This window comes from Planctopirus sp. SH287 (assembly GCF_056500625.1).
The window spans coordinates 2,807,844-2,865,514 of the sequence record NZ_CM151403.1 but is presented as its reverse complement, the minus strand read 5'-3'; the positions used below and the strand labels follow the sequence as shown (position 1 = coordinate 2,865,514).

The 57,671-nt window shown below is 52.3% G+C and carries 34 protein-coding genes (1 of these 34 only partly in view); 19 read left to right on the top strand and 15 right to left on the bottom strand.

The features are described from left to right. The 5 genes from flhA to SH287x_RS10515 all read left to right on the top strand — a co-directional run. Positions 1 to 1,637, top strand: partial view of a flagellar biosynthesis protein FlhA gene (gene flhA / locus SH287x_RS10535; protein ID WP_479514269.1) — the 3' portion only. The gene continues 514 nt to the left of window position 1, outside the view; the window shows 1,637 of its 2,151 coding nt (coding positions 515–2,151); its start codon lies beyond the left edge, outside the window; the stop codon is at positions 1,635 to 1,637. 97 nt (positions 1,638 to 1,734) lie between these two features. Then, on the top strand, positions 1,735 to 3,609 hold the full coding sequence (locus SH287x_RS10530; RefSeq protein WP_479514268.1) for a flagellar biosynthesis protein FlhF: 1,875 nt from the start codon (positions 1,735 to 1,737) through the stop codon (positions 3,607 to 3,609). Positions 3,610 to 3,697: 88 nt separating this feature from the next. Next, positions 3,698 to 4,633, top strand: a complete 936-nt coding sequence (locus SH287x_RS10525; protein ID WP_479514267.1) for a P-loop NTPase — start codon at positions 3,698 to 3,700, stop codon at positions 4,631 to 4,633. Positions 4,634 to 5,093: 460 nt separating this feature from the next. Continuing rightward, positions 5,094 to 5,336: a hypothetical protein gene (locus SH287x_RS10520; RefSeq protein ID WP_479514266.1), complete on the top strand. Its 243-nt coding sequence runs from the start codon at positions 5,094 to 5,096 to the stop codon at positions 5,334 to 5,336. A 112-nt stretch (positions 5,337 to 5,448) separates the two neighbouring features. Next, entirely contained in the window at positions 5,449 to 6,228 is a 780-nt protein-coding gene (locus SH287x_RS10515; protein ID WP_479514265.1) for a FliA/WhiG family RNA polymerase sigma factor, read from the top strand. Positions 6,229 to 6,401: 173 nt separating this feature from the next. Here the strand turns inward: SH287x_RS10515 and SH287x_RS10510 are convergent, their stop codons facing one another. The 6 genes from SH287x_RS10510 to SH287x_RS10485 all read right to left on the bottom strand — a co-directional run bounded on the left by SH287x_RS10510 (position 6,402) and on the right by SH287x_RS10485 (position 13,022). Beyond that, a complete protein-coding gene (locus tag SH287x_RS10510; protein WP_479514264.1) occupies positions 6,402 to 6,761 on the bottom strand; it encodes an Hpt domain-containing protein in 360 nt (119 codons plus the stop codon). Between the two features lie 126 nt (positions 6,762 to 6,887). Continuing rightward, on the bottom strand, positions 6,888 to 8,570 hold the full coding sequence (locus tag SH287x_RS10505) for a sigma 54-interacting transcriptional regulator (protein WP_479514263.1): 1,683 nt from the start codon (positions 8,568 to 8,570) through the stop codon (positions 6,888 to 6,890). Positions 8,571 to 8,777: 207 nt separating this feature from the next. After that, on the bottom strand, positions 8,778 to 9,737 hold the full coding sequence (locus SH287x_RS10500; protein WP_479514262.1) for a diacylglycerol/lipid kinase family protein: 960 nt from the start codon (positions 9,735 to 9,737) through the stop codon (positions 8,778 to 8,780). Between the two features lie 270 nt (positions 9,738 to 10,007). Next, positions 10,008 to 10,493 carry a PA2169 family four-helix-bundle protein gene (locus SH287x_RS10495; RefSeq protein ID WP_479514261.1) on the bottom strand — a complete coding sequence of 162 codons (486 nt, stop codon included), beginning with the start codon at positions 10,491 to 10,493 and terminating at the stop codon, positions 10,008 to 10,010. Between the two features lie 373 nt (positions 10,494 to 10,866). Then, on the bottom strand, positions 10,867 to 11,856 hold the full coding sequence (locus SH287x_RS10490) for a bifunctional riboflavin kinase/FAD synthetase (protein WP_479514260.1): 990 nt from the start codon (positions 11,854 to 11,856) through the stop codon (positions 10,867 to 10,869). A gap of 341 nt (positions 11,857 to 12,197) precedes the next feature. Then, complete coding sequence (locus tag SH287x_RS10485; RefSeq protein ID WP_479514259.1) at positions 12,198 to 13,022, bottom strand: hypothetical protein; 825 nt, start codon at positions 13,020 to 13,022, stop codon at positions 12,198 to 12,200. A 238-nt stretch (positions 13,023 to 13,260) separates the two neighbouring features. On the opposite strand from SH287x_RS10485, the gene SH287x_RS10480 reads away from it, so the two are divergent. The 13 genes from SH287x_RS10480 (at position 13,261) to SH287x_RS10420 (ending at position 36,385) form a co-directional block, all read left to right on the top strand. Further along, positions 13,261 to 14,139 carry a radical SAM protein gene (locus SH287x_RS10480; RefSeq protein ID WP_479514258.1) on the top strand — a complete coding sequence of 293 codons (879 nt, stop codon included), beginning with the start codon at positions 13,261 to 13,263 and terminating at the stop codon, positions 14,137 to 14,139. Between the two features lie 461 nt (positions 14,140 to 14,600). Continuing rightward, positions 14,601 to 16,298: a GspE/PulE family protein gene (locus tag SH287x_RS10475; RefSeq protein ID WP_479514257.1), complete on the top strand. Its 1,698-nt coding sequence runs from the start codon at positions 14,601 to 14,603 to the stop codon at positions 16,296 to 16,298. A gap of 839 nt (positions 16,299 to 17,137) precedes the next feature. Next, positions 17,138 to 18,250 carry a type IV pilus twitching motility protein PilT gene (locus tag SH287x_RS10470; RefSeq protein ID WP_479514256.1) on the top strand — a complete coding sequence of 371 codons (1,113 nt, stop codon included), beginning with the start codon at positions 17,138 to 17,140 and terminating at the stop codon, positions 18,248 to 18,250. A gap of 280 nt (positions 18,251 to 18,530) precedes the next feature. Beyond that, complete coding sequence (locus SH287x_RS10465; protein WP_479514255.1) at positions 18,531 to 20,240, top strand: GspE/PulE family protein; 1,710 nt, start codon at positions 18,531 to 18,533, stop codon at positions 20,238 to 20,240. Between the two features lie 171 nt (positions 20,241 to 20,411). Then, positions 20,412 to 21,671, top strand: coding sequence for a type II secretion system F family protein (locus SH287x_RS10460; RefSeq protein WP_479514254.1), 1,260 nt, complete (start codon positions 20,412 to 20,414; stop codon positions 21,669 to 21,671). A gap of 179 nt (positions 21,672 to 21,850) precedes the next feature. Then, a complete protein-coding gene (locus SH287x_RS10455; protein WP_479514253.1) occupies positions 21,851 to 22,894 on the top strand; it encodes a type II secretion system protein in 1,044 nt (347 codons plus the stop codon). Between the two features lie 128 nt (positions 22,895 to 23,022). Then, entirely contained in the window at positions 23,023 to 24,072 is a 1,050-nt protein-coding gene (locus tag SH287x_RS10450; protein WP_479514252.1) for a type II secretion system protein, read from the top strand. A gap of 24 nt (positions 24,073 to 24,096) precedes the next feature. Next, positions 24,097 to 25,227, top strand: coding sequence for a pilus assembly FimT family protein (locus SH287x_RS10445; RefSeq protein WP_479514251.1), 1,131 nt, complete (start codon positions 24,097 to 24,099; stop codon positions 25,225 to 25,227). Next, positions 25,224 to 26,657, top strand: coding sequence for a type IV pilus modification PilV family protein (locus SH287x_RS10440; protein WP_479514250.1), 1,434 nt, complete (start codon positions 25,224 to 25,226; stop codon positions 26,655 to 26,657). Before SH287x_RS10445 ends, SH287x_RS10440 begins: the two co-directional genes overlap by 4 nt. Continuing rightward, positions 26,657 to 28,423 carry a prepilin-type N-terminal cleavage/methylation domain-containing protein gene (locus tag SH287x_RS10435; RefSeq protein ID WP_479514249.1) on the top strand — a complete coding sequence of 589 codons (1,767 nt, stop codon included), beginning with the start codon at positions 26,657 to 26,659 and terminating at the stop codon, positions 28,421 to 28,423. The genes SH287x_RS10440 and SH287x_RS10435 overlap by 1 nt, the downstream gene beginning before the upstream one ends. Before the next feature lie 232 nt (positions 28,424 to 28,655). Continuing rightward, entirely contained in the window at positions 28,656 to 33,518 is a 4,863-nt protein-coding gene (locus SH287x_RS10430; protein ID WP_479514248.1) for a hypothetical protein, read from the top strand. A gap of 761 nt (positions 33,519 to 34,279) precedes the next feature. After that, positions 34,280 to 35,398: a DUF1559 family PulG-like putative transporter gene (locus tag SH287x_RS10425; protein ID WP_479514247.1), complete on the top strand. Its 1,119-nt coding sequence runs from the start codon at positions 34,280 to 34,282 to the stop codon at positions 35,396 to 35,398. A 225-nt stretch (positions 35,399 to 35,623) separates the two neighbouring features. Beyond that, positions 35,624 to 36,385, top strand: a complete 762-nt coding sequence (locus SH287x_RS10420) for a hypothetical protein (RefSeq protein ID WP_479514246.1) — start codon at positions 35,624 to 35,626, stop codon at positions 36,383 to 36,385. A 276-nt stretch (positions 36,386 to 36,661) separates the two neighbouring features. Here the strand turns inward: SH287x_RS10420 and SH287x_RS10415 are convergent, their stop codons facing one another. From SH287x_RS10415 to SH287x_RS10385, 7 genes are all read right to left on the bottom strand, one after another. Beyond that, a complete protein-coding gene (locus tag SH287x_RS10415; RefSeq protein ID WP_479514245.1) occupies positions 36,662 to 37,945 on the bottom strand; it encodes a hypothetical protein in 1,284 nt (427 codons plus the stop codon). Continuing rightward, positions 37,942 to 39,300, bottom strand: coding sequence for a DUF1552 domain-containing protein (locus tag SH287x_RS10410; RefSeq protein ID WP_479514244.1), 1,359 nt, complete (start codon positions 39,298 to 39,300; stop codon positions 37,942 to 37,944). The genes SH287x_RS10415 and SH287x_RS10410 overlap by 4 nt, the downstream gene beginning before the upstream one ends. A gap of 24 nt (positions 39,301 to 39,324) precedes the next feature. Beyond that, complete coding sequence (locus SH287x_RS10405; RefSeq protein WP_479514243.1) at positions 39,325 to 41,781, bottom strand: DUF1592 domain-containing protein; 2,457 nt, start codon at positions 41,779 to 41,781, stop codon at positions 39,325 to 39,327. Positions 41,782 to 42,028: 247 nt separating this feature from the next. Beyond that, on the bottom strand, positions 42,029 to 44,587 hold the full coding sequence (locus SH287x_RS10400; protein ID WP_479514242.1) for a DUF1553 domain-containing protein: 2,559 nt from the start codon (positions 44,585 to 44,587) through the stop codon (positions 42,029 to 42,031). Then, positions 44,584 to 45,177 carry a sigma-70 family RNA polymerase sigma factor gene (locus SH287x_RS10395; protein WP_479514241.1) on the bottom strand — a complete coding sequence of 198 codons (594 nt, stop codon included), beginning with the start codon at positions 45,175 to 45,177 and terminating at the stop codon, positions 44,584 to 44,586. The genes SH287x_RS10400 and SH287x_RS10395 overlap by 4 nt, the downstream gene beginning before the upstream one ends. A 275-nt stretch (positions 45,178 to 45,452) precedes the next feature. Further along, positions 45,453 to 46,766: a DUF1501 domain-containing protein gene (locus tag SH287x_RS10390; protein WP_479514240.1), complete on the bottom strand. Its 1,314-nt coding sequence runs from the start codon at positions 46,764 to 46,766 to the stop codon at positions 45,453 to 45,455. A gap of 130 nt (positions 46,767 to 46,896) precedes the next feature. Next, positions 46,897 to 48,837: a DUF1549 and DUF1553 domain-containing protein gene (locus SH287x_RS10385; RefSeq protein ID WP_479514239.1), complete on the bottom strand. Its 1,941-nt coding sequence runs from the start codon at positions 48,835 to 48,837 to the stop codon at positions 46,897 to 46,899. 593 nt (positions 48,838 to 49,430) lie between these two features. Between SH287x_RS10385 and SH287x_RS10380 the strand changes: the two genes are divergently transcribed. After that, on the top strand, positions 49,431 to 50,579 hold the full coding sequence (locus tag SH287x_RS10380; protein WP_479514238.1) for a VWA domain-containing protein: 1,149 nt from the start codon (positions 49,431 to 49,433) through the stop codon (positions 50,577 to 50,579). Positions 50,580 to 50,686: 107 nt separating this feature from the next. On the opposite strand, the gene SH287x_RS10375 is transcribed toward SH287x_RS10380, so the two are convergent. Both SH287x_RS10375 and SH287x_RS10370 read right to left on the bottom strand, forming a co-directional pair. Next, positions 50,687 to 52,162 carry a DUF1501 domain-containing protein gene (locus SH287x_RS10375; protein WP_479514237.1) on the bottom strand — a complete coding sequence of 492 codons (1,476 nt, stop codon included), beginning with the start codon at positions 52,160 to 52,162 and terminating at the stop codon, positions 50,687 to 50,689. A 96-nt stretch (positions 52,163 to 52,258) separates the two neighbouring features. Continuing rightward, the gene (locus tag SH287x_RS10370) at positions 52,259 to 57,436 is read right to left on the bottom strand and encodes a DUF1549 domain-containing protein (protein ID WP_479514236.1); all 5,178 of its coding nucleotides are present in this window, start codon (positions 57,434 to 57,436) and stop codon (positions 52,259 to 52,261) included. Between the last annotated feature and the right edge of the window lie 235 nt (positions 57,437 to 57,671).

Below are 57,671 nucleotides of genomic sequence, written 5' to 3'. Positions count from 1 at the left end.
GCGTCATCACACAAGAAGTGGCCAAAGCCCGCCGGATGGAAATCACGCAACAGGCCGATTTCTATGGAGCGATGGATGGTGCTGGCAAGTTTGTCCGTGGTGATGCCATTGCCGGGATCATTATCACGCTCATCAATGTTCTGGGCGGAATTGTCATCGGCATGTTGATGCACGGCATGCCTTTTCAAAGAGCGATTGAGGTCTATACCACTCTGTCCATTGGCGACGGGTTGGTTTCTCAAGTCCCTGCCTTTCTGATTTCACTGGCGTCGGGTTTGCTGGTGACGCGATCCAGTAATGAGTCTAACCTCTCGAAAGATGTGGTTGGGCAATTATTCCGACATAGCGAAACGTTGTTCGTCTCCAGCGCGTTTGTGGGAGCCATGGCCTTCACAGGGCTTCCCGCAGTCCCTCTGATGGCATTGAGTGCTGCGCTGGCGATCTCTGGCTACGTCCTGAGAAACACACAAAATAAAGCCAAAGTGACCAAAGAACAGACGGAAACACGAGAAGCCGCCGCTGCAAAACCACAGCCCAAACCCGAAGATCATCTGGGAGTCGAGCCGCTGGAAGTGGAGTTGGGTTTTGGTCTGATTCGTCTGGCCGACCCGGCTTCTCATGGTGACTTGCTGGATCGTGTAACACGTGTTCGCAATAAGATTGCCCAGGAGTTGGGGCTGATTCTCCCGAAGATCCGTATTCGCGATAATGTGCGTCTTGGCCAGAATGAGTATCAGATCAAGCTGAAAGACACGCCCATTGCCTGGGGAGAGGTCTATCCCAGCGGCCTCATGGCGATTGATACGGGCGTCACCACGGGCCGTATTCCCGGCATGGATGCACGTGATCCCGCGTTTGATCGTCCCGCTGTCTGGATCGAGCCTTCTCAAGGAGAGCGGGCTCAATTGCTGGGCTATAGCGTCGTCGAGCCTTCTGCTGTGGTGGTGACTCATCTCACAGAGGTCGTTCGCTCTCATGCCGACGAGCTTCTTTCCCGCCAGCAGGTTCATCAACTGATTGATACCTTGAAAGAGCGAGCTCCCAAGCTTCTGGAAGACCTAGTTCCTGATGTTCTCAAGGTTGGTGTCATTCATCAGGTGCTGGCAAATCTGTTACGGGAACGCATCCCCATTCGTGATCTTGAAACGATTCTGGAAACACTGGGCGACTACATTGACCGTACGAAGGATGTCGGCATCCTTTCGGAATATGTGCGCCATTCGCTCAGCCGGACAATATGCCAGCAATACCGTGACACTGAACGAACATTGCATGTTGTCACACTTGAGCAGGCTGTGGAAGAAACCCTTTCTTCAGGCATTGAATACAGTGAACGTGGCCTGATGGTGAAGCTTTCCCCTCAGATGGTGGAGACGTTTACTCAGGAACTCAGTAAACAACTGGAGCGGCTTGTTCAGTTTGGTCGGCCGCCTGTCGTACTCTGTGGCCCCCAGTTACGGGCAGGGATTCGTCAGATGACAGCCAGTTCATTACCTCGTTTGGCTGTGATCAGTTTGAATGAAGTGACTCGTGACACGGCGGTGGAACCTCATGGCGTCGTGTCGCTGAGTGCCATTCGTTCGTCTCGTCCCTCTGGTATTCCCGGTACACCGAATCAATTTGCGGGGGCACGTTGATCATGACCTCGCACATTCAATTATTTCTGTCACACCTTCTTGGTGAACCGCAGTGTCTTACAGGCAAGCTGTGTCTTACTGGCAATAGGGGCTGTCCATGAACAAGGACATTCGCGTCTATCGCGCGGCGACACTCGACGAGGCGCTGGATCAGGCTTATCAGGATCTTGGCCCGACGGCGACCGTTTTGCACACGCGTCAGATTGAACGCCGGTCATGGTTGCCCTTTTCACGAGGGACAACCGATGTCGAAATTACGGCTTCTCGCGGGACTGCTCCTGCTACTAAAGCCACGGGACAACCGCGCGCGGCGGTTCATGCAGAAGCATCTCGGGCCACCCACGCTCGGAAGAGCGAATTTGCGCCGGTGAAGTCATCGAAAGTAAAAGATCCACTAATAATCGATGAGTTGGCACCGGCACCCCCGTTATTAGGAACAGGGCCTTCCGCTGCCGAGCGTCTTCAAGCGGCCTTGAAGGAACGAGCACAGACAAAAATCTCAGCCGCTATTGGCAATCGCCCGCATCCCGTTGAAGCAGCACCGATTCGTGTCACGACAACGGCTCCAGACACTCCGCAAAAATCACCTCAAAAACCACTTGCTTTGGAGCTTCAAAGAAGACCGTCGGCACAAACGCCACACAAGCCTCCATTGGCTCCTGTGTTTCAACCGTCGCCATCAGTTGCGTATACCCCCACACCTTCTGGATTAGGACGATGGCAACCCAAGAGCGGGGCCAATCCGATTCCCATGAAGCCACCCTCTGCATCAGTTGCGGAAACGATGAGTAAAGGTGACCACCAGGTCAGACTTCAAAAAAATCAGCCAGCAGCAGTAGCAGAGCGCGCCACAAAAAAAGAATCATTGGTTCAGCGACCAGTGCCTGAATGCTCTTTGCCAGATATCTCTGCCGTGAGTACTCCCGTGTCTTTCGTTGACAACGGGTTGGCTGAAGCTGGTAGGCACCGATCATTCACCGAACATGACCTGAGAGCTGATGAGACCGTTGCGACTTCACGAGGCAAATGGCCCGAACTGGATCGCCAGTTTCATTCGGTGCAAGAAGTGATTGAAAGCTTGCAAAAAGATTTCCCCCCCGTCAGCCCTCAGCCAAATGGCACATCGAGCCTGACAACCTGGAACCATTTTTCAGAAGAAACAGGCTTGCCCGAAGCGACAGCACGGCGACTGCTGGCGAAACTGGCTTGCACAGCCACACCACGCGAACTTGCGGATCAGAAAGCGTCTCGGACTCTTCTCGCCCGGTTAATCGAGCAGGAATTTCACGTGATGCCTCCCCTGCCGGCTATTCCTGGCCAGCAGCAAATCATGGCGGTCGTGGGGCCAACCGGCGTCGGAAAAACCACCACTCTCGCGAAGCTCGCGGCTCATACAAGGCTGCGTGAACATCGCAAAGTGGGGCTGATTACTGTTGATACTTTCCGCATAGCGGCTGTCGAACAGCTTCGCACCTATGCAGAAATCATGGATCTGCCGATGCGTGTGGTTTCATCACCTGCCGAGATGCGCCGTGCTGTGGATGAATATGCCACAATGGATCTGATTCTCATTGATACCTCAGGACGTAGCCCTTATGACGAGATTAAGAATCAGGAATTGAAGGCCATTTTAGCCGAAGCCAATGCCAGTCAGATTCATCTCTGTTTAAGTTTGGCAAGCGATCCACAGGCTATGCGGCCAATCGCTGAAAAGTTTATCGGCATCGGGGCGACTCATCTGATTCTCACGAAGCTGGATGAAGTGCTCCGCTATGGTCTTTTGCTGACCAGCCAACTGGACACCGGATTGCCACTCACTTATCTCACGACAGGCCAGGAGGTTCCCGACCACCTGGAACCAGCCCACAGGACACGTCTGGCACGGCTTGTTCTTGGTGATGAGCCTTTGCGTCACACGGGAATGTTCACACAACCAGCCAAGCCGAGTCCCTATCTGACAGGTCGCACATAATTTTTGCCTCTCGAATCGTCCATCCTTTTCGTCTCCTTCTCTCCCTGCATACCGAATCCAATCTCCTTTCCGCTTCTGGCGATTCCCTATGACATCGCTTATCGCGACTTCACATGTCCTCCCTGTGGCTCAATACCGTGATCAGGCGACGGGTTTGCGCGATCTTAAGGCAAGAACATCTGTTCCGGGAATCAAAGAGATCAATCACCAAGGGGCGGCCCCATCGCACTGCCGCGTGCTTGTGGTCAGTTCTGGCAAAGGAGGGGTCGGCAAGTCTCATTATGCCCTGAACATGGCCATTGCGATGGCCGAGATGGGGAGTCGCGTGCTTCTGCTGGATGCGGCGGAAGGGTTATCGCACCTTGATCTGTTATGTGGGTTGCATAGTTATTGGAACCTGGAACATGCCGCCAACGCCTCTCGAACCCTCGACGAAGTGCTATTGGACGGCCCATCAAAAATCCGCTTACTGACCGGAGGACGCATCCTGCTGCATCCAAACGAGATTCCCTCGCCTCTGCGAATGGTTCTCCGTGAGCAGATGGTGGCTTTGGAGAGTCATTATGACGCGTTGGTGATTGATGCGGGGACTGCAACTTTTCCGGAAGTGGCCCCATTCTTCGCTGCAGCAGACCGGATCGATCTCCTGACGACTCCTGAATCGACCTCAATCGCTAACACCTACGCCACGATCAAACATCTGGCAGGCATGCGTCAAACGTCAACAGGCATTGTGGTCAATCAATGTGATGATGAAAACCTTGCTGATGCGATTCATGACCGCCTGGTTCGCATGTCTCGCACATTTCTTCATTGCGGAATTGAAAAGCTGGGTCACCTCGCCAATGACCCTCTAGTTGCACAAGCCGTTAGCAGTAAATCCCCTTTTGTTCTGACCCCACAATCACAGGCGGGTGCACAAATTCGCCGATTCGCACGAGCCTGGGGGCAGAGAAGTTTCAGCAGCCGAAAATCTTTCTTCAGGTTGCTCTTGTCGGAAAACGCAGAAATCGCGATCAAATAGCCTCACGCGACGGACAACTGTCAGTTTGCGAAACACACTCCACTTGTTCACGTCTTTTTTCCCGCCTCTCTGCCTTTCTCTTCTGATTTCCCGCTTCACATCTCGCCTTGTTTCTGCCTGACTCCAGGAAGCACTTCAATTTTCCGTTGAAGCACTTCTTCCCGTCAAATTTCGATTCACGTCACCTATTAAGCCTCACTCGTTTTCTGCCTCTTGTTATCCCGCTTTTAATCGACTCTTGCTTCTTCCTACCTGTCTCTTAATTCACTTCAAACTTTAGTCATTTCAATGAATGAGATTCGGATTCCGAATTTTCAGTCAAAGAAATTCCGTCTGCGTTATCTGCGTTGATTTCTCCAGATTCAATGAATTTGCGTCCTATCATCGGCCGATATGTATTTAGGAAGCACGATTGCTTCATGAATCAGTTAGCCGCCCTGAGATCTGTCCAGGGGCCACGATGGCATGGCAGTACGCAGCATTCCTGAGTCAGCTTTCATTTCTGGCAACCACGCTGGTGGGGGTCAGTCATGGGAGTGGTTTTATCAACACAATGTTGAATGCCTTATTAGCGACTGTGTTCTCGTTTCCTATTGGTTGGTGGATTGGTGAGCTTGGACGCCAAACGGCAGAAGATCTCGCGACGACTGACTACAGGAACTTGAACAACATGCCAGCTCAGTCTGAGTCTAACTCAAATTGAGTGGCCTGATTTATTCCCGGGATGATTTGTTTTCGTCATTCCCGGCCCCGACACGATGCAAGTTCGATACCTACTTATTAAGTAGCTATCACGGATGTTCACGGAGGGTTGGATGGTGACCAGGGTTATTGAAGACATTCAAGCCGTCTGGAATGCTTACAAGCAGGATCAGTCGAGCAAAGCGCTACGTAATCGTCTCATGGAAAATTACCTTCCATTAGTCCGATACAATGCTGATCGTGTCTGGTCGAAGCTTCCTGACGGGGTCGATATCAATGATTTGATCTCGGCCGGTGTCTTCGGGCTGATGGACGCGATTGAAGCTTTTGATATGGAACGCGGCGTCAAGTTTGAAACTTACTGCGTTCCCCGTATTCGTGGTGCGATGCTCGATGAGCTACGCACGATGGACTGGGTGCCGCGTCTGGTTCGCAGTAAAGCCAGCAAGCTGGAGTCTGCTCGCAAGCAGGCTGAAGCAGAGTTTGGCCGTCCTCCTGCCGATGTTGAAGTCGCCGCGAAGATGGGCGTTCCGCTGGAAGAGTACGAGAAGCTCAAAAGCGAAGCCAGTGCTGTGAATCTCGTCAGCCTGAATAAAAAGTGGTACGAGACCGACAGTTATAAAGATGTGCGTGAGATCGATATTATTGAGGACACCAAGGGCGAAGATCCGACCCTGGGGATTCAAAAACGCGATCTGATGAAGCTCGTCACTAAAGGGCTTAATCGTAATGAACGACTCATTATCATTCTTTATTACTATGAAGAACTGACGATGAAGGAAATTGGCAGCACGCTGGGACTTTCAGAATCCCGCGTCAGTCAGATGCACTCAAGTATCGTGAATCGACTGAAAGAGCAACTGGGACGTCGTCGTCCAGAATTCGCTCAATAAAGATCATTGAAATATCGCATCAAGAGATGCGAAGCATGGTGCGAATGGCTTGCTGGTGAGAATGACTCACGGCAAGGAATCCGCACCATGCTTTTTTTTATTGGTCATAAGAGATGACTTGAAGTCGATCAATGACGGCTGAATACGTAGCAACCGCTCTGGCGTAGGGAAACTCATTGACCACGATCAATAAAGTGATGGCGAATTGCGACAATCGCCCGGTCAACCTGTGTCTTGAGCACGGGCATTAAGTCGTGCGCTTTGTCGTAATGACGTTCTTTGATAAAGGCTTCAATTTGCCCTGCTGTTTCTGCACAGGGATTACATCCCATGGAAACGACAAGACCTTTGAGGCTATGGGACTTTAGGAACGCTGAGTCCCAATCTTCGGACGCCATGGCTTGCTCCAGAGAAGCAAGGCAAAGGGGGACGTCAGCGATAGCGATCTCGGCTAACTCACCCGCAAGATCCCACATCCCGTCGAGGCGATCCATCACACCGGCAACATCGACGTCCAAGGGGTTACCTGTCATTGTCAACCTGCTTTACATTGCGCCTGGTCAGGCCAAGTCGAGATGAAATGATGCCCACACGCGACCAATCAGAGTACTCATGGCTGATCTCTCATTGGCCGAATGTGACCTGTCAGAAATAAATATCTACCGCGTCGAATTGATTGAAACATTTTTGTCGAGGTTGATTCCAAATGCGGCGATACGATCACGCACTTTGCCGCGGGTGATTCCCAGAATCTCTGCCGCTTTTGATTGATTGGCCCCGCAGGCTTGCAGAACCCGCGTCAGCAAATATTTTTCCATCAGTTCCAATGTTTCTGCATAGAGGTTTGTTGAACCTGCTTGCAGCCTCTCATCAATGAGCCGACTGATATCTCCCGATGCCAGATCGTTATGAGAGTTTAATACGCCAGCTGCAGGATGATTGCTGGCACTATTTTCAGTGCCCGCTAAATGTTCACTGGGCGTAAAACCAACACGTTCAGCGACTCCTGCCTGAACCTCTGTATGACCTCTGACAGAAGGCTCGCTGCCAGAAAGTGCAGAGTCTTGTGGAGCCGTCATGACCGCTGAGGGAACGGTAAAATGCCTGACAGTTCCTGCTCCGGTTAATGCATCAGTCATTCCGCGATGCTGGTGCTGGCTGTATTCGGTGATCGTTGAGGGAAGAAAATCAGGGACGATCACCGGCCCGGAACTCTTCAGCAGGCATTGGCGGACAACACTCTGGAGTTCGCGAATGTTCCCCGGCCAGGGATAAGCTGTCAGAAGTCCCAATGCGTCCGGGGAGATCCCTTCGACATCAGTTTTATCGAGTTCTTTTCGTGCTCTGGAAAGGAAGTATTGCAGCAGTAATGGCACGTCTTCCGTCCGCTCTCGCAGGGGAGGCAAGGAAATCGTGACGACATTGAGTCGATAGAAGAGGTCAGCGCGGAAGCGACCATCCGGCACCATCGCTTCCAGAGGACGGTTGGTGGCTGCAACCAGGCGAACATTCGTTTCAATGGTCTCGTTGCTGCCGATGCGTTCAAAACGCTGTTCCTGTAAAAGGCGGAGCACCTTGCCCTGAGTCAAAGGTGACATATCACCGACTTCGTCAAGAAACAGTGTACCGCCATTACATTGTTCAAACTTTCCGATGCGTCGTCGGTCAGCGCTGGTGAAGGCGCCCTTCTCATGGCCAAAAAGCTCTGACTCCAGGAGCGTGTCGGGAAGCGCAGCGCAATTCACCGCCATGAATGGACGTGTCGAACGGCTACCAAACTGATAGATCGCCCGCGCCACCAGTTCTTTTCCCGTCCCACTTTCGCCGCGAATGAGCACCGTGACGTTCTGCTGAGCGACACGGCCAATTTCTTTGAACACTTCCAGCATGGCTTGGCTACGGCCAACAAATAGATCACCGGCGTCCGACGCTTTTTCTTCTTCCAGAACAGAGACCGCGACCGGCACACTCATGAGCCGGCGAGTTTCCATCGCCTTCATCACCAGTTGTGTCAATTGCGGGAGATGCAGGGGCTTGGCCACATAATCGTAAGCGCCCAGACGCATCGCTTCGATCGCCGATTCACTAGCTGCATCAGCCGTAATAAAAATCACCGGCAAGCGACGATCAAGGTCTTTGATCCTTTGAAATAGCTCTAGTCCCGAGATGTGCGGCAACACCAGGTCAAGCAGGACAACTGCTGGCTGAAATGTCCGTATCGCCTCCAGCCCCGCCTGAGCAGTGGTGGCCGACTGCACATTCACACCCAGCGGAGTCAGCGTCCGCGAGATTTGATGCAGAATGGAGCGATCATCGTCAATCACAAGGACTGTAGCTGTCACGTTCGGTTGGCCCCTGAACGATTTGAGTTGAACGGGATTGGCCAGACTGAGCAAATCCTCGTTGTGAATTCATCATAGTCGGGTGGGAGTGATCAGGACATTCTCACCGTCTTTGAATCAGGGTTCCTTGATCAGATCCCATTGAATCAGATCCCGCAGAATCAATACCTGTGCTTTCTTTCTGGCTTCATTATCGGGGTTTCAGAATCAGGCGTTTTCATTCGGTCGATCTGTTTCTGAGGAACGAATCACGGTGATTGCATGAGGTTCCACAGAAACCGAGAGTTGCCGAGCGGTGAATGACTCTCCGTCGGCAGTGCAAGGCCAGAGCGTGTCGGCTTCGATTTGAACAGTGCTTCCTGATGATGTGAAAACCAGCGGATGATCAATAATGTCTCCAAGCAGATAAGTGCCAGGAAGGGACACCAGTGATGTCGGTGGGCCATCAGCAACCAGCAGCAGATTCAGTTTCTCATCAAAGGGAGTGGCCGTCGCCACGACCTGATTGCCACCACCCGAAAATTTCCCGTTAGCAACAAACAGGTTCAGCCACTCTCGCCCCTCATAAATCTGATTGTCGAGAGAAATTCTGGCCGTGAACGCAGTCAGGTTCGCCACCACATCAACCATACCTCGAACATAACAGAACGGCCCCCAACGGCTTTTCATCTCGTCACTCAGGTTTTCAAGATACCGACCAGTATTGCCGGCCGTCAGCATGTTGATTGCGATTCGCTCTTCGCCATCAGCTACGATTTTTAAGAGATCGCAGGGAATAGGCTCTCCCTGAAGGATGTCACCCCATGCGATGAAGGGGTCGAGCGGCATTCCCAGCGAGCGAGAAAAATCATTGCCGCTTCCCAGGGGAAGAACTCCCATGTGAAGTGGTTGAGTGTGACGACCGTTGTTTCGGCTCTGATGGGATCGGCGAAAAATCGCACTAGCGACTGCCCCGACGGTTCCATCCCCCCCCGCGGCAACAATGGTCTTGAAGCCAGATTCCGCAGACTGCTCCACCAAGGTGTCAATCGAGACATCATTGTCGAGAGGAAATAGTTGGACTCCCGGCGTTTCACTCAACTGGGTAAAAAGCCCCTCTGCTTTTTTCGCTGTTCCTCCTTTGGGATTCCAGATCACAGCAATGTCAGACTTCCCGTCGCTGGACATTGATTTTCCTACTTCAATGGTGAGGGTGAGAGTGAGGAGTTATTAAATCCTCCGCGCTTCTGGCAGCAATGATAACTCCTCAAAGCGAGCCATGCGCCCCTCATCCGGCCTGCGGCCACCTTCTCCCTCAAGGGAGAAGGATTTAAGCGAATCAGGAATGACCGAAAAATTGTTACAAGCCGCCACTTGACTTCGAGTTTTGATATTACCATGAAAGGTTGCTATCAAATCTCTCCATCATTTATTTAGTGACGGCTTGAACAAGATGGATTATCGGGGATGCTTACGCGAAAGTGAGCGCTCATCCCGCAAGTCACGAATGAAATCGTGATTGAGTTTCACTTCGGCTAATTGTCGAAGCAGAACGTCGTTCATCGCGCTTCCCGCAGTTCTCAACAGGGCTGATTCATAGGCGGCCTTGATGTGGTCTTCGCCGCGTTCGGCTTCTTCAAGAAATGCAAATGAATTGTCGGATGAGAGAGTATCACGGATCCCCATCCACACTCGGTGAACCATGGCGGCATAAGATCCTTCCACCATTGTTTCCTGTCCATTCCATAAGACGAACTCAGAAAGCTTCTGGGCCTGCATTTCGCGTTGAACAGCGAGTTGGAGAAAAATCGGCTCCAGGTTGACGTCGTTCACATGTTTAGCGACATAACGATAGCCATCTGCACTATCAACATTGACGCGAATCAGATCTTTAACCTCATTGATGGTTTCTTCATTGAGATGCAGTTTCGTTTCGACAGTCATGACCGTGACTCCTGTAAATGAGTAATCACCGGCACCCCCCTGAAAACCCAGGGATCAACGTCGGCGTCAGTTGGTCGCTCCAGCCCACTGGTCAGAAATCATTTGCTTGCCTGACGAATCAGTGTTGTGTGACCCGCGGTGTCAGAGCGACATGGCAGACAATACAACGCAAGGGCTGTGCCGCATCGGGAATCACCAACAGTCAATAGGTCGTAAGTCATTTGAAGGAAATTGCTTATGAAATATCCACCGATTCGGTAACAGGGCCTGTGGTCGAAAGGCGATCATTCCTCGCGGGCTTTTCCGGCGCAAACTGCGGGTTTGCCAGCCAGAATTTCGGAGCACAGGGCTGCCGCTTCAAGGCTGATAACAATCAGCCTTCATGCTGGCCTGCGCGAAGGGCATGTGACCTGGCTTGTTCACAATCCAGACGCAGTTGATTTAAAAGCTCGTCCTTAGAAGCGAACTTAACAACGCTTCGGATCTTTGCCAGTAAATCGATAGAGAGCTCGTGACCATATAGGTCGCCCGTAAAGTCCAGCAGATGGGCTTCCACTTTCATCACCCCTTCACCAAATGTCGGGTTGGGGCCAATGTGTATGGCAGCCGGGTAGTGACGATCCAGTTTGACCCGGCCTGAATACACACCGGGCATCGGGATCAGTGTCCGGCAATGATGCAGATTCGCAGTAGGAAAACCCAGCGTTCGCCCCCGTTGCATGCCAGTTTCAACCACTCCTGTGATGCGATAGGGGTGCCCCAGAAGATTGACGGCTTCGCTCATCTGACCTGCCATCAGCAGGGAACGGATCACGCTGGAACTGACCAGTTGGTCATCTACGGTGATGGGCGGAATGACATCCAGCGACATTCCTGTTCCCTCGCAAAGGTGCTTGAGGAGCGTAATATTCCCTTCGCGATGATGGCCAAAGAAGAAATTGGGGCCTTCGACTAACCCATGGGCATTGAGTTGCTCCCGGATGATCTTCTGGAAGAAGTCGTTAGCGGATAATTGAAGGAGTCGATGAGATGTCGGGCAGATTAAGACATCATCTGCCCCATAGCGTTTCAACAACTCGATGCGGTGTTCGAGAGTCATCAGGTTGGGGGGCGCGCCGGCAGGCCGCAATAACTCCCAGGGATGAGGGTCGAATGTCATCGCCAGAGCTGGCCCACCCAGTTCTCTCGCTCGTTGGGCCAGCAAAGCCATCATGGCCTGATGCCCCCGATGGACACCATCGAAATTGCCAATCGCAACAAACCCTCGTTGCAATTCCGCACGAACGGGCATCATCAGGAATGGTGGCTCTGACGCATTACCAGCAGTAAGTGGCGTTTCTGAGGGCAGTGAGTTGTCTGGCATTGGGGAAGCTGTGCAAAGGGCTTGTGGCTGACCAAGAGCAACAAAGCACACTGGCTGTTCGCATGTGTTTGTTCCTGTGAAGCTCTCTTCATCAGTGTAGATCAGAGAGCGGGCAGAGGACAGTCTGGCACTCGTCAATTGACTGCCGGGAAACACAGCAACCCCAACGGCCACTGAAAATTGACAGTGCCGGTGGGGTTGAGATGGCGTAAAAGCACTGGTGCAAGAGCTACCAGCCATGAGAACGACGCTGGTTGATTGATCGGGACGGGGGCTGCAAGAACCTTTTCTTTTGCGGGCAGGTGACGCTGATACTCCGCCACCCAGATCCGCAACCAGATCTAAGCAGCGGCAGCGGCATGCTCCGCGAACAGCCGATCATCCTCGATAATCTCGGTGTTGCCTAACTCGGGATTTTCGTACCAAATGTTGAGGAGCGAATTGCGAGTTCCTTGCGTAGAATCCAGAACAGATCGCCCATGCCAACTTTTCAGGCTCATCAGGTTCAACACTGAAAAAGCATAGGTTGTATTGGGGGTGAAAGGCATTGTTTTTACAATGTCAAAACCCATGGGTGCTCGGAACCAGGCGCGCGGGTCAAGCGAGCGGCGGTAGAATTCCGTTCCCAGATCAATCTGGCTCATATCGCTGGCAAAGGAGAGCTGCATCGTCACGACTTTCTTGCGAGTATCGGGATGCGGCTTAATTGTATAGCCTTCTTTCTCACGAAAGAGTTCGGGGGCTGCATAGCCGGGGAGCTTGCGTGTCTTGGTTTTATCGATTCCATATCGCAGAGCCAGCCCTGGAGACAGTTTTTCGTAGACAGTCTCTTTCAAAAGCTGACTTCCCAGAACACTGCTGAGCGTGGTCCAAAGACGGCGATCCGCTTCACTCAGCGTTTCCAGTTGGTTGTTTAACAACTGAAAACGAAGACGATTGCTCTGGCCATCGGTGTCGTGGTTCTTTTCATAGGCAAATGGTTCATAAGTTGAATCTGCTGGCAAGGAGCTGAGCAACCGGGAATAAACATCGGCGGGCAAAAAGCCCTGAATGACAAAATGAGGAAAAGGAGCTGTCAAGACTTCGGTGTTCTTTACAGCTGAAATACAATGCTCCAGAACCTGCTGTCGAAGGGCAGTGTCTACAAAGTTGCGACGGCTGGGCATGGTTTCTCCGGATCCCCCTGTGGGGGCTGGCATTAGGGGCTGATGGTCATTGTCACTTTGCCGGTTTGGCTCAGGGCAGAGTTGAAATCATTCCTAAAAATCTGTCAACGTGAGTTGAGATGCCAATCGACGTTAATGGGGCTGCTCACCCCGGAATGTGGTCAGTTGTCACGAGGATCAGCAGTCGGTCAGTCACGAGTTACTCAGATCAGTCAAGTTCGGACGGGAGAGAACGTTAATGGCGGCAATTATTCCTTTACATACGGATCACTCCCGCCATTTTCAGGAGAACAAGTACGTTTATCCCGTGGTGTCGCGACGAAGTGGAGGGGTCTCCATCGGTATCAATCTGAACCCGGATAAAATCTGCAATTTTGATTGCATCTACTGCCAGGTTGATCGTCGCAGCGAAGCAGAAACGACATTTGTGGGAACTGAGGTTTTATTGACGGAATTAGACCAGACGATTGATTTGGTGAATTCTGGCCGACTTTGGAACGACCCCAAATTTTCGGCAACCCCTGAACATTTGCGGCGATTGAACGATATTGCTTTTTCTGGCGATGGTGAACCCACGACATTTCGCAATTTTGACCTCATTGTGAACGAGGTGGCTCAGCGAAAAAAAATGGCCGGGCTTGATGAGGTCAAGCTGGTGTTGATCACCAATGCGACGATGTTTCATCGCCCGGCCTGCTTCCGTGGGCTAGCCGTTCTCATGGAGAATCAGGGAGAAATCTGGGCCAAGCTCGATGCCGGAACTGATGAGTATTACCAGTTGATCGAACGGACGAAGATTCCGTTCAATCGGATTCTGGACAATATCCTGGAGATTTCTTTACGGTGGCCAGTCGTCATTCAGGCATTGTTCATGAGAGTCAGTGGTGCAGGGCCAAGCCATGACGAAATCACGGCCTGGCTTCAGCGGTTAAAAGTGTTTCGCGATGCCGGAGGACAGATTTCTCTAGTGCATGTCTATACTGTGGCCCGTCCACCGGCGGAGGCAATCGTGACGCCTTTACCCGATGCCGAGGTCGATTCCATCGCTCAGCGGGTGCAAACAGAGATTTTGATCCCTGCTCAGGCCTATTATGGAGCAAGACTTGAGAAGTCATGACTAGCGAATAAGTGCCTCATTGCGGCATTGTCTGGGGGCTTCTCATTCGGTCACATTTTCTGTCGACAGCTTTTCCTTGTGATTCAACTCACATTCTTGGCTGTAGCAATTTGCCGTGACTTAATGAGGAAAACTGGGGCTAACTGGTGGTTGTTAAATCACTTGCGTCCTTGACATCCCCGCTGTCATGATCCCACAATCGGAGGGGGAAAGTGCGCGCTCCCATCTTTGCTGGCATTTTATTGCCCACGCGTCTTCGCACTCGCATTTTCTGTGTTTCTGGTAATCTGCCCCTTCATTTGGCTTAGCCCGCTTTCATCTCCAAAGTGGGTCGAGTCAGCAGACGTTCCCGAAGTTTTCTACGAAGTGACTCCTTACATACACCGGGTCTCCTCCTGGACGATGGTTGTTGGTCTCACCTCTGCCAATTGCTGCAACTTTAGCGAATTCAGGAATCACTGATGGCTGACGATTTTCTTCGCAAGCTGATTAAAGATGGCCTCATCAGCAAGGATCAACTCGGCGAAGCCGAAGATCTGGCGCGCAGTATGGGGATTTCCATCGGCGACGCTCTTGTCAAGCTGGGGTATGTCGGTGCCAGTGAAATCGGTCAGCGCCAGGCAGCGGCCTATGGCTATGCGTACATCAATCTGGACGGGATGGAAATTCCCAATGGCGTTGTCAGCCTGCTTCCGGAGTCGGTGGCCCGTGAAAACATCGTGATTCCGTTATCGATGGATGATGATCGACTGAAAATCGCGATCAGTGACCCCATGAACTACGAAGTGCTCGATAAGCTCCGCTTTCTGCTCAATCGAGACATTGATCTGGCCGTCTCATCCAAAGAATCGATCCAGAATGCGATCAACCGCCACTATGGACAAAGCGAAACCGAGTCCGTTGACTCCATGTTGCTGGAATTTACAGAAACCGCGATCGACTTCACTGCGACGGATATTCCCACATCGGCCACAACCAGTGCTGAAGAAAACGCACCGATTGTACGACTGGCCAATCTGATTATCACCGAAGCCGTGAACATGCGCGCCTCTGATATTCATGTTGAACCGTTTGAAGATAAGGTACGGGTTCGGTATCGAATCGATGGTGTGTTGGTCGAACGCGACAGCCCTCCCAAGCGGCTTCACTCCGCTTTGATCTCACGCTTCAAGATCATGGGAAGCATGGATATCTCCGAAAAACGACGTCCTCAGGACGGTCGAATCAAGGTTCGCATCAGTGGTCAGGACTATGACCTGCGAGTCAGTATTCTCCCAACCGGCTTTGGGCAGGCCATCGTGATGCGAATTCTTGATCGAAATAACATCAAGGTGGGGATTCGCACCTTGGGGTTATCCGACGACAACTACCGAAAGTTCAACAATGTGATTCGCCGTCCGAACGGAATCTTTCTGGTGACAGGCCCCACAGGCTCTGGGAAAACTACCACTTTGTACAGTGCTTTGGGCGAAATGAATCGCCCTGACAAGAAGATCATTACCGCAGAAGACCCGGTGGAGTATTACCTGCCTGGCATCAACCAGGTTCAGGTGAAGTCGGACATCGGGCTGAACTTTGCCCGGATTATTCGTGCCATGCTGCGACAGGCCCCCAATATCATTCTCGTAGGGGAAATTCGTGATGCAGAGACCGCGGAGATGGCGATTCAGGCTTCTCTGACAGGACACTTGGTTTTCAGTACTCTCCACACGAACGACGCGCCCAGTTCTATTACACGTTTGATCGACATGGGAGTTGAGCCATTCCTCGTTGCCTCCTCGATTGTGGCCATCATGGCCCAGCGCCTGGTGCGGACAATCTGCCCGAAATGCAAGGAGGCTCACAATCCTGACCCCAGCGAAATTCAACACTTTTCGCTGACACCTGAACAGATCGCTGAGGCAAATTTTGCCCGGGGCAAAGGGTGCAATCACTGCCAGCACACTGGCTACCGGGGGCGAGCCGCTGTATTCGAATTGATGATGATGAATTCAACATTACGTGAAATGACATTCAAAGGAGAGCCAGCTCAGGCGCTGAGGCGGCAAGCCCGCCTGTTTGGTATGAAGACGCTGGTCGAAGATGCCGTTGAACGAGCGCTGATTGGAAAATCGACGTTACTTGAAGCCTACAAACTAGATAAGGGTGCTGGTCACTAATCGATCTGTGGCTGTCTTGGCCAATCACCCATAAAAATAGAGACAAAGTTTCGCGGCCATCCTGCTCTCCAGTCAAACTGACTCTACACCTATTCTCGGGTGAGAATTGATGACAATTCGCGCAGCTGTAATTTCATAGGTAGCTGCAGGGTTGGCTTGAGTCAGGCAAAATTGATGTGCAGATCTTTGACGTCTCGGCAATTGACTGGAGCGTGTTTTATTGCAACGCCTGCTGATCAGACTGTCGTGTTTCGCTGCAGCGTATCCCGACGGACTTCTTGCCGTCTATTTCGGCGTCAATTAAAAACGGCTTTTGATCTCTGGCGCCAACCTGTTTGTCAGTGACGACTTATTTCAACGGATTAAGGCATGCTGACTTGAGTTCAAGAAAATCTTTTCCATAATGTAAGAGCACCCGAGAGCCTTTTATCGCTTTTTCATCCGATTTATTGCTGCCGCTCTCTGGTTGCCAAATCTTTACAGTTCTCCTTACGTCTTTATCTGTGTTCCCGTCTTTGTCTGTCTTTCGACAAGTCCGCTGGTCGTCTGAATCGAGCAGCATTTTGACTGAGTTGGCCCTGCGCGACGTCATTATGATTGCATAGGGCTTTGCCTTTCCTTGATGATTCAATGCTCTCGGCGGAAATCTCCTCATTCTCTTCATCAGAAAATGGCAATGATTTGCAAGATCTGCTGTTCGCTGTTCACCTCTCTGTTTTTTTGCTTGACGTTTCATGTCAGTATTGTGAACTCGCGTGCGGTATAGATTCATTGTCAACGCAGATGGTTTTGTATTCAGTAGCACTTCTCTGAATGGTGCCACGTAGAACTGGAGTGACATGGCAACTCTGCAGATCGATAAACTATTGGAGACAGTAGTTCGCGAGCGAGTGAGCGACTTGCACATTACAACCGGGCAACCGCCGGTGGTACGTGTGAGTGGTCATATGGTTCGATTGGATACCAAATCTCTCGAGCCAGAAGACACTGTCGCGCTGATGAAAAGCATCACGCCGGAGCGTAATCAGCAAGAGCTTCAGGAAATGGGTGGTACCGACTTCGGTTTCGCCTTTGGTGACAAGGCTCGATTTCGCGTGGCGGTCTTTAAGCAGCGCGGCCATATCGGCATGGTGTTGCGGCGAATTCCTAACGAATTTTTGTCTTTCGAGCAGTTAGGGCTGCCTCCGATTATCCGGGATCTTATTCGGCGTCCTCGTGGGCTGTTTCTGGTCACCGGGCCGACTGGCTCAGGGAAGACAACCTCACTCGCAAGTATGATTAACTACCTCAACGATAATGATGATGCCCATATCATTACGTTGGAAGATCCCATCGAGTACTACCACCAGCATAAGAAAGCCACGATTAACCAGCGCGAAGTCGGCGTTGATGTTCCCGACTTTCCTGAAGCACTGCGTCGTGCCTTGCGTATGGATCCCGATATTATTCTCGTGGGGGAAATGCGAGATCTGGCGACGATTTCTTCTGCGATCACCGCGGCTGAAACAGGCCACGTGGTCTTTGGAACACTGCATACAACAGGTGCCCAGGGAACGGTTGACCGTATCATCGACGTCTTCCCCACCAGTCAGCAGGAACAGATCCGAACACAGCTTTCCACATCGATCATTGGCATCCTTTCCCAGGCACTTCTTCCAAGAAAACCCAAGGGAGTGGTGGCGGCTTATGAACTTCTGGTCGTCACTCCGGCGATTGCCAACCTGATTCGAGAAGCGAAAACCTATCGTATTAACTCCGCGATTCAGACTGGCCGAAAATTCGGGATGCAGTTGCTAGACGACGCACTCTTTAACCTCTGGAAAAATCAAATCTGCGAAGAAGACGATGTTGTTGTTCGCTCAAATCAACCGGGTGAACTCAAGGCTCGTATCGCTCGTGCCAAGAAGGGACTCCTTGACGATGAACCAGAAGACGAGGATGACGACGAATAAGTAGCATCGGAATCTCTCGCTTACCACGTTCTAAGGTATATATTCGCTACCAGTTTATTGTTACCGCACGATCTCGTTAACAGTCATTGAAACGACTGCCCCGATACTTTTCGCGTGTTATCAATAGCAAAACCTAATACGGGTCACAGGATTTAGCCGCGCTTTGTGTGCCATGCTTGCGGCTTTGAGCAAGCAGGCCTTACGTATCTCTTGGCGCGTCGTTGATTTCTGGAAAGCGTATAAGTTGAATACAGTCGATTGACATCAAGAAGCAGAACTCATGGCTCAGCGGAAACTCGGACAAATTCTGGTCGACCTGGGATATATCTCGGAGGATCAACTCTGGGATATTCTTGAGGAACAGAAGCGCAGTCCCGGCGAAATTATTGGCCAGGTCGCCATCCGCATGGGTTTGGTGACGGATGGCCAGGTCACGGAAGCTCTCGCTGAGCAATGGGGGATGCCGGTTGTTAATCTGGCGGAAACCACCGTCCCGCCCCGAGCGATTGAACTGGTTCCTCAGACCATGGCAGAGCTTTACAAGATCATGCCGATCTCTTTGAAAGATGGCATTCTGACAGTCGCCATGGCTGACCCGCAAAACGTAGCAGCTCTGGATGACTTGCGAAATTTTCTGGGAACAGAGGTTCGCGGAGCCGTCTCTAATCTGAAAGATGTAGAAACAGCCGTCGCTCGCTACTACGCTGACAAGCAGGATAGTATCGAAGACCTTATTAGTTCAATGGAGGATAAATACGGCGGCGCTAACATGAACAGCCGCGAATATACCCTCGATGAAGCCGAATTAGCTGATGCAGCCCCGATCCGCAAGCTGTTGAATATGATTCTGCTGCTAGCGATTAAAGATCAGGCGAGTGATATTCATTTCGAGCCATTTGAAGATGAATTTAAAGTCCGTGTGAAAGCGGACGGAATGCTCTATGAAATGGTGCCACCGCCACGGCATCTGGCTAATGCGATTGTCAGCCGTATCAAGATTATGAGCGATCTGGATATTGCTGAGCGACGTTTGCCTCAGGACGGTCGTATTGAGCTGAATGTTGGAGGGAACAGTGTTGACTTGCGTGTCAGCATTCTCCCCACTCTTTTCGGCGAAGCGGTCGTGATGCGAGTGCTGGACCGGACAGTGGTGCAACTCGATCTGAATAAGATCGGGATGGATGCCAACACCCTGTCCCGATTCCGCAGCATGATCAAGCGGCCCAACGGCATCGTTCTGGTGACAGGGCCGACGGGTAGCGGAAAAACGACGACGCTTTATTCGGCGCTCAATGAACTCAATGATGTCGAAACAAAAATCATTACCACTGAAGACCCGATCGAATATGAAATCGAAGGTCTGCTTCAGGTTCCTGTGAATCACGATATTGGTGTAACGTTCGCGACGGTCTTGCGGGCAATCCTGCGTCATGATCCCGACACGATTCTCGTGGGGGAAATTCGCGACTATGAAACCGCCGAAGTTTCTGTACAGTCCGCGCTGACAGGCCATTTGGTCTTTAGCACGCTCCATACAAACGATGCACCGTCAGCCATCACCCGACTCCGGGATATGGGTGTTCCGCCGTTCCTGATTACGGCCTGCGTTGAAGCCGTGCTGGCCCAACGACTGGTCAGACGCATTTGTTCGGAATGCCGAACCCGATTTGATCCGAGCGATGAATTGCTGATGGAGCTTCAACTCCCGATTCAACAGGCTCGCCAATATAAGTTTTACTATGGTAAAGGCTGCCAGCGTTGTAACAACTCTGGCTATAAAGGCCGTTGCGGTATTTATGAGCTGCTTGATGTCACTGATGATGTTCGCGACCTGATTACCGCCAATGCGTCAGTCGACGATATTCGTAATTTTGCCCGTTCCCAAGGGATGACCACACTTCGCGAAGCGGGCTTGAAACTGATTTTTGATGGGGTCACCACCATCGATGAAATTGTTCGGGAAACGATCACTGAAGATGGTGAAGCGTAATCGGGCTTCTTTTGAAATTCATCAAAACAACATTTGAAAATCAATACTGTCCGTTAAAGAACCTGACACAACGTCTGATCAAGCAGGCGGTCTTTAATGGAATTGAACTTGTTTGGCTGTCACTGGTTTGCCTATCAGCGATTTGGCTATTTCTGAGATAAGGATTTGATTATGCCCACCTTCACGTACGAAGCGATGGACAACAAGGGCATGGAAGTCAAGGACACGATCGAGGCGGCCACCGAACAGGAGGCTCAATCGAAGATCCGTGAACGTGGCTTCTATGTCACCAAGATCTCCGAAAAGGGCCGGACGAAAAAGAAAAAGGATGCCAACGCATCCAAAGATGGCAATAAAAAGAAGCCTGCCAAAAAGAAGGGCACCTTCACCATTGGTGGTGTGGGAGCCAAGCAGCTTTGCACCTTCACCCGCCAGCTTTCCACCCTTCAAGACGCCGGCCTGCCAATTCTTCGCAGCCTGCGAATTCTCGAAGTCCAGGCCAAGCCCGGCGCCCTCAAGAATTCGCTCGTGGGAGTAATTGAAGATATTGAATCGGGGAGTACGCTCTCCGAGGCCATGGGTAAGCAACCCAAGGCGTTTGATAACCTCTATGTCAACATGGTGAAAGCCGGCGAAGCTGGCGGTGCTTTGGAAGTCATTCTTCAGCGTCTGGCGGAGTTCAAGGAACGCCAGCAAAGCCTGAAGCGTAAAGTCCAGGGGGCCATGATCTATCCGGCGGCGGTGATTACTGTCGCGACGTTGATCGTCGGTTTCATCATGTACTGGATCATTCCGAAGTTCAAAAAGATCTTCGACGACTTCGGCACCAAGTTGCCCATGATGACCGAAGTTCTCATCGGCACCAGTTCGGCTGTCGTGAACTACTGGTATTTAGGGCCAGTGATTCCCATTTCGATCTGGCTGCTGATCAAAATTATTAAGAAGAATAAAACCGGTGCCTATATTGTGGACTGGATTGCGTTGCGCATCCCGATGCTGGGACTGATTCTTCGCAAATCGATTGTGGCCAGAACGTGCCGCACGTTAGGGACGCTCGTTGCCTCGGGGGTTCCGATTCTAGAAGCACTGGCGATTACCCGCGATACAGCCGGCAATGCGATTTTCGTGAAAGCGTTTGAGCATGTGAATGCCGCCATTCGCGAAGGGGAATCAATGGCGGTGCCGATGCGGGAAACCAAGATCTACGACGAAATCGTGGTCAACATGGTCGACGTCGGCGAAGAAACCGGTGCTCTGGATAACATGCTCTATAAAGTCGCCGATGTTTACGACGAAGAAGTTGGCGTGCTGGTGGAAGGTCTGATCAACATGCTTGAACCACTGATGGTGGTCGTGCTGGGTCTGATCGTGGGCTTCATCGTCATCGCCCTCTTCATGCCTCTGATTCAACTTCTTAACGACCTGTCTTGACGATAGCGATTTCAGGTTCGGGAACACCTCTATACTGACTGTTCATCCAGAGGAATCTCTGGTTTTGCGGGCGAGGTGTTTCCTCAACCCGGTAATTACTCGCAAATATATTTTTAAGTGACAGATACAAAGCCCTTGACACCTGGCTTTCGCTGCGACTGGAGATCATGATGTTCACAATGACGAACCGCCACAGCTTCCACCCTGCCGGGTATCCACGTTCTTTAACCCGTATGAAACATCAAAGCTCGCCCAGTGACCGCTCCGGCTTCACACTGATTGAACTACTGGCAGTGATCGTGGTCATCGCCATCCTGATCGCATTGCTACTACCAGCCATCAACGGCGTCCGCCGCCGTGCGACGATTGCCCAAGTCCGCTCTGAAATCAGCGCCATCGAATCCGCCTGTGCGGCGTTTAAAGAAAAAAACGACATCTACCCTCCGAGTCGCATTGTCATTCCCCAGACGGCAACTCTCTGGGCAACGCCAGCTGACGGCCCTCCCAACACTTATACAGCGGCGGATATTCGCGAATCCAAGGCTATTATCCGCCAGTTATGGCCTCAATTTGATTTTACTTACGCAGCTGGAAACCCGGATATCGACGGTGACGGAACGGCTGGAGGGGATGCAATCGTATTAACCAACGCCGAATGTTTAGCCTTTTTCTTAGGCGGTTTGTACGAGAAGTCAGTGGAAGGTTCAACCACTCTTTGGCGTGCTACTGGATTCTCTAAAGATCCAGCGGCCCCTTTCAAACGAGGGAGTGGGCCACGAACAGCGTCATACTATGAACACCCCGCAAATCGATTCTCAGACCTGGATGACGATGATATTCCAGAGCTGATTGATCCGATTTCCGGGCAGACCACGCCTTACTTCTATGCTGCAGCAAGTAATGGCATCTATAGCCCTCTCTCCTATGCCGTACAAGGTAATACTTCTAACTATCCCATTATCTTCTACTCTCAAGACAAGCAGAATAAATCGCCCTGGAACTCGAAATCGTGTCAGATTGTCTCCCCGGGTTATGACGGTGTCTTTGGCCCTGGCGGCCCGTTTCAATCCGAGACACCGAATCCACTTCCTGGTTATGGTTCAACCGATATTCCCTCGTCGAATTGGTCAACAAACGTCACAGGTTCTGTAGATGTGGGAAATCGTCAGGCGGAGTTTGACAATATTTCCAATTTCGCTTCTGGTACTATCGGGGGCAGGTAAGTGCCAGTTAGTAATAGCCTGAGTGCTAGCCACATTCCTTGTGATATCAGCAGGACGATTACAGCAGTCTGTAATGAAAGTTTTTGGGAGCAATGCGTTTCCCAAGTCGTTCAGTGAGGAGTCGATCAATGAAATATAACAAATCGCACCCTCAAGGCATGACCTTGACGACTCCACGGCATTCTCTGCTGTCCGCACGTCACGGCTTCACGGTCATTGAATTGCTAGTGGTGATCGGCATTATCGTGCTGCTGATGTCGATCTTTGCGGTAACGATCGGCAACACAATCCTCACTGCCAGAGAGCGCGCCACCCAAGCCACCATCCTAAAAATCGACGGCCTCCTCCAACAACGCATCGAATCCTTCCACCGCGCTGTTGACAAGACTCTCGAACAAGGCACGAACAACCAACGCTATTTTCGCATCGTTAAAAACGAACTTGGAATCTCTAACCAAGACACCAGTAGCTATACCGATGCAATGAAGCTTCTCACACGAAAAATGCTATTTCGTAACACCTTTCCCCAGGCGTTCAGCGAATTACCATCGAACCACCCCTTGTTAACAAATTCTGCATATGTACCTGGAAATCATAAGCAAGTCACGGAATCGGCTGCATGTCTTTACTATGCTCTTACTCAGGCACAAGTCTTTGGCTCGCCTCCGGTCAGTCCTGATAATTTTTCAGCGAACGAAGTACGAGATACGGACGAAGACGGCCATTTGGAATTCGTTGACGCATGGGGAGAACCTCTGCGATTCTATCGCTGGCCAACGGCGTTAGTGCGAAACACAACCAGTGGGACAACAATTTCTGCGGCCGTTACGGATGATTCATTAAACTATGCCAGCGGAACTATTGATCGACAGTATGCACTGGTTGTTATTCCTGAACTCCCTACAGCTACCGGCACCAATTTTGACCCCCTCGGGATTGATCCAGACGATGGGTATGGCGAAATCCAGTCGATGTTGTTGGGCTTAAGACAAAGCGATGCTTTGTTCCGAAATCGCTACCACCAACTTGATACGTTCTTTGCCCCGCTGATTCTTTCAGCTGGCCCCGGTAAGACCGTCGGTTTAGATGAGCCATTTACAGCAAGTGGCCGGATCGGCTTACCTTCATCGCGAGATGATTTATTAGATGACATTTCAAACTATAACAGCCGTCGATAAATGAGGCGGTGTGAGGTGATCGTCATGAAGACACACTCGATGGCAGGGTCAGCAAATCGGTTTACCGATTTCTTGCGCCGACAGCCGATTGAATATGTCCAGCCAACTCCTGCTCATAAACGCGGATTCACGCTGATTGAGTTGCTGGTCGTCATTTCTATTATGGTCACTCTGCTGGTGATCACTGCGACGATGGTGCGTCTTAGCCTGGATGGCGATAAGGTTCGGAACGGCGCTCGTCAGGTGCAGTCATTTCTTCAGGGGGCCCGCGATCGAGCTATTTATGCCAAAAGTCCAGTCGGCGTTCGATTTGTCAAGAGCCCCGGTAATGATCGCACGATTACCAGCATGATCTACATTAAACCCGGCAAGCTCTGGTCTAGAGGAACAATCCAGCTAAGAAGACATGAGTCGAATCTGACGTCCAATGATGTGATGGTGGTTGCCGAAGATGCAGGAACCAATTGGGCCAATCTGATTGCTCGCCAAATTTTTCCTGGTGATATCCGGATCCGTATTCCCTCCGGGAGTCGTGGAACATGGTATCGGGCCACACTCGATACTTCTGCTACCCCGATTCGGTTGCGTTTAGCGACACCGTTTCATTTGCAAGCAGAAACTCCATCTGGGAGACCTGATGCATTTGAAACGGGTCGAGATGGTGTGAGCACTTACGACCTTCAACTGGATCCAGTTACACTTCCAGGGCAAAAACCTGTCTTCCTTCCGCAAGGGGTCGTTGTTCATCTTGATCGTTGTTCCCGCAATCTGGATGGATTGGGCACGGCGACAAATCGGGGATCTCTGCTCCCTGCCACATGGCGTGATGCTTCAGTCTCGCCGCCTCGCTATGGAACTCAACTCGACGTTATGTATTCGCCCAATGGTACTGTCATTGGTGATGCCGCCTCGGCAGGGCTTCTTCATCTCTATGTCGGGACACAGCTTGATGCTGATGCTGATCGACTGGCTTGGGAAAATGGGGTGGCGTCTGAAGATGAAGATAGCGAAAAACGCGGCGACAAATTGCTGGTGACTGTTGCAACACGAACTGGCGCAGTAACAGCACATGCCATATCTCAAGTGATTGACTCTGTCTCAGGACTTCCAGACAGACTTCTCTACGCAGAAACTGGAGAAGGGGCAGGTAAATGAAGACCTTCTCAAAACAACATTGTCATCGGTCAATGGCTGTAACCACAGCAAACGTTGCCAAGAACCCCGGTCGTATGGGTGTGACGCTGAGCGAAGTGCTGATCTCCTTGATGATCATGGGGATTGGCATCGTCGGTTTGGCCTCATTGTTCCCAGTCAGCGTGCTCAAGTCGGTACAGGCTACCAACCTCACCAATAGTGCAATTCTCAGCTATAATGTCCGGGGATTAAGGAGCGCATTGGGGCAGGTTGCTGTGGGTGCTCAAACCTGGCAACCCGGATTGTCGGTTACATCCATAGGCGATAACCCTGCACGCCCGAGTTTTATTCTTCCCAGCAATTCTGTGACCCGCAGCCAACTCCCCCGTTACGTTTTTGGCTGTACCACCAGCGGAACGCTCGGGAGCACAGAACCAACATGGAGTAGCACAGGGCCAATCACAGCAGCAGACGGAACGGTCTGGCAACCCGTCTCCATTGCTAATGGGTATGTTGTCGATCCTATGGGATCATTTCGCATGCAGGAGAATATCTCAGATGCAGCTGGGAGATTTTTCGGTAATGACGGCACGAATCCGATAACTATCATTCCCCGTTTTTCGGGAAGCGCCACCACCATTCAGCAAGCGGCCCAGCTTTCAACCTTACCTGATAGCTGGCTATTACAAGTCGAGTCGAAGTCGCCCACGTGGCCACCAATCGACAATGGCAGCAATAGCTACACTTTGACATTGTCTGACCAGACCGGCCTCAATGATTTTATTAATCCCAATCAGGTGGCTTCTCGGCTCGTTTTTCTTGATGCCGATTTACGGGAAGTTCACGTTCGCCAGATTGCTGCGACACCTGCACCGACGACCGATACTCTTTCCTATGTCGGTGGTTTACGTGCTGGATTTACACCGACCATTATTCGCGTCGAAACCCAGGAATTGCGATATACATGGTTGACTACGACTCGGGTCAAGGCGGATGGAACTCGCAACTCAGATGTCGCTGTTTTCTTCCGTCGCCAATTTAGCCCGAGTGATGAACGTGTTCATGGAGCATTCCTCGCCTCCTATGTTGATACATCTGGCGGAGCAGGGGCCGTGATTATCGTTAAGTATGATCCTGCGGATCCTCCCAAGTGGAAGAAGAGCGGCTATCTCCTCGATGCCTTAAGGATGCGCTGGTATCGCATAGCCGATTTAGAATTGGGCTTCACCACATTGGCTTTAGCTAAACCGAGTGAATTTCCTCCAGATCCGGCCCCTCCAGCGCTTCCTCTTTATCCCAGTAGCCTAACTGCTGGGACTGGTGGGATGTATGCACGAATTCGTATCGAAGGGCGTGTGGTGGAAAACTCTAACGATGGACAAGTGGTCATTGTGCCCAACATCGTTGATGTTTTTCCCCTCAGCCCTCTTAATCCTGGGGACATTCAATAATGAAACGCCACCCCCAATTACCTGCTAACGGATTGAACGTCATAATACGGCATAACGGCTTTACGCTGGTTGAAATGCTAGTCTCGGTGGCGTTGGTTCTGCTGATGATGAGTTTGTTTGCTCAAGTCTTCCAGATCGCCGCAGGGACGGTTTCGACTCAACGTGGCATTATGGAGAACGACCAGAGAGCCCGATCTGTGCAAACAGTCATCACTCGGGATATCGCCAATCGGACATTCAAATATGTCTGGCCTTGGTCGGCTCGGCCTGATGATTACATTGGCAATATTAATACCGAAGAAAGCGAGATGAGTGGTTACTTCTACATCTCGGAAAATGATCCCTTCGACGATACCGACGATGTCCTGCAGTTTACGGGGCGAATCAGCACCACGCTCGACTCACAGGCAGGGACAGACTCTTATTTTGGCCAGGCTCGCCGAGTTGGAAACGCTCAAAACCAGCCAGATTTGGATGACGGTGAATTAAATAATAATTCGTCGCTCAGCTCAAATGCCGAAATTGCCCTCTTCATGCGGCGTGGCCGTTCAGGGCGTCCCGGTGCACTTTATCGCCGGGTGATGCTGATCCGCCAGCCAGCAGATTCAACGGCAGAAGTTGATCCACATGAAAATGGCAATACAACGAACACTTTGTTTGATATGACCTCCGGGGCATCGCTTCATTACAATCCCGGCACGACAACGACATTCTGGAAAGATTTTGATTATTCCGTTCGGCCCATTTCCGAAATCGGATTTGGGGGAACACCTCCAAGCGTCCAAGGTGTAAAGTTTAATACACTCGTCGACCTGGAACGTCCAACGACACGATTTGGTTTTCAGTTTGCCGATGGAACGGCCAATGCGGGAAAGCCACGGGAATTCCTGCCCATTGCGGGAGGAACAGATCCTGAATTCTTCGGTCGCTATACATTAGAAGAGACTTCCAACCTCCAGTTTAGCTACCCTTATTCAACGGCACCGTCGTCCACCAACAGCCCCATGTCGCAATCCACGTCAGGTCTTGAAGTCAATGCGACAACGGGAGTCGTTTCCCCTCTTCAGCATAATTCCAGCAATGGAAGTCGTCGGGGCGAGGATTTGTTGCTGGCGAATGTCATCTCATTTGACGTTAAAGTCTGGGACGATTTTGCGAATAGCGGGATCGGTGGGTTTGTCGACATTGGTGGGCCGGGCAGCGTTCTGTACAGCACCAGTGCAGCAATGAGCGGTAGCCCAGATCGCCCGGATCGACGCACTAATACCGCTTTCGGCCCGAGGAATTCTGCGAACAATCGCGTCTTTGATACGTGGCAAAAGAATCTACGGCTAACTGTCAATGATCCTGTTCCCCCAAGCCAGCTTCCTGCACCGGAATCGGCTCCGATCACTCCTCGCCGGTATGTGCCAGGGACAACCAATCCTGCTTATGAACTTCCTCGATTTACTCCTGGCTCCGCAGAAATGGTTGTGTTGCCGGAGTTTAATACCACAACGGATTTATCAACTATTCCCGGTGACCCGGTTTACTTTGTCCGAACGGGAGCGAGTTCGGGAACAACGAACGCTGCCGGGACAACCTTACCTCTGACCCGGCCGATTGTGTATGGCACCCCCATCATTGATGACGCTGGGGTCGAATGGACTCCATTTGACAATCGACGTCCATTACGGGCTATTCAGGTCACGGTGCGGTTTCTGGATCCGACTTCTCAACAATTGCGCACGATGACAATGCAGTGTGATCTGACTCCTTCCAGCTGACTTATATAGAGTTCGTGATAAAAAATTCTGAGTTGGCGATGACCATACGACAATATCAGTAAGTAAAATGCGGGCCGGTGTTTTGTGAAGTGAATGGCTGAATGTAATTTCCTGTGAAAGAGTGGCATCCTGCCTTGCTTAGTTAAAGAAGCGGCCGCTCTGTAACGGATTCATTCCCCCCTTTCTGAAATCGTTTCGATTGAATAACTGCCCTTCAAGGCAGGAGACCATCATGCAGACTCACCGTCGCCCACAAAGAACTCTCGGGTCTATGCGATCCCACATGCTGGCAGGTTATGCTAAGACAGCAGCATCCCAAAGTGAAACACATTGTGATCGCCGTGGGTCGACGTTGCTGATTGTGATGGTGCTGCTGGGATTACTCTCCGTGCTGGGAGTGATCTTCTACACATTTGCTTCGCAGGAAAGAAGTAACGCTGAATACTTCTCAGAAGCTGCCAAGGCTCCGGCAGAGATCGGACTGACGGGCGATGTTTTGTTTGACTTCGCGCTCGATCAGATCATTGTGGGGACTCGGCCGGAGTATCGGAATAGCGCTCTCTGGTCGAGCCAGCATGCGATGATTCCTAATGCCATGGGGCATGTGCAACGGGTCGACGCCCAGGGAATGGGGCGAGTGGTTTATCAGTATCCTGATCGCCATCCGTTTGATGGAGGAGCCATGCGGCTATCCTGGAGCGGCAGCACAATGGCGATTGATGATTACCTGATTGCCGATGTCAGCCCTATACGAGTCACTGGATTTAACTTAATGACCGGTATTGGAAACCGGGTTGATGTCGCATCGAATACTCTGGTCTCAACAATTGCACCGGCAGATACCGAATATCACCCGCTTTCGATTAACTCCTCTCCAGCCGCGCACAACTGGAGAACACCAGATCCGCGGTTGCTACCTCGACGTGGAGCTGACTATACGGCACCTGACCTCAATACTCTTTTCCTGGCTTATCGTGGATATATTCCGAATCCCAATAGTCCGGGACTCGCAATTCCAGTCGTAATTCCCTCCTATCACCGGCCGCAGATCATGCGCCGGCCCGGTACGAATGACCCACTTTCTGTGACCGATCCTCTCGGGAGTCGATGGTACGATCGTGCTGGGAATGGGGCGCGAGTGATGAGACCGCATCCGGAGCATATGGTTCAAGCGGCGGGGTCTCCGGCTGTCAGTCGTTTTCTGACCGATGCTCAAGCGAGTTCAACCACCTTGAATCCCCCATTGACGGCAGGATTCCCGGCTCAGCCGATGGCGGAGGGATGGATTCCTTCCGACCGCCAAATGTTGGCCGGGCGTCAGGGGATTTGGGAACCGCTGGTAAAATCAGCCCCTAACTTCAACACGGATGCAGCGATCTACGAATACGATGTTGATAACGATCTCGATGGCATTCGTGATGGGATCTGGATCGATCTGGATTATCCCGTGCAGGAAGACGCGAACGGCAATCCCTTTGTGCCGCTGTTCTCAGCGACGATCTATGATCTGGATGGTCTCGTCAATCTGAATGTGCATGGGAATCTGGCGCTTCATCAGGCGCTAGGCGTGCCGGCTTTGGGGCCTCATACTCAGGCTGTTGGAACAGTGGCAGCTGGAACGCTTGGGACAGGTACTCCAAGCTCGACCGAATTCCTGTCACGTTCCAACCAGGGGCTAGGCCCTTCGGAAGTTAATCCGTCCTGGGTACTCAATGCACGGCCCACCGGCATAGCCACGAACCCTGATACGATTGTGGGAAGCGATTTCACGGCGCATCAGGCGATGTTTGGCCGTGCACCGGCTTCTGCTGCTGGGCCGGGAGGTGGTTCTCAGGTCAATGAATGGAAAGAATCGGCCAACATGGAGTTGGCGATGCTGATGTTAGGGCGTGCGACATTCCTGAGTCCGTCGGTCGTCGACACGCTGTATCCCGGCCGCAATGGCGAAGGGAGCGTTTTGCAGGCGTTTGTCACTGGCTCTGGCAGCACGGCACCTCGCCCAGGAGTGACCGGAGTTGATGATAATAATAACTCTTCCGGGGGAATGTGGTTAGGGTATCCTACCTCCTGGGTCTATCCCCTGGCATCCAACCTTGTAAATACTTCTTTCGGTTGGCCGCTGGATTTCACTGGGGTTGGGTCTTTCGTGCAAGCCACCGATGTTAAAGCCCTGGATTTTTTGCAACACCAACTGCGTTTCTCTCGCATGGTGGGTGCCGACACAGATCCATACATTAAGTGGAACAAGACGAACCTTGGGCTGGCGCCTCCTGTGACACCTTCCACAAATTTGTTGTGGGAAGATCAATACGAAACCAGCTATTATCGTGATATCCCTGACACCAGTGACAGCCTGTTCGATGCCTTTGAAAGTGCCATCTTGCAGATGCGGCAGTCGTCGGCCTCGGAATATAGCTTAAATAGCCGTACTGCAAATCTGGCACCATTTAACCTCAATACTGCCAATAGTTCACGAGCCGATGGAACCCGTATTAAGCTGACGACCGTGAGTTCTGACCGGAAGCAGTTCTCCTGGCCTCGAAGCATTAACCGAGCTTGGGAATACTCACTTAATGTCAATGGGAAGTATCAATTTCCGCCACAGTTAGGGGGAGTCACCCCTTATACAGAAGTGGCGGCACCTGCTGGCTCCGATCCTCTCAGGCCTGCAGTCCGCAAATGGCTGGAAATCATTGAAAATGACAATTCCAGTTCGAATACATTTCAACGGCGAATCCCTCTTAACAGCATCATTGATGGGACATCTACTAGCCCGTTCACCAGGCCACTTGTCCAACATGTGGTCAATGCTGGCGCAAATCTGACAACGCAAGCGAGCAATGAACAGGAATTCTATGCCCGGCGCGATCGGCAGCGACTGTGCCGGGATATCTACGTAATCCTTTATCTCTTTGGTGGGGGACGTGACGGGGTAAACGCCGCTAACACCATTGGTAGCGACCTCTACTCCTCAGAACAACTTCGCGAAATGGCACAGTTCGCTGTGAATTATGTCGACGCTATGGATCGTGACGATGTGATTACCCGGTTTGTCTACGATACCAACCTTTCCAATGGCTGGAATGTCAACGACGATAATCCCCTGGCCTCGCTCACAAATCCTGAGTGCGCAAACGTGTACGGCATTGAGCGGCAGAAACTCGCGATCAATGAAGTGCTGGCCATTAAAGCGGTCAAAGTTGAAGATGATTCCGTGATGCCTGTTGTTGGTGTGAATCATGCGGCAACGGAATGGGATGACCGGGATGATCAGTATTTCCTTTATGTTGAGTTGGCCAACACCGGGGCGGATGCGGTTAATTTTACGACCAGCGGTGACTGGAAAGTGGTCGTACGGCCCCATCGGACAGTACCAGATCTCACCTCTCAACGGGCACTGACGTTGCAGTCGGGGACGGTTCCGGTCAATGGCGCATTTACAATTGGAGGGGCAAGCTTCGATCTGGAAGCGACGGCCAACCCGCCAAATATGCAGAGTGTCATGAAGGTCGATTTCACCTGGACGACTGGTACGCCTGACTTTAGTACCAGCAGCGACTTTTGGATTGCTCCTCGTAATGGGGCATTGAGCTACGACGTTGTGCGCCAGGAACCGAATAACGGGACAGGCCATCGACTCTATTCCGGTGACCAGAACGAATATACGACCGTTACTCCGACGGCTGCGATCCGATTGCTCCAAGACAGCATGATTTTAGCAGAATCCGACCCAATCGATGTTGTGCTCTATCGACGACAGTACCTTGGCCGGACACGACCGGCGGATGCGACAGCCGCTACTGAAAATGAATGGGTCGAAGTTGATCGATTACGAGTTCCAGAACTGAAACAGTTCAGCCTTAATCCAACAACCTCCAGCACTTCTGACCCTAGTATTACGGATGAACTCAATAAACTGACATCCTATGAGCGACGAGAGCCTCTGGACGCAACTCCGACAGCACCTCATGTAGGCCAGCTAGCAGCGCCTGAAGATGATCCTTATATGAACTCCATTGGATTCGTGAATCCGGGGGCTTTGGCTATCTGGACGGCTTGGCAACGGCATCCTGATCGGGACTTGGCAAATCTTGGAGAGTTGTTTCAGATTCCGCTCTTTGGCCCGGCCCATCTGACGCTACGACTGGCAGAAACAGGACGGTCTTATCTTGGTGTCGGTACTGGCCAGAATGAAGAGGCGATTTATCTCACGACGCTTGGCCACTCAGAAAACATGGTGGAGCTTTCACGGACAGCAGGTGCCAAATTCCTGATGCCGATGTATCCGTCGCCCGTGAGTGTTTCGTTGCCGTCAGGCGGTAATAACAACAACCGCTGGCATCGTGTGCTGGAGCTTTTGGAAGTACCTTCGCGGGTTAACCGAGGACTTGCTCATGAGACGTCGACATCGGCAAACCATCGTGTTCCCGGCAAGATTAATCCCAACACGATACGCCATCCCGAAGTGCTTGCCGCCTGGCTGGATGATGAGCGAGTGGTCAATGTGGATTTGAACGCCAATGTTTCTTTGCCTCCCTTACAAACGAACGATGGTCTCGACTGGTGGGACGACTTTACGTTCAATCGTGATTACTCAGCGAATGATCCCTGGTTTGGCTATGGGGCCCAAGAAATTGGTTTACCAGGATTGCCTGGGAATTCGCCGTTCCGGAGTTATGCAGCAACTCCTACCGACACGACTCCGGCTAACCTAATGCCAGGGCTTATACGATCTGTGAATCCGGATAATCCACAAGCTCGCCTACTGTTTGAGATTGGATCAGACGCTGATCATGACTCGGGTGCCCTGGATCCGATGATTCGGGAGCGGTTGATTGCGAAGATGTCGCAGAATGCGACGACTCGCAGTAATACGTTTGTGGTGTTTTTAACCTGCAAGTTCTTCAGAGCCACTTATGACACCGCGAACGGCAATGTCGTGCGGATTGGGGCGCCGCTCAATGATGCCTACGAACCGGAATATCGCGGCGTGTATGTCGTTGACCGCACGAAACTGGAAGCCGGGTATGATCCCAATACGGGAACCTTCGATTTCCGGAAATTCATTGAAGCCGGACAAGTGCTGGAGAAGTAGCATCCGTTCCCCATCTGTTATGCGATAAAATCATGTCCCAGCGGCGAGAGAATTTCATGTCTCTTGCCGCTGGATGCGTTTTGGAAGTCTCTTTCAACAGGCCAGACGCCTGATACCAACCCTAACCTCAAACAGACTGCTCAGCATATCAGCCATGAGACTGATCCCAGGATTTAAGGGGACTTGGGGAGGAAAACTCACTGTTTCCGCTTGAGTTTCAGATTTCCTGAGTTGCGGCATGGCAACTGCGTCTATGGAGCCAGTGGTGATCGAAACCAGCCCGTTTGAAGCGTTGCGACACAGGTGGCCGAACAGTTCTGAGACATCTGTGCTGCAAACTGAAACAGGCAAAGGACAACAGGTTGCAACGAGAATTGATGCTGAGGGTTGTGTCGATCTTGCCCGGAAAATGCCTTAATCGGTGTTAGCGGGGAAGGCAGACAAACATTCCGTCTTCAAAGCACATCGCCAATCGTCGCAAAATGTTGTCAGGAAACAGGTTTCTGATCGACAAATGGTGTCAGAAATGGATAATTAAGTAATGAAAACTCCGAGACGACCATTGATCTGCAGATTTTTTATCGACAGACCAATTGCTTGCTGGGGAAAATCTCATTGAGAGATGGTAAGTTTCTTAGTTAATCCACTCGCTGGCACCAATTCTGAAGGCTGATCCAGCCAAGTTCGTGGCTGGCTAACCCAGCAACATCAAATCCCGTTCCCATCCGATCCAATCGACAGAACCAATGGAGATCACTTCGATGAAAGCCTTAAGCCCCGCCCTATTTCACCGAGGTGGTTCTCGCCGCCGTGGATTCACGCTGATCGAGTTGCTGGTGGTGATCGCGATCATCACCACGCTGATCTCGTTGATCGCCCCCGCTGTTCAAGGTGCACGCCGCGCTGCCCGCAAGCTGCAGTGTCTGAATAACATGAAGAACCTCGGCCTGGCGATGCACAACTTCTCATCCGGTCGTGGGGGAAAGTTCCCGCTGATGGTTGAGCAGCAGACAGTGGCCGCTAACACGACGTTGCATGCTCCTTGGACGATTCAGTTGCTGCCAGTGCTTGATAACGCCGCTTTGTACCGTTCGATTCAGTCGCGTTTTGCAACTAATGGCGTTTCGCCCAACATTCGTGCCTATGTCAACGATGATGAACAGGTCTGGCTACCATTTTTTACTTGTCCCGATGATCTGAACAATGACCGAAAGAAGCTAGGTCTTTCATATGCCGTCAATGGTGGAGTGGCTGCGGACGCCTGTTGGGGATCCGATGATCTCAACCATAGTACCGAAGCCATCAACTGGGATTCGACGACACCTGCTCCCGGCAAAGACTATCAGATTCAAAAATCGACCGGGCTCATTTGGCGTAATGACACTGTGACGCTTGATGCGATCACCTCGGCCGATGGCACTGAGAACACGTTGCTGTTGGCAGAAAACTCGAATACCAGTCATGCCGAATCCGCAGCGCCAGAATTGTATGGTTGGGCTTCTCGTTACACTTGGGATTTAGCCTTTGGGATCAAGGTCGGCTCGACCGGTTGGGTCGCTGGAACCACGCAAGGGATTGGCCCAGCGACGTTCGATGTTGCTTCGACGCCGGTTCCTAATAACTCGCTGCGTACTAACGGCACGTTTGCTTCAAACACTTCGGTCTTGAACTCGCGACCCAATGCCGCTGTCGCGACATCGACAGGGTTCCCACGGACTCCTCGTCCCAGTTCAAACCACGGTGGTGCGATTAACGTGGTGATGGCGAGCGGTGCTGGTAAAGCAATTGCAGACAATATTGATATTACCGTTTACATGAAGCTCATGACCTTCAATGGGCAGCAGTATGGCGAAGTGACTCTCGACAACAACGATTTCTAATCGCTGCCGCGATGGCTGATGCCTAGAACTTTTGTCATTGATTAGAAGTCAGTTTTGCTATTAAAAACCGCGGGTGACGGATGGTTTCCATCTGTCACCCGTTTTGCGTTGATGGTTTTCGTAGTCGATCCTGAATCAGTCACTTGGGGTGCATTGTTTTATGCACCCCAAGTGACGACATGACTGATCTAGTTCACCAAGCGAGGAAAAATGATTTACCTCCTCATGACGCTCTCTCTGTTGGGAATCAGTATTCCCGATAGCCAGTTGATTCCGCCAGCGGCCATGTTCGTGCCGCCGCCGATTGAAACCCAGGTCGAGTATTTTTCATCTCGGTTCGACAGCCAACCCTGCGACCTGCCCATGAACCGCCGGCGCTTCGCCGTGGAAATCGCGCATGTCATCACGGATCGTCCCGTTGAAGGGGCCTCGGCTAACGAAATGCTGGCAAAGATTGAAGAGATGAAAAAGACCACGGGTGTCTTGCACATCGCGCAGACGAGGCTGGTCACTTGCGAGGATTACCGCTGTCGTGAACGCCGCGGTTATGAAGCGTGCTACGATAGCACAGGACGAATCGACACTCGCAGTTTCATCACAGCCACCCGCCGGCTTGATCTTCCCAACCCGCAGGAACAATGGATGTTCATCGGACAGACCTTTGAAGCCAGACCCTTCTTCGACGACAAGAAACAACTGTCGGTCGAACTGAAATGTGAACTGAAGGCTTTCGAAGACAAAGCTCTCCCCGTCACCTTGATCAAATCAGGAGAGGCCCCGCCTCGCTGGTCTATGGGTTACAAAAAGGTGAGTTGCCATTCCCGCGTGAGTCTTGTTGGCGGCGAATATGTGTCGGTTGGAGATGCCCTGATTTCCGGGAAAGATGAACTCATGCCAGACGGCCGCCGCGTGCGATCTCATCGTGAGAGCCGCACATTCATCAAGGTGCAGGAATTGGCTCGCACTGAAAATCCGATCCCGCAGTAGCCAACTGACGCCTGCTGAGTGCCCTCATTTTATCGCACTGATACGAATCGCAACTTGAAATAGCGCGTTGATGATCTCAAAAACATGCTTGCCCCCCAAAGCTGCAAGCATGGCACACAAAACGCTCTTTCAAATTGGAATGCGTCTGAGACCACTTGATCTACGTTTTACCGCAGTAGGATCAATCAAAAATCGTCAGGCCAACAACTGGTGAATAGTATCAGGTTTTGAGATGGGAATCTGGCACCCGGGAATGTGGCAAAAGGGGGCTTCGGTTTAATACTTGGGGAAGATGGCATGGGAAGGGAAGCGGTCTTCAGGAGCATTGCCGTCACTCAGGTATTCTTCCCGAGGCAGCTTGACTTCAGACCAGTTGGATGGCCGGACACGGACGATTCTTCCCGGACGGATGCCCTCAATGATGAGATCCGTCTCAAAGCGAATCTGGATTCCGCTGCTTCCCAAGGGGATGTCTTCCGTCGCTTTTTTGGTCTCAAGGAGCGTGCCTTTGGAGGCCATGTGTGCCGGGCCATAATTACTCCCTGCGTGCTTCAATGTGTCCTCAGAAGCATTCATCACAATCTGATTTTCTTTTTTGAAATCGGCATAGAGGGAAGCGTCCATACCGCCAAATAAGGTGGCGGTTACTGTGGCCCGGCCGAACTTGCCATACTCAACCGCATCGACCCATGCGGGCATCCAGCGGCTGCGGATCAGCGCCTTATGTAACTCCGTTTGATGTTGAGCAGCACGCTGAATGGCGGTCTCATCCACCCAGATGTCTGAAATGTGGTATCGAAGAAACACTCCATCGGGAGTGGGCTGCCAGGTGATGCCCAGCAGGACTTCCTGGCCATCCAGAGCTTTTTTCCCTTCAGCGGGCCAGGCGCCTTCCGCAATGAGATCTTGAAGACCAAGGCATTCGCGCCCGCGCCAGATCCGCAAAGAGCTATCGAACGTCAGCTTTTCTTCGCTGCCGCTGCTGGCTCCACGATCCTTGTCTTCACCGTCCTTGCTTTCATTATCTTTTGCTACCCGAATGGCGATGATTGTTCCTTGAGGTTTCTTCAGGTCGATTTCTTTTAGCTTCCAGACCATCCCTTCCCGCAGGCAAAAGCTCGGCTCGTCTTCCAGCAGCAGAACGTGGTTCTCGGCTGGCTTGGCCGGGGTGCCTTTCTGGAAAACCGGAACAGCAGACGTTTTGGGGTCTGGCGGTAAATAGGCTCGGGCATGCATGACGGAGCCTAGGGGAATGTCCCTGAGATCCGCCGGCGCGCCATGTTGGCGGACAATACCGTAAGGAAGCATCGCGAAAGGATGAGGGGGATTGCGGAAATACTCGCCGGGGGTTTGTACCCGCAAGCTGCCCCGCCGATTCGCATGATCCACGAAGACAAGCAATCCCCGGTACGAATGCGACTTTTCCAGCGAAGGAAACGTGCCCGCTTCAGGCCGAAACGGTTCATCGGCGGATAGCGCAATGTTCGTGACCAAAGACAGGCCCAAGCCAATTGCCGCAAGCCAATGGGATTTGAAGTGGGATTTGAAAGGGTGAATCATAGATCGATGGCCTTGTTGCTGTCGCCGAACTTGTCGGTTTCTACACCCATCCGCTGCGCCATCAAGAGCAGCAGGTTGCTCATATGGGCATCCGGGTTCGCAGGTCGGCTGCAAAGTGAGTAATGCTCGGAGGGTTTATCAAGGTTGTACCCCTTGAAGTGTCCCTGATTGAAATCGAGATGACTGCCGTGCTTTAGCCCCAGGTCTGAGCCACCGGCCAGCACTAACGGAAGGTTGGCGTTGCCGTGGCTATGGCCGTAAGACATACCGCTACCGAACAGAGACATTGTCGAATTCAGGAGCGGCTTGCCGCTTAAGTCCTTCGTTTCAGTCAGGCGGTTAAGGAAGTAGCTATATTGCTCGATCGCAAAGGTGTCATAGTTGGTGAGTTTTTCCATATAGCCCGGATCGCCACCGTGATGGCTGAGCTGATGGCGTGACTCGGTGATACCAATCTCAGGGATAGAAATCGCATCGCCTTCGCCACCCAGACTGAAGGTGGCCACGCGAGTTAAATCGGTCTGGAAGGCGAGCACAATCAGATCGTATACCGTGCGGAAATAGTCACCCGCCATGGTGTGAGCAATATCGCGATTCGTGCGTTTACGGTCATCTTCTGTGACGGCGGGAAGTGGTGTATCAAGCCAGGCATCGGCCCTTCGCGTCCGGATCTCGGCTTCCCGCACAGACGTGAGGTACTGCTCCATCCGCCCTTTGTCGGCTGAACCAATTTTCTGCTCCAGTCGTCGTACTTCAGCCAGGTTAGCGTCCAGGACGCTTCCTTTATGTCGCAAGGCTCTCCGCTGAGCGTCTGTGCCTCCTTTGGGTTCCTCGAACAAGGACTTGAAGATCTCACTGCAACGACGCATTGCGGGCAGCCGGACACCATCCGCCGTCCAGGCAAGGGAATCCTGAGTGATCGCAATTTCCATCGAAGCGTAACGTGTCTGTTTCGCGGTCACTTCGGCCATCTTCTGATCGATGGAAATCGTGTTCCGATCCGAAGGTCCCAGTTTGCCTCCCGTCAGCCAGATCGAAATGCAGTTGTGATGATGGCTAAGTGCTCCCGGATGATGCAGGCCACTAATCGGTGTGATCACGTCACGGTGCTTTTCCAGAGGCTTGAGTGAACGTGAAAACTCGTAGTCCTTGCCCGGCGTGGTGATCTGATAATTGAGCGAATGGACACCATTAGCCAGATAGATAAAGGCACTGCGGCGGGGAGTCGATGTTTCCTCCTCAGCGGCTCGAAGGGGAACCATGCACTCCAGAAAGGGAAGCGAAATACATGTCCCTAAAGCTCGCAGGGCATGTCGGCGGTCAATCAACCAGGACTGTGAAAGAAAGTGACTCATCAGAATTTCCCTGAGTTGAAGTAATTATCGCTTGCGGATCAGGTCTGACAGAGCCACGGCACGGACGATGTCCTTGACGCGGTACTGGTTCTTCCTGGCTTCGGCCTCGATCAGCTTGATGTCATCCTGATCATCAATCGTGAGCACACGGCGGAGGGCATAGGTGCAAAGGTGCTCGATAAAAGCTCGTGCGATCTGGTCGCGGTCTTCGAGAAGGAGTTGTTTGAAGTGGCTGGAATTCTGGAATGATCGCCCGTCTGGCATCACGCCGGAGGCATCAATGAGTGGATCTTCGCCCGTCCCTTTGGCGACTATCTCACGGGTGCGCCATTGCCCAATGGCATCATAATTGTCCCAGGCAATTCCGAAATGGTCGATTTTCGCATGGCAAGCCGCACAGCTTGGATTGTTGCGATGAGCTTCGATCTTCTGGCGAATGGTCGCTTTCGGACTCCCCGGTGGATTGGGTTCAATCGGGTCCACATTGGCCGGCGGAGGGGGCGGAGTTTTACCGAAGATCGTTTCACTCACCCACACCCCCCGATGAACAGGCCGGTGGCGCGTCCCATCGGAAGTCAGTCCCAGCACTGCCCCCATCGTTAATAATCCACCGCGATGGTCTTCAGGCTTGACCGCGACACGTTGGAAGCCGTCGGTCTTCGGTTCTGGCAAACCATAGAAATTGCACAACCGGACATTGGCCATCGTCCAATCGGAATCGATCAAACTGTCAATGGGGAGGTTCTTCGAGAACAATTCGCGGAAAAACTCGACAGGCTCAGCACGTAGACTCGTCTCAAGCCAGGCGTCGTAGGTCGGATAGAGCTTCTTGTCGGGCGGGAACATTCCCAGGCGGTGTAATTGGAGCCACTGCCTTGCGAAGTCGTCGATAAAGCGGCTGGTTTTGTGATCAGCCAGAAGTCGGTCAACTTCCTTTACCAAGTCATCGCCATGCAATTTTCCCTTTTGGGCCAGTGCGAAAAGTTGATTGTCGGGCATCGAACTCCACAGGAAGTAGGAGAGCCGTGATGCCAGCTCTGCCTCATTCAGACGTTCGCGAGCGATGGGGTCACCTTCAACGAGATAAATGAAATGTCGGGAGGTCAACACGCCAGCCAGCGCCACGCGATAGGCCGTTGCGGTCTTTTCACCAGCCTCGCGTTCTGAGCGATAAGCGGTCAGATAGTCGGCCAGTTCTTCCTGCTTGACAGGCCGCCGCCAGGCCTTTTCGGCAAAGCGCTGCAGATATTCTGCAACCACTTCATGAGAGGCATCCTCAGGAGGGACAAGACCGTTGCGCCGCGATTTTTCCTCCTCAGTGACGAGAGGGCCTTCCCATTCCATCCAATCGATGATCACGGTGGAAAAAAGGCCATTCCCTTTGTCATCAAACATCTGCGGAGCGTTGGGGTTCAGAAGCCGGGTTTCGCTGCTGTGGGTAAAGATATAGTTGGGGCTGGCGAGCGAATTTCGGAACGCCGCCCCCGCCCTTCGATCAACCACATCAGTGGCCACAACCGCAAAGTGAAGCGTGGTCGGCATCTCCAGAAAGACTTCAAATTCATAAATGGCGGGCTTGTTTTCTGGTGCTGTGATGTCAAATTCAATCAGCCCGGCGACGGTCTCTTCGCCAGTCGACTTGCCGATACTGAGGTGGGCCGGTTGACCACCGGGCGGGCGAATCCCGCTGGCCTGAATACGGACTCTATACAATCCGCTGTGTTCCGAACCGGTCTTCCCAAACCATTGCGGCGAGAGCGCTGTCTCGACCCGACCGGGGAACAGCAGGTAACGCAGAGGTCGTTTGATACCGAATCGTTCCAGTGCTTCCAGTTGGGCCTTACCACCCCGGTAACGCAGGTCAGCCGCAGTTTGATGAACCTTGCGAGCCTCACTCGAAGAGGCGGGCATGGCACGGTCGAGTACGACTTCAGCGGCGTGGTAGTAGCGATCAACATGCGATGGGGAAAGCGTCAACTGCGACCCGATCCGTTCAAATCCATGCCACAAGGTGTCTTCGTTCAACTCTCCGGGTTTTGCGGGATCGTAACGCACGCCCAGCAGGTCATAGACCGTATTCTGATACTCTTTGCGGCTCAGACGGTAATGTGAAACCGCGGCTCGAGCGGCCATTCTCGCGGCTCGTCCCTCTTTGAGTCGTGAGTCAAGTTGTGTGACGAATGCCGCAATTTCTTCCTGAGCAGGCTTTGGTTCATCCTTCGGCGGCATCTGGCCAGAATTGATCCGATCGAGAACCTCCCCCCAATGATGTGAGTCGGCACCTGATTTGAAATCACGGGAGAACGTGTCAATCCGGACATCCCCCTCGTCTAACTCGGGGCCGTGGCAACGGAGGCAATGTCTCTCCAGAAATCCCTCAAAAGGATCCGCACCAAGTCCGACACTGCTCCAGCACAAACTGACAGTCATCGTCAGCAAGGCAAGTCGCAGGCCAGTCAACACCGTGGTAGGAGATTTCATGGGCAATTTCGTCTTGAACAGTGCGTGTCTTCGGAAGGCTCCAGTCACTCGGAAACACATCATTATGGACTGATGTGTTCTCTGCAAGTCTTAACAGCGATTGTACATAGTCTCCCTAATGGCCTGGTGGCTTGGAGAATAGGTTTGTACCGGTTGTTTAAGAGGGGCCACCTTACAAATTGCGGGGCTTTAAGACTGCGGGGAGAGTCGAGACGGTAAGGTGCTGAGGCACATCCCTGTATGGGCATTAGCGGATGAGCCGAAACTCACGGGAGTTCATCAAGGCCCAGGCAAAATCTCGCCAGACATCGAGTGTCAAGCGTTCTTGTTCTTTTGCAGAAAGAGGCGGGGTGCCAGCAGGTTTTTGTAAGGCCCGGTGAATCATCGTCACTTCTTGTTCTGTCGCAGGGCGAGAGACAATCGCCATCGTCAGTGCGTTGGCACGATCTGCTTCTTTCGAGTATTTGCGCAACACATCAGAGAGTAATGTGCCCGGCTTCGCTGCCAGAATCTCGCGTGTCAACTCACCATTCATCATTGAGAGCGACTCATTGATCGCCGAATCAAACAACTCAGTTTTTGTGTGGTCTTCCGACGTAACAGGCCCATTCAACTGGCTCAGCCATGCTTGCCGGCGGTGATAAGCATCATCCCAGAATTGCTGTTGTCCTGGAATGGGACTCGCCATCACAAGCACCGAATCATAGACCTGTTCCAGAGACAATGGCCTGGAAAGCATTTGCTGAAACTGGTGACTTCCATGTGAATCGCTGTCAGGTGCTTCGCCCGGGGTCACAGCCGATAGCTGATAGGGCTTTGAGTTGGCAATCCACCGAATTAATTCGCGGATCTGATAATCCTCTTTCACAAAATTATCGGTCAGCAACTCCAGCAACTCGGCGTGGCAAGGAGGATTGTGCGCCCCCATATCGTCGACAGGTGTCGTAAAGCCTTGAGTCAAAAACTGACCCCACACACGATTCACAAAGGCGCGGGCCAATTGATGGTCACGATCTTCAGCCAATAGCCGGGCGAGTTCTTGCCGACGATTGGTTGAACCTGAGTCGTCAATTTTCTCACCGGCAAACAAGGGATACACGGCCAAAGAGGACTGATCAGGTCGGTCAAAGTTGATCGGGCCACCAATCGGAAGATCAATCAGTTCATGGGCCATCTGAACCTGCTTCCCGGTTGACGGATTAAGAACCAGCACCGGCTGAGAGATGGCCTGACGAAAGAAACTATTGAATTCCCGGAACTTCTGCTGACGGTTCTCACTTGCAGGAGAAGCGACAGTGTCATCCCCTTCCCACCGCTGTCCTAAAAACAGGCGGACGGTGTGAGTGGTGACGGGAACGGCCTGATGATGGAGATGGGCCAGGACAAAGTTGGTCGCGCCGTTCTCATGAGAACGCCCCTTGGCCGAGACCAGTTCAGCCACGATTCGATTCCAGGGACGATCTCCAGCAATACTGACGCAAAGATATTTATAGAGTGCATCACGGTCAGCTTCTTCCAGCGTGCCCCGACCGACCAGCAGGTTCGTCCAGAGAGTCGCCAGATGCCGTGAAAATCCGGGATCATCCAGCAAGCGATCAACAAGACGTTCGCGCTTGCGTGGGGCTTTATCTGAAAGAAACGCTTCAGTCTCAGCCGCAGTCGGAATATGCCCCAGAAAATCCAGATAAACCCGGCGATGCCAGATGACATCGCTGGCAATCGGAGCTGGCGTGAGCTTTTGCTTCTTCCAGGAGCTGGTCAGTTCGTGATCGATCTGCTGGATGACCTGCCATGACGTCAGCCCACCGGCAGGGTAAACCATCACGATCGGTTGTTTTGAAGGAGATTTGACAAAAGCACTGACCGATTCCGCCAAGGCTCGCACGCGAGCGGATTCATCGGCCAGCACCTGATGTTCATCAGATTTCGGTGACGTTGTCATCACGGGCGAAGGACGATGATCCTCCTTAATGGAGGCCACCTGAGAATCAATTTGAGAGGAAAGCGGTAATGTCACTGGCTGGCGTTGACGACGACGATCACCAACAGAAGATATTCCTTCTTCCCGGCGGACTTGCGCCCCCGCTCCCTTAGCATCCACAGTCAGGATTTGTTCCTGGGTTTGCTTACCGGGTGATGGCTCGTTAAGTCGCTCGGTTTGAACACCTCGGAGGAAACCTGCGAGCGATGCCAACTGAGGATGTTGGTCACTCTTCGCCCACAACATCAGCCCCAGCAAAGCCACCACAGACGCGGCAACAGTTGCAGATATTGCCAAGGCTCGAGAGCCGATCAACGATCGCTTCGCCCTGCGAGAATTTCGACGCCCTGATGAAGAATCCGCCGATCGTACGACTGACAGCCTGGTGGGGACTTGCTGCCGTAAATCAGTTCTTGACGTCAATTCGCTTAACAGAAGATCAACAGACGCGGCCTCGGAAAATTGCTCCTGCATCAGCCCGGCTTCTGACTCTTCCATCTTGTGCTCACAAGACGTTGAGACCGCCAATTCATCGCATATCGCACTGGCGAAATCCTCGCAGAGCAAGTTTGAACGAGGCGAGTTTGAATCGATCTGTCCAGAACTGAGCGATGCTTCTGCGATTGTCAGCAGATCATCGGTTCTGGCTCCAAAGCCCGCATTCCAATAGAGTGAACCATGCAGATCTAGATATTGGACATAGAGACGCCGGGCGTCTCGTGACGAGAGAACCAAAGCTTCCAGACGTGCTGCTTCCTCGTCACTGATGCGGTCTTCGCAAAGTGCTTCCAGCAGTGGCCAAAGTTCGTCTATCAACGTTTTCATGATCGCAAATCCATCGCCAATTGACGCTGGATGCACTCCAGGAGTGTTCGCCGAATTCGTCCCAAGGATTGATAAACCGAGTTGGCAGGACGACCAAGATGATCAGCCAAATCCTTGCCTCGTTCTCCCGGTGCATATCGCGTTTCAATCAATTCGCGATCTTTGTCTCGTAGTTTCCCTAGGCACTGCTTCAAGGCCAGCCGCCGGGACTCCAGATCATCGGCCTGCTCGACCGCTTCAATCGCCACTTGCTCGATAAATTGATCACTGAATCGGAGCTTGGCACGTTTCTGACGACTGCGGTATTTCAAAACTTCGTAATGGGCAATCTGACAAGCCCAGGCGAAAAAGTTGGTTCCGGGCTGAAACTGTGACGCCTTACTCCAGACGATGACATTCGCTTCTTGCAGAATTTCTTCCGCTTCGACCGGATGTGGCACTTGTGTGAGGATATATAAATAGAGTCGGCGTTGTGACTTGGTGAAAAGCTGGACAAACTCCGCCTGATAAGCAGACCCCACCAAACCATGCCCCTCAGGCGCTGGTTCAGGCATCTCTGACTGCAAATTGTTTGTCACTGCTTCGTTCATGCCGCTATATCACTCGGCTGCCACGGGATCGGATCCTCAAACACCATTGATTGATATCAAGGGATTTCAGAACCGGCAACAATTCTCAATAGAGATGAAAACGGGGAGTTGGGTATTACCAAACTCCCCGCAGAACGTCTGTTTCTATCGCTAATCCGAGGAAAGTTGACCTACTGCCGTGTCACGGCTTTGTCTTCGGGTTGATGTCGCCGCATCGTCCTCCGTTGTCGGACTTAACAACAGAAGGAACCCGAATTTTATACTTTGACAATGCACTAGGAAATCAATTCCTTGATCGGCGTTCCCCCGTTAGCGATTTTCATTGGCCGGCCACGCTTGGATGTGTGAACCGTATCCAGAGGAATCCCAAGGGCATGAGCGGCTGTGGCCCAGATATCTCCAGGGAGATAGCTCTTGCCACTGGTCACTGCAATACCGTCACTGTCTGTTTCGCCAACGGCCAAACCACCCTTAAGCCCACCACCACCAATCATCGTCGACCAGCTGGCTGCCCAATGATCACGACCGGTGTTCTGGTTAATGCGAGGTGTTCGACCAAACTCTCCCATCCAGACGATGACTGTGTTGTCGAGCATGCCGCGTTCCTTGAGATCTGTCGTCAAGGCGGCGATCCCGGCATCAAGCTGAGGAAGCATCCGATTCTTGAGTGTGTTGAACACGTCGTTGTGGAGATCCCAGCCCCCAAAATCGACTTCAACAAACGGCACCCCTGCTTCCACCAGACGGCGAGCCATCAGCAGGCCGCGTCCGAATCCGCTGATGCCACCCATTCCGCCCATGCCACCGTTAGGTGTCGGGCTGTAACGAGCCAGCGTTTCTGCGGATTCTTGAGAGACCTTGAAGGCTTCCATCTGCTTGGACGTCATCAGGTTGACGGCCTTCTGGTAGACCTCCTTATGAGACTGGCCCGATTCACCACGCTGTGAATTGATGAAGCCCTCTTCAACAGAGCCAAGCATGTCCAGCCGACGGTTCAACTGAGCGGCAGAGACACCTGCCAAATCAGCATTACGAATCCCGCCATCCGCACCGACAACAAACGGAGCATTCGACATGCCCAGGAAGCCTGGCCCGGTTCCTTCACGACCACCACCGATGGAAACAAAAGCGGGAATCTCCAGCTCACGACGCTTTGTCCCCAATTCGTAGCTCACGACCGAGCCGAACGAGGGGTGAACAACCGTGGGATTGGGGACATACCCCGTGTGCATGAAATAAGTACCGCGACCGTGGTCGGCCTCACGGGTACTCATCGCACGGACAACGGACAAGTGGTTCATCACCTGAGCCGTCTTAGGCATATGCTCACTGATCTGCAAATCGCCCTTGGTGGAAATGGGCTTGAATTCGCCACCATTCTTGGAGCCGGGCTTCAAGTCCCAGATGTCAATGGAGGGTGGCCCACCACTCATCCACATCAGAATGACTGACTTCTGGTTCTTTTTCAGTTCCGCGGCATTGGCCCGCACATGGGAAATGAAATCAAGAGCCGGAATCGTCGCAGCAGTGGCTGCCAGGTGCCGGACGAAATGCCGGCGGCTCATACCTTCGGGATTGAACAGACTCATTGTCAAGGACTCCGGCAACTCAGGTCGGCTCAACCAGCCGCAGGTATTCAATCAGGAAATCACTTTTGATCAGTCATCCGCAGGTGCAGATGAAACTCTATTGATTAACGCCACGAATTCATCAAATGTTCTAGTGAATGAAGATAAATTCGTTGGAATTCAACAAGGCCCAGAACATGTCCTGATAAACAGAGATCAGGTTCCCCCCCGAAGTGGCGACATATTTCTGGAACCGTGAGGCTTCCGCTCCCGTAGGCATGCGGCTCAACACGGAAAGGTAGAGCACGTTCAGCTTTTGCTTCTCATTCCCTTTCCCTGAAAGAACTTCCGCCAAATGAGAACCAGGCTTCAAAGCCACTGCATCACGTGTCAGCGGGCCGTTCATCATCATCAGAGCCTGGGGAATTGTCCCGTCAAACCCGCTGGACTCTTCATTATCATCTGTGCCAAACGTCTGCACGAACTGTTGAAGCCACTCTTGTCGCTGATCTTCTGATTGCTCCCATCCTGCCCGACCGGTCTTGTGGGCACTGGTCGCAACAATCAAGGAGTCGTAGAGCTGCTCAGCTCGCATTGGCTTGACGTAAGTGCGGCTAAACAAAGGGGTTTCGCCAGCAGCGGGGTTGTCTCGCTCGTTCTTCTTGGTTGCACGACTGGTCAGGCTGTAAGCGTCAGAATTCGCCAGCCAGCGGATCAACTGGCGGGAGTCGTACCCCGATTTCACAAATTCTTCTGAAAGGCGATCCAGCAATGCCGGGTTTGAGGCGGGGTTATGCGGCCCCATGTCATCCACTGGGCGGGTGAAGCCATAACCAAAGAAGTGGCCCCACATCCGGTTGACATAGGCGGTGGCAACCAACGGCCGATCACCGCTGGTCATCAACCTGGCAAGCTCAGTGCGGCGATCAACCCCTTCACTGGCATCGACTTCCTTCCCAAAATAAATCGGGTAGGCCACCTGCATCAGCCCACTGCGTTTTTCAAAGAAAACCGGGCCGTTGAAATCGCGAAACAAAACTTCTGAATAATCATCGACCTGCCGGCCTGTCCGGGGATCTAACTTTTGATGATCCATCTTCCGTACCTGACGGAAGAAGCTGTTGAACTGCCAGAACTGATCCTGCTTCCATTCGTTGAATGGGTGATTATGACACTGGGTGCACTGCACCTGCATCCCCATGAACAGCCGCGTCGACTTCGCGGTCAACTGCACGCCATCATCATTGTCCTGCATCTGAGCCAGAGTGAAGTTAACAGCTCCGTTCTTTTCAAAATGCCCCTCAGCCGAGACAATGTCGTAAACCATTTCATTCCAGGGGCGGTTTTTGGCAAAGCCTTCCCGGAAAAACTTCTGCATCCCCGTTCGACTGACCCGGCGTGGTGTTCGCTGGCCAATACAGAGATTCGTCCAGATCGTGGTGAAGTTACGCACGTAGCCGGGATCTTCCAGCAACGCTTCAATCAGCTCGGTGCGTTTCATTTTGTTTTTATCGCTGGTGAAGTCCTGGACTTCTTCAGCGGAAGGAATTCGACCAACAATGTCCAGATAAACCCGGCGAATCCACTCCGGGTCATCAGCCATCGGTGATGGCTCGACATCGTTGTCTTTCCAGCCTTGGCGTAGCGACTCATTGATAAACGCCACCACGGGATCAGCGGCTGCGGTTCGTACACCGGGACGCACCACCGGCCTGACAGTCCGCGGCTGATCATCCAGTTTCTGATCGAGACCACTCTTCCCGGAAGAGTTCTTGCCAGCTGACATTTTGCCAGAAGACATTTCTTCTGAGTCATTCATCATTTCACCGGCAGCGGGCGACATCGCCCCTTTGCTGGCAGGTTTTGTCGGCTTGCCCGGCATGGCCTCCATTTCCTGAGCAACGGCTACTGGCGCAACAGAGGCAACGTCACCCAGCCATCCGGATACTGCAGAAGAACCCAGGGCCGCAGCCACCAGTGGGAGCGTCCAGCGACGAAAACCGCTCCGAACAAAGCTCCCGCGGGAACCCTCGGAATTCGCGGCACTTGCCAACAGCTTCCTGGATGAGTCGTCGGAATTCATATCGGGCATCTCTCTCACCTGAGAATTGGCATCTCAAAAACAAAACCATCCAGCACAAACATCAACAGAAGTTTCAACAACTTCTTACCGCTCTGCAACTTGCAATATTTGCCTGCTGCAGGAACGGCATTTTCAACTCGCCTTCTTTTTCCGATGCTGCCTTTTTATGGACAACACCGAGGCCAGTTCCTTTATCCTCACAGGATTTTGGGAAACTCGCAACAACGAAAGCGATTTGTAGATCACGGATTGAGACGATTCCGTCAGATCCGCCTCATATGAGTTTACCCGATTTAAAACCATGAAGTTCGTCGCAAAATCGTACGGATTATCACGGTGTGATCAAAAAAGCACTTAAAACCCATTTTCCAGTGGAACCGGGCCATGCCGGCTCAATTGAAAGTTGTTGAAAATATCTCGTAGAGCAATTAACAGAAGTGGTTTACAACAAACATCCTTCCAGAGAAGCCCGAATCACATCTTCGTTGAGTGATTTCCGGAATCTCGCAATTTCCTGTTTCCGAAAAGACAATCGCCTAAGATAGAGGTGCCATTCACTTCGACAGAATTCCCTCCAGTGGGGGAACCCTGGAGTTCAAAGCATGCTTTTTGAGTATTCCCGGTTTAACGAAGAGGAGGGTTTCTCCCCTCAGTCGGCTGACGAACTCTTCGACAAACTCTCTGAGTACATGTTGCAGTATGGCGACGAAGTTCTTGACAACCTTCAGGACTGGCAGGAACAGCAACCGGATGTCGTGGACATGCTGATCCAGCAGGGGTTAGTGGAAAAGGATCGCGAAGGCCGATTTCACGTGACCCCCAAGGGACTCAAACGCGTCGAGAACCGTGCTCTGGACGAACTCTTCCAAGTCCGCCGCAAGGATTCGCTCGGCAAGCATCAAGTCGACTTCCGAGGCCCGGGAGAAGTGCTTCAGGATGAGTCCAAGGCTTATGAGTTTGGCGATTCGATTTCCAATCTCAATCTTCACGAAACCATGCGGGCGGCCATGTCCCGGCAAGCTCGTGAAGGAGAAGCCCATCCTCACGGAGTTTCTATTAAGGAGGAGGATCTGGTTCTCTATGACCAGCAATACCAGACCAACTGTGCCACAGTGCTGCTGGTCGATATGTCTGGCAGCATGACTCGCATGGGAAAATATGGGTCTGCCAAACGGGTGGCCATGGCCTTGCAATCCCTGATCAATGGCCGTTATCAGGGTGATTTTCTTCAGATTGTGGGCTTTTATACCTACGCCAGCCCATTGACCTCGAAAGAACTGTTTTCATCAGCCCCCAAACCCGTCAGCATGTATGACCCACGCATTCGCCTGAAAATCAACCTTGATAATCCACCGGCGTTCGTTCCTCAGCATTTCACCAATATTCACGCCGGGCTGCAGTTCGCCAGAAGAATTCTCCATAAACAACCTTCGAAAAATCGGCAGATCCTCGTTGTGACCGATGGGGAACCGACGGCTCATGTCGAAGGCCGCGACCTGCTGCTCATTTATCCTCCCAGCGAACAGACCGCATTGGCCACACTGGCAGAAGCCAAACGCTGTGCCGCTGAGGGAATCACCATTTCCAGTTTCGCTCTGATCGAAGACTACTTCTATCTGGAATTGGTCAATTTTGTTCAGAGAATGGCTGAAGTGACCGGAGGCATCTCGGCTTACTGCAATGCCAACGACCTGGGAAATCTCGTCATTGAAAGTTTCATCTACGGCCGAAAGAAACGACAGGCCAGATAACCACCCGCCATTCCCGCATGCCTTACTTCAGATTCAAGGCCTCACCTTCAAGGCGAGCGGGCAGGGGTGGGCGTTAATGTCTTTTACGATTTGAGCTGATGACGAAATCAGACAAAGAGTGAAGTGATCGCTTCGGCTTTCACCAGCTCTCTGGGCTGATTGAGGTGATTATAAACGATCGTCTCGGGATGAATGCCAAAGGCGTGATAGATCGTGGCCAGTAGTTCTGCCGGATGAACTGGGGACTTGCTGGGTGCCGAGGCTGTTTTGTCGCTCTCACCATAGACAGCACCAGGTGTAATCCCCGCTCCAGCGACCATAGCCGTGTAGCAATAGGGCCAATGATCCCGGCCGTCAGCGCTATTGCCGTTGCCAGATGTGCTGACACCTTTTTGAGGACTGCGACCGAATTCACCAACAGCGACGACCAGCGTCTCATTGAGCAAGCCTCGCTGATCGAGGTCAGTGATCAATCCCGAAAGACCGGCGTCAAAAATCGGGCCGGACTGCTTTTTCATCCGATCAGTCAACCCGACATGGTGATCCCAGGAGTGGTTATCGCTATTAGCCACCTTGGGCCAGACAACTTCCACCACACGAGTCCCCGCTTCAACCAGACGCCGTGCCAAGAGCAGGCTCTGGCCAAAAGTGTTTCGTCCGTATAGATCGCGCGTGGCATCATCTTCTGAGGAGATGGAAAACGCCTCGCGCGCCCGCCCCGAGATCACCAACCCCAGAGCCTGATCATAGTATTCACCCAGTTTATAATCAGCGACGGCTTCATCGATTCGCGGCATCATGGAATTGATCTGATCGCGCAGTTTGGCACGTCGTTCTAATCGCGTGGCAAAAACTTCGGGACGCAATTGAAGGTCATCGATCCGGATCCGTTCCATCTTTGCCATATCCATGTCGTCGCCATCGGGATAGAGCGTGTAAGGGTCATAGGCCTTGCCAAGAAATCCAGCAGTTCCGCCCTTGCCGACAACATTACTCTCTTGCAAAGGACGCGGGAGCATGACAAACGGCAACATCTGCTCTTTAGGTGGCTTCAGACGAATGATATTAGAACCAAAGTTTGGAAAGTCCTTGGGTGAGGGAGGCTCTAACTGCCCGGACGGACTGACCTTATCGGTCGTGTAACCCGTCATCATCTGATAGATGGCTGCGGTATGGTTAAACAGTCCATTCGGGGTGTAACTCATTGAGCGAATGAGCGTGAACTTATCATTCACCTGAGCCAGCTTCGGCAGAATTTCCGTAAACTTGATCCCCGGCAGCTTGGTGGAAATCGGAGCGAAGGCGCTGCGCACGTTGTCGGGAACATTCTCCTTGGGATCCCACAAATCCAGATGGCTGGGGCCGCCTTGAAGGTAAACGAGAATGATGCTTTTGGCTTTGTTCCAACCAGGGCCACCCCCCGCTGCTGCATTGGTTTCATTGGCACGGGCTTTCAGGTTGAGCATCTGCCCCAAAGAAAGCCCAAACAGACCCGTTCCCCCCACCCGGAGCAACGCCCGGCGCGAAAGTCCCACGTGGGAGTCACAAACATCCTTACCCGGTTGTCCTGGAATGACGAGCATGGGAAGCTCCTTCAAAAATCAGTCGTTTACTGAAACGGTCTGAATGTTGTTATGAGTCTTGTGACAATCCACGCAGTGGCTTCTGTCATGGTTGAATTAATGGTTAAACAGGAATTCCGGACTGTTGATCAACGCCCACGCCAGATCCTGAATCATCGTTAAACGGGCATTCGCCAACTGTTTCTGACTCATCTCCCGATCAACTTTGCGAGCCATCAGTTGGCGATCGTCAGGAACCGGAAGCTGGCTCCTGGTCAATACGGCTTTAAGTTCCTCCAGCCTGGCATCCGGCGGGAGGGGGGCTTCCCATTGAGCGACTTGATTCTCCAGCTTCTTCAGTTGTTCATCCAGAGAAAGGACGTACTCAGAAATAGCCGTCAACTGCTCAACAGTGCGGGCTTCTGCGGGAGTCGTGATCGCCAGTTCGACTGATGTCGGCAGACCAACAGCCAACGGACGTGGAGCATTGGTGACAGCGATGCGGAACTTCCCCAGCGTATGGCGGCCGTCCGAGTATCGTTGATCAATCAGGAAGGTCAGCCGTGTCCCGGCTTCAAAGTCGATGGGTTCAGCAAACTCAAATGTTGCCCAACGAGTGTGCCCTGTCTTGGGACTGGTGGCCCAACCGTTCTGATTGTTGTCACGTTTACCATCGATTGCTGACGCGATGGGATAATTTTCTTGCGAGAAGTCGGCGATGGCTCGCGAAAGCTTTACTTTCTTCTTCGTTTTGACGTCACTCAAAGATGTCACTTCCACTTCAAGTTCTGTCAGGACAAAGTTCCCGTTGGGCGAAAGCCCCGGCCCGCGACTGGGCAGACGGGGATCGGAAAGGAGTTCCAGCCGGAAACCTGTGATGCCTCGCAGCGAGGTCTCAGCTACCACCGTATAAAGATGATTATTCCCCTGCTTGGGTTCCGCTAACACAGCGGCGTCAGGCTCAATCGTCAGTTTGGCTCCCAAGCTTGATTTCACCTCTTTTGGCGTGAGAATCGTCCATTGAGAGGTCAACTCATTCTCAGCGATCTCGGGCTTCCAGCCATTAACTGTGGCCAACAGTTCGTTGCGGCGTTGATCGCGTTGCTTCTTTCCCTCTTCAAGCTTGGCAACACGTTCCATCTCCTGCATCGCCCGTCGAGGAATCAGTTCCGCTTCATATTCTTTGAGGGTTAATTCTGCTTTGGCGATGGCACTCAGCCGTTGTTCTTCCAGGCGAGCAAAGATCGGCTTCCATTCTGCTTCCCGCTGCTGATAGAGGCTCTTTACCTTCGCATCATCCACGGAAATCTGACCCAGCGTATTCGTCACAGCCTGGATTTCAGTATCCAGGGCATGCCTTCCGACCAGCCGCAGAAAAACTTCATCAATGAGCTGGCGATCATCCGAAATCGAAGCCGTCAGCCGAGCCAGCGCGTTATTGGGGTTCTCAATCGCTTCAGCGACGGTAGGCCCGCTGATTAACGCCATGACCGGCCCCAGTTGAAGCCCGGATCCTCGTTCACATTCACAAGCGCTTTCACGTGTCGGGCGACCGAATGTTGTTAGGAATCCACTTGAAAGTTCAACCCCTGAGTCGGGTAACGCCGCCGCGCGAATGCCCTCGGGAACACCAGGGAACTTGGAAACGGCTCCCGTGCCACGGTATATCGCATCATAGAGGACTTCCGCGGGAAGGCGGCGAGCGGTTGCGTGCGAATAATTAATTTTGTCGTCTTCATTCCATTTCTGAGAGTCAACCGCCAATTGATAAGTGCGGGACTTGCAGATGAGACGCATCATGTGTCGCGTATCAAATCGATGCGTTAAAAACTCACGAGTCAGTTCATCCAGCAATTCCGGGTTACTCGCGGGATTACCGGCGCGAATATCATCAATCGGCTCAATGATCCCTACCCCTAACAGATAGCCCCATAGACGATTGGCGTAGCTCTTGGCGAAATAACGATTGTCTGGGCTGGTCATCCAACCGGCCAGTTTTTCGCGCCGCGTTGCATCATCCGGAAGATTTGCCTGACTTTCATAAGGGAACTTGGGCTGAGCAATCGCCTTGGTACGATCGTGAATGACGTCTCCCTTGGGCAGATCTTTTACGATTTCATAGAACGGTGTGGCTCCCTCAACGGCTGAGCCTCCAATCCGGCGATCTCCCGAGGCCGGGTCTTTTTCTAACCCTACCTGCGCGAAAAAAGCAGCCGTTTCGTAATACTGATCCTGAGTCCATCTCTCGAACGGATGGTCATGACATTTATTGCAGTTGAAGCGGATTGCCAGGAACAGATGGGTCGTGTTCTCCATTGTTTCTTCTGGCTTACGGAGAATCTTGTAGTACGAAGCGGCGGGATGGTCTTTATTGGAACCTGAGGCCGTCAATACCTGCCGAGCGAACTCGTCATAAGGAAGATTTGACGCCACCTGCTCGCGAATCCATTGACGAAACGCTGCTGCTCCTTCGGTTCCGAGAAACTTACGATTGACCTGCAACAGGTCAGCCCATTTATTTGTCCAGAAGTCCACATAATCAGCATTTCCAACCAGCTGGTCGACCATTTCGTCCCGCTTGATTCGTGTGGGACGTTTGTCTGCCAGAAAAGCTTTGACGGCATCACTGGTGGGCAGCAGGCCCGTCAGATCCAGATGAACGCGGCGGAGAAATTCTTCATCCGAACAAAGTCCGCTGGGCTGAATTTTCATTCGCTTCCATTTGCCAGCCACCAATTCATCAACCCGGCTCCAGGTCTCGGATGGCTCCCAGACGAATCCTGTCCGGTCTCCCATGACGGTTAATGTTGTCGCCGCATAGGCTCCTTCGTAGCGTGCCAGAATGGGGGCTTCACCACGGCGAAGCGATGTTAAAAGCCCGGTACGGCTGGCTGTCGCTACTTCCAGATTGCCTGTTTCCAGGAACGATTCCCGTGTGACGTCACGTTGTGTGCCATCAGCATACGTTGCCAAAACACGGAACTGCTGCTTGCTTCCCACGACCTGAATGATTGGATTCTGCGGTTCAATCTCGATTTTGGTCACCCGAGGCGTTTCCAGGTTCAGCTTCGCCCCGGCGGCAATCCAGTCCTCAATAATCGAATAATAAATCTCATCTCGCTGAAGCAAATGCCCGCCCACATGCGGCGTCACCATCGTGGGCTTTAACAGCATCAAGCTGTCTTCTGGCGAGGCAAGATTGATGCGGCGCCCCGCCAGATCATCCGCAAATCCGCGGAGATCAAAGAGAGGATCGTAGCCGCGTAGCGAAAGTTTGAAACCATTCTTCCCCTGGGCAGACCCATGACAGGTTCCCTGATTGCAGCCCAGCTTGGAAAGGACGGGGTTCACGTCACGAATAAAATCCACGGGCTGCTGCATCTCTGGCCAACGAACCGTCACTGGCAAGGAGGCCGACGCTGAACCCATGGAAACAGTGATTGTCCCTGAACCCGCTACACGCGGTTCCACAAGCCCCGCAGAAGTGATCGCCAGAATGGCGGGATCATTGACCTTGATCGTGGCCAACCGGGTAACATCCACCGGCTCTCCATTATCGAGGGTCGCCGTGATCAGGAGTTGTGACGACGCAAACCGATTGGTGAAACTCAGACTTTCCGGCTGCACAGCCAAGCTGGCAATCTGCCGCCCTGGAGGAAGTGTCTCTTTGACTGAGGAAGCCTCTGCATTCGATGTGGCGGGTGTCGCGACAACTCGAGGCGTTCCTTGGCCAACATGTGTCGTCGATTCATTGCCAGTCGCAGGAGTGACCGCAAAGACCGCGATTGAACTTCCGTTCTCGGTATTGATCACCCGAACCTGGCCATCGGAACCACCCATCGCCAAATGGCGGCCATCCTTTGAATAGCCCAAGGCGTACAAAGGTGTTTCGTTGAATTCACCTTGAGCAACAACTTTTACCCCTTGAGTGAGATAAGCCTCAAGCTCAGCAACTTCTGCGGCACTCCGGGATGTCACAACTTTTTCATTGATCGCTTTGATCTTCTCGGGGAGGCTTGTATCGAAGGTGTAATCATAGATCGCCCAGAAGCCATGGCCATCCAATGATGAGACCGCTGCTACCTGTTGCCCATCGGGTCTGACTGCCACAGAAAAGATCCGCCCGGGCATCTCAGGCATTTTCCGAATCAGGTTACCATCGTCACCAATGACTCGCTTGGTCAAGCGGAAAACGCGGTAGATCCGCACAACACCATCAGAGCCGCCAACCACAATTTCATCGCGGGTGGGATGCCGGGCGATCGCCTGCATGCCCCCTTTGAGAGCACCTGGTGTGATAGAAGTGACGTTATCAACGAAACGCTGGGTTGCGACCTCTGTTAATTTGGTGGTCATATCCCGGCCGACAGAGAGCAGGTGGGAGCCATCAAGGCTGAATGCGGTGTCTCGTACCCAGTCGCTGTGTGCTCCCTGAAACAGAACCTGCTCGCCAGTCGTGCTGTTGAACGCTCGAACGGAGTTATCACCGCCACCCAGGGCAATCAGATTTCCCTCTGGCGACCAGCTGCCACCATAAAGGGTGTCGAAAGTCGTGGATTGCGACAGCAGCAGTTTCCACTCACCGGTCTTCCAGATTTGAAACTCACCAGATCGTCCGGGGTTGCCGCCGACAACTAACAAACGCATGCCATCTGGGGAAAATCGTACTGTTTCAATTCGCTCAGACTGACCGATCAGCCGTGCAATCACCTGAGAACCATCTGGTTTGAGAATGAGCGCCTCATGAAACCCCGCGACAGCCAGCCATTCACCATTGGGTGAAAAATCCAGCGACGTTAAAAGCGGTTGGCGGGCATAGCTCGGTGGATGCTCCTGATCATAGATTCGAGTGGCTGCTGGGGGAGAATCGTTGTTGGCTCCCTCCTGAATCCATCGCTCAATCAGTTCAACTTCAATGGGATTGAGCGAGGGTTGGCCTTTAGGCATTTCGGCCATCCCCTTCTCATCAGGGGTAATTTGTTCGAGGAGATAACTCTTCTTTTTTTCTCCGGGAACAATCGCTGCCTGCCCACTTTCACCGGCTTTCAGCAAGCTGGCAAAATCCGTAAGGATAAACGCCCCTTGGGCTTTAGCGGGCTGGTGACAGCCAGAACACTTCGCTTGAAAAATCGGTCGGACGTCGTGATGGAAGCTCACAGGCTTTTTGGCGGGAGGCCCGTCATCTGCTCTAGCCGTTTTGCCATGGATGTCCAGTAGCAAAGCCAGTAGTCCGCAGCTGATCAACAGCCAGTTGCGATGAGATGCAACAGCAGTATTAAAGGCAGAAAAGAGCATGGCAGATCCGGAGCGGCAGGAGGAGGGTCTTTTGTTCAATAACCGTATATGACGGCCATTGAATCACATCGATTCCCACAAGCTCCATGCAGCTAATCGGAGATCAGTTCGCATGAAGGGCACAATGTTTTGCCCGCAGGTGTTATCCCACCCCAGCAAACAACGCCTCACACCAAAACTGAATCCGCTTGCCAGCTCCAGCTCCATGCAGAGCAATGATCGAAGTCAAACCCTT

Excerpts from the sequence above, each read along its gene's own strand:
- SH287x_RS10530 (WP_479514268.1), top strand. The coding sequence starts at position 1,735 with ATGAACAAGGACATTCGCGTCTATCGCGCGGCGACACTCGACGAGGCG.
- SH287x_RS10525 (WP_479514267.1), top strand. The coding sequence starts at position 3,698 with ATGACATCGCTTATCGCGACTTCACATGTCCTCCCTGTGGCTCAATAC.
- SH287x_RS10520 (WP_479514266.1), top strand. The coding sequence starts at position 5,094 with ATGGCATGGCAGTACGCAGCATTCCTGAGTCAGCTTTCATTTCTGGCA.
- SH287x_RS10515 (WP_479514265.1), top strand. The coding sequence starts at position 5,449 with ATGGTGACCAGGGTTATTGAAGACATTCAAGCCGTCTGGAATGCTTAC.
- SH287x_RS10510 (WP_479514264.1), bottom strand. The coding sequence starts at position 6,761 with ATGACAGGTAACCCCTTGGACGTCGATGTTGCCGGTGTGATGGATCGC.
- SH287x_RS10500 (WP_479514262.1), bottom strand. The coding sequence starts at position 9,737 with ATGTCCAGCGACGGGAAGTCTGACATTGCTGTGATCTGGAATCCCAAA.
- SH287x_RS10495 (WP_479514261.1), bottom strand. The coding sequence starts at position 10,493 with ATGACTGTCGAAACGAAACTGCATCTCAATGAAGAAACCATCAATGAG.
- SH287x_RS10490 (WP_479514260.1), bottom strand. The coding sequence starts at position 11,856 with ATGCCAGACAACTCACTGCCCTCAGAAACGCCACTTACTGCTGGTAAT.
- SH287x_RS10485 (WP_479514259.1), bottom strand. The coding sequence starts at position 13,022 with ATGCCCAGCCGTCGCAACTTTGTAGACACTGCCCTTCGACAGCAGGTT.
- SH287x_RS10480 (WP_479514258.1), top strand. The coding sequence starts at position 13,261 with ATGGCGGCAATTATTCCTTTACATACGGATCACTCCCGCCATTTTCAG.
- SH287x_RS10475 (WP_479514257.1), top strand. The coding sequence starts at position 14,601 with ATGGCTGACGATTTTCTTCGCAAGCTGATTAAAGATGGCCTCATCAGC.
- SH287x_RS10470 (WP_479514256.1), top strand. The coding sequence starts at position 17,138 with ATGGCAACTCTGCAGATCGATAAACTATTGGAGACAGTAGTTCGCGAG.
- SH287x_RS10465 (WP_479514255.1), top strand. The coding sequence starts at position 18,531 with ATGGCTCAGCGGAAACTCGGACAAATTCTGGTCGACCTGGGATATATC.
- SH287x_RS10460 (WP_479514254.1), top strand. The coding sequence starts at position 20,412 with ATGCCCACCTTCACGTACGAAGCGATGGACAACAAGGGCATGGAAGTC.
- SH287x_RS10455 (WP_479514253.1), top strand. The coding sequence starts at position 21,851 with ATGACGAACCGCCACAGCTTCCACCCTGCCGGGTATCCACGTTCTTTA.
- SH287x_RS10450 (WP_479514252.1), top strand. The coding sequence starts at position 23,023 with ATGAAATATAACAAATCGCACCCTCAAGGCATGACCTTGACGACTCCA.
- SH287x_RS10445 (WP_479514251.1), top strand. The coding sequence starts at position 24,097 with ATGAAGACACACTCGATGGCAGGGTCAGCAAATCGGTTTACCGATTTC.
- SH287x_RS10440 (WP_479514250.1), top strand. The coding sequence starts at position 25,224 with ATGAAGACCTTCTCAAAACAACATTGTCATCGGTCAATGGCTGTAACC.
- SH287x_RS10435 (WP_479514249.1), top strand. The coding sequence starts at position 26,657 with ATGAAACGCCACCCCCAATTACCTGCTAACGGATTGAACGTCATAATA.
- SH287x_RS10430 (WP_479514248.1), top strand. The coding sequence starts at position 28,656 with ATGCAGACTCACCGTCGCCCACAAAGAACTCTCGGGTCTATGCGATCC.
- SH287x_RS10425 (WP_479514247.1), top strand. The coding sequence starts at position 34,280 with ATGAAAGCCTTAAGCCCCGCCCTATTTCACCGAGGTGGTTCTCGCCGC.
- SH287x_RS10420 (WP_479514246.1), top strand. The coding sequence starts at position 35,624 with ATGACGCTCTCTCTGTTGGGAATCAGTATTCCCGATAGCCAGTTGATT.
- SH287x_RS10415 (WP_479514245.1), bottom strand. The coding sequence starts at position 37,945 with ATGATTCACCCTTTCAAATCCCACTTCAAATCCCATTGGCTTGCGGCA.
- SH287x_RS10410 (WP_479514244.1), bottom strand. The coding sequence starts at position 39,300 with ATGAGTCACTTTCTTTCACAGTCCTGGTTGATTGACCGCCGACATGCC.
- SH287x_RS10405 (WP_479514243.1), bottom strand. The coding sequence starts at position 41,781 with ATGAAATCTCCTACCACGGTGTTGACTGGCCTGCGACTTGCCTTGCTG.
- SH287x_RS10400 (WP_479514242.1), bottom strand. The coding sequence starts at position 44,587 with ATGAAAACGTTGATAGACGAACTTTGGCCACTGCTGGAAGCACTTTGC.
- SH287x_RS10395 (WP_479514241.1), bottom strand. The coding sequence starts at position 45,177 with ATGAACGAAGCAGTGACAAACAATTTGCAGTCAGAGATGCCTGAACCA.
- SH287x_RS10390 (WP_479514240.1), bottom strand. The coding sequence starts at position 46,766 with ATGAGTCTGTTCAATCCCGAAGGTATGAGCCGCCGGCATTTCGTCCGG.
- SH287x_RS10385 (WP_479514239.1), bottom strand. The coding sequence starts at position 48,837 with ATGCCCGATATGAATTCCGACGACTCATCCAGGAAGCTGTTGGCAAGT.
- SH287x_RS10380 (WP_479514238.1), top strand. The coding sequence starts at position 49,431 with ATGCTTTTTGAGTATTCCCGGTTTAACGAAGAGGAGGGTTTCTCCCCT.
- SH287x_RS10375 (WP_479514237.1), bottom strand. The coding sequence starts at position 52,162 with ATGCTCGTCATTCCAGGACAACCGGGTAAGGATGTTTGTGACTCCCAC.
- SH287x_RS10370 (WP_479514236.1), bottom strand. The coding sequence starts at position 57,436 with ATGCTCTTTTCTGCCTTTAATACTGCTGTTGCATCTCATCGCAACTGG.